The sequence below is a fragment of the Vagococcus silagei genome, assembly GCF_004795745.1.
Classification (GTDB): domain Bacteria; phylum Bacillota; class Bacilli; order Lactobacillales; family Vagococcaceae; genus Vagococcus; species Vagococcus silagei.
This window is the reverse complement of sequence record NZ_SDGV01000017.1, coordinates 1-57,671: the sequence shown is the minus strand read 5'-3', so window position 1 is coordinate 57,671 and position 57,671 is coordinate 1. Positions and strand designations below refer to the sequence as shown.

The following is a 57,671-nucleotide window of genomic DNA, read 5'->3' as shown; positions in this document are numbered from 1 at the left end:
TGGTATCTCACTTGTAATTTTAACACAGGTCGCAGTCTATGCTGTTACAGGTGTAGTAGGATATGTTTTTGCAAAGGATACAGATATGGTTCAAGATATGTTGAAAAATATTCCTTTAGGTGAACTTCTTAAAGGATTACTAGGCTACAATTTACTGTTCCTATTATTTGGTGTCTTACTTTATACAATCCTTTCAGCATTTATGGGTTCACTTGTTACACGTTCAGAAGATGCACCCAAAGCAGTGACCCCTGTTACTTTCTTGGTTTTAATTGCAGCAATGCCAGTGATGATGTTAAGTTTGAGTCAACCGGATCATGTCTTAATTAAAATCACGTCATACATACCGTTTTTCTCATCATTCTCAATGCCTGTCCGCATTGCAAACGACAGTGTACAACAATGGGAAATTCTAGCATCACTTGGACTGTTAGCTTTATCATGCGTCATTCTACTAAAAGTTTCAGCAGCAATCTACAAATCAACAGTATTAATTTACAGCGATAAGAGCATGGGCCAAGTCTTCAAAGAAGCAGTGAATCTAAAGTGATTTTTTTGGCGCTTTGAGCTGAGCATTAAGGTGAGCCTGATAATTTGACGATTTTTGTCAAACTATCAGGATTGACTTAATGCCGAAGCTCAGCCAAAAAAATCCCGATAACAAGGTGATTTTCTCTAGGTGGTTTTTGGAGCGTTTATGGGTGAACAACAAGATGAGCCTGGGAAGAAATCGGTCTTTGATTTATTACCAGGCTTAGCTTGTTGCTGAAACCATGCTCCAAAAGTCCCGTTTATCTCACAGATACAGCAATCAGGTCCCATTCAAAATTAAATAAGTAACGAGAGAAAAACAGACGATAAAAAGTCTGTTTTTTTGTTAATATTATTATATAAATTTTGCAAGCGTTTTCAAATAAAGGTATAATAGTATATAAGATAATTCTAGAAAGGATAGTGATTGACATGCCAGATGATAATCCGTATATGCCTAAACCTATTCCACTAACCAGTACTCCAGATCCAGAAAAAGAAATTTTATTAGATGATGATTTTGATGAAGAATTAATAAAAAAATTGAAATCTAAAGGTGTAGATGTTAAATTTCCGAATGACTGATATAAAAGAAAAACACTCAAATCTCTTAACAAGATTTGAGTGTTTAATGTTGTAATGAAATATTACATTAATTTGTTGTAGAATTCTACCACGAATGCTTCTTCTACTTCTTGAGATAATTCTTCTCTTTCAGGTAAGCGAGTTAAGCTTCCTTCTAATTTATCAGCATCAAAGCTAACAAATGCTGGACGGCCTAATGTAGACTCTACTGCTTCTTTGATGAAACCTAAGTCTTTAGATTTTTCGCGAACAGAGATTACTTGACCAACTTCCACTTCGTAAGAAGGGATATCCACGCGTTTGCCATCAACTAAGATGTGACCGTGGTTAACAAATTGACGAGCTTGACGACGAGTAGTTGCTAAACCTAAACGATAAACAACGTTGTCTAAACGACGTTCTAGTAAGATCATGAAGTTAACACCGTGTTTACCTTCTTGGATTTTACCAGCTCTTACGAATAAGTTACGGAATTGACGTTCGTTTAATCCGTACATATGACGTAATTTTTGTTTTTCAGTTAATTGTAAACCGTATTCAGATTTGTTTCTTCTTTGGTTAGGTCCGTGTTGACCTGGTGCGTATGGACGACGAGCTAATTCTTTACCAGTACCTGATAATGAGATTCCTAAACGTCGTGAAACTTTCCAACTTGGTCCAGTATAGCGTGACATAAATAATTCCTCCAATAATAATTAGTTTTTTTGGAGTAAAATAAATCTTTAGAAATATTAACATTCGGTCAGTTTATCTTTCAATCTTCACCTTTTGCAGCCGTGGTTACACAATTGAACCCTTTAATAGGCAGATTAACTGAAGAACGAGCTGTTTATTTCCTAGCTGCTTATTTTACACATATTCCATTATACGTTTTCTAGCATTAGAATGCAATAAAAAAAATAAACTTTTTAAAATGATTGCAATTTATATCGAATTTACGATATATTAATTGTGAAATATTATACTTAAATAGGATTTGGAGAGAGAATATCATGAAACATGGATCAGATTTAATGGAAAAAATAGATTATTCCATTAAGAAAAAAGATGACTTGATTCAAGCTGATTTTGCGAAATATGCATTACGCTCTGTACTTGCAACGCTTTATCTTGGTTTGGGTTCGGCCATTGCACTTGGTTTAGGTAATAAGTTTGACGGCTCAGTTGGTAAAACGTTATATGCTATTACGTTTGGCTTAGGTTTAGCACTTATCATTTTCTTAAATGCTGAACTTGGAACATCAAATATGATGTATATGACTGTCGCTATGTATCGTAAGAAACTTGAAGCATCTCGTGCTTTAAAAATCTTATTTGTTTGCGTCTTGTTCAATTTAGTTGGTGCGGTTTTAATTGGTTTCTTCCTAGCTCAAACAGGAGCGTTTAAAGGTATTGCCAGTGATAGTTTCTTGATTCATGTCGTAACAGGTAAATTTGAAAAAAGTATTACACAAACCCTTATTGAAGGTGTTTTTGCTAATATTATTGTGAATTTGGCTATTTTGATGTCAATGAAAATGAAAGATGATGTTGGTCGCTTTTTCGGTATTATTCTTGTCATTTTTATCTTTACATTCTTAGGCTTCGAACACGTTATCGCGAATTTTATCTATTTCCCATTAGCATATTTTGCAAGTGGTGGAATGGTTGCAGGTATGACAGTTTCAGCTGTCTTAACTAATATCATCTTTACTTTTATAGGTAACTGGATTGGTGGCGGCGTTGTTATCGGTTTAAGTTATGCTTGGTTAAACAATGATGAAGAATTAACATATTTAGACTAAAATAAAAAATGGTGTGATACTCAAAAAAGTATCACACCGTTTTTATTTTAATAATTTAACTGATGACTAAAACATCGTCTGCTGTGTAGAATGGATTTTCTTTATTAATGTGATCATAGAACATCACACCGTTAAGATGATCAATTTCATGTTGCACGACAATTGCAGCATAATTTTTCAGGCGAATCTTATGTGAAGCACCTTCAGCATCAAGATAACTAATGGTAATTCTTGCTTGACGCACAACGTAACCAGGTACCGCACGATCAACTGAAAGACAACCTTCACCATCTTCAAGACAAGCTTTTTGAACAGAATGGCTTAAAATTTTAGGGTTGTACATTATAGCACTTAATAGTGGTTCACCATCTTCATCTTCGAGATTAGGGATTTCAAGTGCAATAATTCTTTTTGAAATATCAAGTTGCGGTGCGGCTAAACCAACACCACCACGTAGGTTATATTTTTTTGAAAGAACTGGATCTTGACTATTAACTAAGAATTCTTTCATGTCTGAACCCAATTGTTTATTTTCAGCAGAGAGTGGGAAAGCAACTTCTTTGGCAACTTCTCTGAGCGTGGGATGACCCTCGCGAATAATATCTTTCATTGTCAGCATAATTTGCTAGACACATCCTTTCGACACATTTTTACAACATATTCTAACATAATCTACTACAACTTGTCTGGACTTTTGTTTAATCGTAAAGAAAGAGTTAAGAGGCCGAAAAAAACTTTACAATTCCTATGAGTAAATCTTGCATTTAGATACAAAATCAGTTAAAGTACTACTGTATGATAAATTCATATGGTCTGACCTTTTTCTAGGTTCTTCGATTCACCAACGTTTTACTTAGATTGAGGCCAAAATAAAAATTTAGAGGTGAAAGAAATGGCAATTACAAAAGAACGTAAAAACGAAATCATCAAACAATATGCACGTAAAGAAGGAGATACTGGTTCTCCAGAAGTACAAATCGCTGTTTTAACTGCAGAAATTAATGCACTTAACGAACATGCACACGTACATAAAAAAGACCACCATTCTTACCGTGGTTTAATGAAAAAAGTTGGACACCGTCGTAACCTTTTAGCTTACTTACGTAAAAAAGATGTTCAACGTTACCGCGAATTAATCCAAAGCTTAGGATTACGTCGTTAATTTTTATTTTTTGAAATTAAGAGAAGTGAGGTCCGAGGATCTCGCTTTTCTTTTAATCAAATGCAAAAAACGGAGGATGCCACTACTATCCAAATGTGAGTTTTCAAAACTAATAATTTGAGAATTGACCTTTGTTTAGTAGAATTCGACGTTTCTTGCTTAAATCAAAGGAGAGAAATAAATGAGTTCAGAAAAACGTACATTCAAGACAACTTGGGGCGGACGCCCATTGTCTGTTGAAATTGGTCAACTTGCAAGACAAGCAAATGGTGCTGTTTTAGTTCGTTATGGTGATACAGTTGTATTATCAGCAGCGGTTGCATCAAAAAAAGCTAAAGACGTTGATTTTTTTCCATTAACAGTTAACTATGAAGAAAAAATGTATGCTGTTGGTAAAGTACCCGGTGGGTTTATTAAACGTGAAGGTCGTCCGAGTGAAACAGCAACTTTAACAGCTCGTTTAATTGATAGACCAATCCGTCCAATGTTTGCGGAAGGTTTCCGTAATGAAGTTCAAATCACTAACGTGGTCATGAGTGTGGAACAAGACTGTTCACCTGAAATGGCTGCAATGTTAGGTTCATCATTAGCACTTTGTGTGTCAGATGTGCCTTTCAACGGCCCAATTGCTGGTGTTCATGTAGGTCGCATTAATGGTGAATATGTGATTAACCCAACAGTAGAACAGTTTGAAGAGTCAGACATTGAATTAACGGTTGCAGGAACAAAAGAAGCCATTAACATGGTTGAAAGTGGTGCAAAAGAAGTATCTGAAGAAGATATGTTAGGTGCCCTATTATATGGTCATGAAGAAATTAAACGCTTAGTTGAATTCCAAGCAGCAATTGCTAGAGAAATAGGCAAAGAAAAAATGGAAATTGAATTACTTCAAGTTGATGCCGACTTAAACGATGTTATTGTAAAAACTTACAAAGATCGTATGGTGGCTGCAATTCAAACTGAAGAAAAATTAGCTCGTGAAGCAAATATTGAAGACTTAAAACAAGAAATCACTGCGAAATACGAAGAAGAATTCGCTAATTTAGAAGATGCACCTAAATTGATGAAAGAAGTTCATCAAATTTTAGAAGACATGGAGAAAAATGAAGTACGTCGTTTAATTACGATTGAAAAAATTCGTCCTGATGGTCGTAAGATTGATGAAATCCGTTCATTAGATTCAGAGGTTGCCTTATTGCCTCGCGTTCATGGATCTGGATTATTCACTCGTGGACAAACGCAAGCCTTATCTTCATGTACATTAGCACCTTTAGGTGAACATCAAATTATTGATGGTTTAGGTGTTGAAGATAGTAAACGATTTATCCATCATTATAACTTCCCACAATTTAGCGTGGGTTCAACTGGACCAACTCGTGGACCAGGTCGTCGTGAAATTGGACACGGTGCACTAGGAGAACGTGCTTTAGCACAAGTTATCCCTAGTGAAGAAGAATTCCCATACATGATTCGTCTTGTTGCGGAAGTCTTAGAATCAAATGGTTCTTCATCTCAAGCAAGTATCTGTGCTGGTACATTAGCATTAATGGATGCAGGTGTTCCAATCAAAGCCCCAGTAGCTGGTATTGCAATGGGACTTGTAATGGATGGTGATGATTATACTATTCTAACTGATATCCAAGGTTTAGAGGATCATTTAGGCGATATGGACTTTAAAGTTGCCGGAACTGCAGCTGGTATTACAGCACTTCAAATGGATATTAAAATTGAAGGTATTACTGAAGCTATTTTAACTGAAGCTTTAGCTCAAGCTAAAAAAGCTCGTATGGAAATCTTAGCAAACATTACTGCTGAGTTAAGCGCACCTCGTGCTGAATTAAGCCCATATGCACCTAAGATTGAAATGATTCAAATTAAACCAGAAAAAATCAAAGATGTTATTGGTAAAGGTGGCGAAACCATCAACAAGATTATCGATGAAACTGGTGTTAAAATTGATATTGATCAAGATGGAAATGTCAGCATTGCACATTCAGACGCTGAAATGATTAAACAAGCCATCAAGATTATTGAAGAATTAGTGCGTGAAGTTGAAGTCGGTCAAACTTACTTAGCTAAAGTGGTTCGTATTGAAAAATTCGGTGCTTTCGTTAACTTATTTAAAGGAAAAGATGCCTTATTACACATTTCGCAAATTTCACATGAACGTGTAAATAAAGTCGAAGATGTCCTTAAAATGGGTGATGAAATTTTAGTTAAAGTAACTGAGATTGATAAACAAGGTCGTGTAAATGCTTCTCGTAAAGTATTATTAGAACAACCAACTGAAAGTAAAAAAGATTAATTTTTAAAGGAAGTAGGCTATTGCAGCCTGCTTTTTTTTTATGCTACATTCTCATTGAAACATAATCTGATTTACACTGAATTTACGCTGTTTTAACAATATTTTTTCTAAAGAATGCTAAATTAAGACTACAAAGATTTCAGAAAAAATGTAAATCAAATGAAAATAAGGATTTGATTAAAAATTAATGTAATACGGTTACAAATGATTTATAATGAAGTCAATGTAGAAAATAATTAATAGTAAAAAAGGAGATAGTGATTGTGACTACAAAAATGAAGAAGATGCTTTTAGGCGTCGGCGTAACTTTAAGCGCACTTACTTTACTAGCAGGATGTGCTGGAGGGGATTCTAAGAAAGATGAGAAAGGCGATAGCAAATCAGGTAAATCAGTTGATGAGCTAAGCATCATGTTCGTTCCATCTAAAAATCCAGATGATATCGTAACAGCAACAGAACCTTTAGGAAAACTTATGAAGGAAGAAATGAAAAAAGAAGGTTACGATGTTAAAGACGTTAAAATCTCTGTAGGTACTAACTACGAAGCAGTCGGTGAAGCATTATCTTCAGGAACAGCAGATGTAGGTTTCGGTGTACCAGGCGGAACATATGCACTTTATCAAAATGATACTGACGTATTATTAACAGCAACTCGTGCTGGTTTAAACAAAGATAGCGAAAATCCAAAAGATTGGAACGACGGTAAACCAACAGAAGCAACTGACAAACAAGCAACTTCTTACCGTTCATTAATTTTAGCTGGACCTTCTGCTAAAGGTAAAGAATTAACTGAAAAAGTTAATGCTGGCGAAAAATTAACTTGGGAAGATTTAGGTAGTGCAAAATGGGGCTTAGCTTCAACTACTTCATCAGCAGGTTATATCTATCCATCATTATGGTTAAATGACAATGTTAAGAAAAACATTTCTGATATTAAAACAACAGTTCAAAATGATTCATATGGATCAGGATTTGCTCGTTTAGCTTCAGGACAAATTGACGTAATGCCTGTTTACGCAGATGCTCGTCGTGACTTCGAAGAAGCATGGAAAACAGAATATGGTCAAAAAGATATCTGGAACGAAGTTAGTGTTATTGGTGTAACACCAGCAATCTACAATGATGCTGTTCTAGTTTCAAAAAATTCAGACAAAATGGATGATGCTATGCGCGAAGCTTTACAAAAAGCTTTAATCAACATGGCTAAGACAGAAGAAGGAAAAAAAGTTATCGCAGTTTATACACATGAAGGATATCAAAAAGCAACTAATGATGATTACGCTTCAGAAATTAAAGCTCAAGAATTAATTAAAAAAGCTTCAAACTAATTCATCATTAAACATGACTTGTGATAAACAAAAGAGGGCTGAGAATTTTTTCTCAGCCTCATCTTTTTTTATTCATAAAATTAAAGTGGTTAAGAAAGGTTAAGACTTATGATTAAATTTGAAAATGTGTCAAAAATTTATCCAAACGGAACCAAAGGATTGGATAATATCAACTTAGAAATTGAACAAGGTGAATTTGTTGCAATTATTGGTGCCAGTGGAGCAGGTAAATCGACATTAATTCGCGCTATCAATCGTTTAATTGACATTACTGAAGGGTCTTTAACAGTTAATGATATTGATGTTTCAAGCTTAAAAGGCAAGGAATTACGTCAATTTCGTCGTTCTGTAGGGATGATTTTCCAATCATATAATTTAGTACCACGTGTCTCTGTAATTCGTAACGTGATGAGTGCACTAGTTCCAGAAATGCCATTTATTCGTGTTTTATTAGGTACATTCTCACAAGAAGAAAAGATGACTGCTTTGAAATCATTAGAGCGTGTGGGCATTGCTGATAAAGCTTTTATTCGTACTGATCAATTATCTGGAGGTCAACAACAACGTGTTTCTTTAGCAAGAACTTTAGCTCAAAATCCTGATGTTCTTTTAGCAGATGAACCTGTTGCTGCACTTGACCCTGTTACAGCTGAACGCGTGATGGAAGACTTTAAACATATTAATGAAGAACTGAATAAAACAGTTTTAATTAATATTCACCATGTTGAGTTAGCGCTTAAATATGCAGATCGCATTATTGCAGTTAAAAAAGGCCGTGTCATTTTTGATGGACCTGTTGCTGAATGTACTGAAGAAGTATTAGCAGATATTTATAGTACGGAAGAGGGAGTTGCAAATGAATCTGTTTGATAAAATTATTAAGCCGACTTCTTGGACTTTAGATGATGGTTCAGTCATTGAGGAAAAGAAAAGTAGAGCACCGATTTATATTATTTTGTGCTTAGTCGTCGTTTATTTCTCATTAAAAATGACCCAATTTGATTTTGCTCGTGTTGTAAAAAATAACCATCAATTCTGGACCATGTTGAAAGAAATGTTTCCACCAAAATGGTCATACAGTAAAGAAGTTATGACACCACTTTTAGATACAATTAAAATGAGTTTTGTTGGTTCGTTTTTAGGTAGCCTTCTAGCTGTTCCGTTTGCAATTTTGGCTGCAGAAAATATGACCAAAAATAAAGTAGTTGTCCAAGCTGTACGCTTCGTGTTTACACTATTAAGAACACTACCAACATTAGTTACTGCATTGATTGCAACCTATATTTGGGGATTAGGTACCTTTGCCGGAACAGTAGCGATTTTTATTTTCTCATTTAGTTATATTGGCAAGCAATTATTCGAACAAATCGAAACTGCTGACATGGGAGCCTTTGAAGCCTTAGAAGCTTTAGGTAGTTCAAGAGTAAAAGCTTTTGTAATGACGATTATACCTCAATTATTACCAATATATATATCAACAGTACTTTTTAATTTTGAAGGCAATGTGCGTTATGCTGCTATCTTAGGTTATGTTGGTGCGGGTGGTATTGGGATGATTATGAACGAGAACTTAGGTTGGCGTGAATATCCTAAAGTGGGTATGATTTTAATCATTCTGTTACTCACAGTTATGATTATTGAAGCCATCAGTAAGTTAATTAGAAAGAAACTTACTTAATTTTGCAAGATAAAATAATAATTTGAGGAAGTGACAAGAATGAATGAAAAAATGTTAACTGCAGAATTAAGTAAAGAACCAAATAAAAAAGGATACTATCTTGCAATTGTAGCCATTCTTTTAGGCCTATTTATCTGGAGTTGGAGTGTAATTGAAGTACAACCAATGTCAAACGAAGGTGTGACAATTGCTAAGAATATTTTTAAAGGAATTTTTCATCCGGCGCTAGATTTTCTTTTTGGCTTAACTGCTAAAGGTGTGCCATATCTATTATTAGAAACAATTGCAATTGCTGTTTTAGGAACAATTGTTGGTGCTGTTTTAGCTGTACCATTATCGTTTTTATCGGCAACAAATATTGTACCAAGTTGGATTGCCATCTTTTTCCGTTTTATTATTATGGCAATTCGTACAGTTCCTCCATTTGTATATGGTCTGATGTTTATTCGTGTAACAGGTCCAGGAGCAAGTGCAGGGGTATTAACACTAGCTGTTGCTTCAATTGGGATGATTTCAAAAATGTTTACTGAAACAATTGAAGATTTGGATCAAGGAATTGTTGAATCAATGGAAGCCGCGGGAAGTACATTATTCCAAAAGATTCGTTTTGGGATTATACCTCAGTTGAAAGCTGATTTCTTCTCAATTCTTTTGTATCGTTTTGATATGAACTTACGTGATGCGACGATTCTTGGGTTAGTTGGTGCCGGTGGTATTGGTGCACCATTAATCTTTGCGATGAATGCTTATCGTTGGAGTGAGGTAGGCGCAATCTTAATTGGCTTATTTGTTTTAATTATTATTGTCGAAGCTGTATCTTCTAAAATCAGAGCAAAACTGTTGAGAGGATAAATCAAAATGAAACTAAAAATTTATTATACATCAGATGTGCATGGCTATTTATTTCCAACGGACTATAGTAATGATAGTGTTCAACCATTAGGGCTTTTATCAGCCTCTGAACAATATCAGCGTGATGATAACACATTGGTCATTGATGGTGGGGATATGTTTCAAGGCTCACCATTTGTCAATTATTTTCAAAAGAAAGATGGTCGTGCGACAGGCATCATCGAAACGATTAATAAAATTGGTTACGATGTGGTCACATTAGGAAATCATGATTTCAATCATGGTTTTGAACGATTAGAAAGTGAAGTTCGCGATTTAAATCCAACGGTCACTTGTGTCAACGTGTTAGATAAAGAAGGAAAGATGCTTTTTCCTGAAATTATTAAAGAAATGCCCAATGGTTTAAAAGTTGGAATTGTTGGTATCACAACTGAATATATTAATGTTTGGGAAAAACCGGAAAACATTGCAAGCATTCAAATTGTGGATCCTTTTCCAGAAGCTAAAGCAGCTTTAGAACGAATTAAAGATCAAGTTGATATTGCGATCTGTTTATATCATGGTGGTTTTGAAATTGACATTGAGTCGAAAGAATTAGTGTCGAAAACAAAGGAAAACATCGGCTATCGTTTAGCGCGTGACCTTGATTTTGATTTACTCTTAACAGGACATCAACATCAAACAATCCCAGGCCAGTTGTTGGCAGGCACATATATTGTGCAACCAACGAATATGGCACGTAATTTCTATGAAATCGAGCTTGAAACAACTGGGGATGGAGTCAGTGTTACTTCTGAAATGCTACACCCAACAGGTGAATTTGATCAGGAAAAATTTGCTGATTTAATAGCGATGAATGGTGAAGTAAATGAATACTTGGATCAAAAAATTGGTTCTTTACCACAAAATATTGAAAAAATCTCTCATTTAGAGTTAGCTTTAAAAGGGAATGATTGGATTCGGATGATTGCAAGTGTTGAAAAAGAAGCTACCCAAGCAGATATTGCTGTTGTTAGCTCATTTAATGCACTTTACCCAATGGCACAAGAGTTATCAATCCGTGACGTGCTAGTAAATTATCCGTATGAAAATATTTTGTGCAAAGTGAAATTAACGGGTACACAATTAAAAGAAGTGATGGAAAAAACAGCCACTTACTTTGTTAAAGAAGCAGGTCAGGTTGCAATTAACCCATCATGGATTTCGCCTAAACTAGAGCATTATAATTATGACTTCTATTTTGGTTTAGACTATGCTTTTGATTTAAATCAAGCAGAGGGTAGCCGAGTGACAAAAATGATGTTGCATGGCAAAGAAGTGGCCGCAACAGATGAAGTGACGATTGCTCTTAATGATTATCGTGCAAGTGCTGGTGGCGAATATACGACGTATAATCACGCTTTAGAAAGTGATAATATGGGCGTCGATATTCAACAACTTGTCATTGATGCGATTAGTAATGATACTTTACCTGAAGAGATGATTGATTTTAAATTAACCATTATCTAATCTGAAACAGACTAAGCAATTTGTTAAAGAATTGTTTAGTCTGTTTTTTTTTGACTTAGTATATTTGTTGAGTATTGACTTGAATTTTGTTAGATTATGAGTACGTCATGGAGGTCTGCCGATTGTGACCTCAATCTAAATGAAAGAAGTGAAGTGCATGGAAACAATCATTAAAACATTACCCGAATTAACTAGTACAGAATTTTTTGAAATAGCGCAGGAACGTGTCAAAGTTTTTGTCGTGGAACAAAATTGTCCCTATCAAGAAATTGATGAGGATGATAGTGTTGCTAAACACGTTATCTTGAAGAAGGATAATCAAATTGTTGCTTACTCACGAATTATTGAAAAGCCTGAGCATGTCACTTTTGGCCGTGTTTTAGTTGTGGAAGAATTTCGTGGTGATAAGTTTGGACAAGAATTGGTCAAAACTACTTTAGCTGAAATTGAACGCTTAGCATTGAATAAACCTGTCATTATTTCAGCACAAAATTACCTTGTTGATTTTTACAGTTCATTTGGTTTTGAAGTTATTTCTGACGTTTATCTTGAAGATGATATTCCGCATATTGATATGGAGTTGAAAAAATAAAATTCTGACTATCGATAAAAAGTTAACATGATACTTTTTGTGTGTTAAAACTAGAAATCGTTCTGTTGAATTCTATAGCTATAGAATTAATTAAAGCAGTCATTTGTAATCTAATAAAAAATAATCCCATTGTTGGGATTATTTTTTTTATTCATATTTAATTTCCATAAAAATAGGCTGAGGAAACAGGTTCATAAATGATAATAGTAATAAAAATAATATAAAAAATAAGTTCAAATTGAATTTGAAAGAAGAAAAGGACACTAAAGAATAGAATCAAAAGAGCAAGCGAAACACCTATTGCTAACACCCAAGAGGGTTGGTTTGGAAATTTATTTTGAAGCCATCGTAAACTATTTGGATTTCTAGGGTTTTTCTTTTGAAATCGATAACCGCAATAAAAGAGTGAGGTAAGTGCTAATGAGATAATAAATATAATAATAAGACCATTGAGTGTTATGGTAGGTTCCATTAAAACAAAATTAACAAAAATGAAGACAAAATATAAAAGAAAGACAAATTTGTTTGAAAGTTTTTTTGTACTGCTATTAATTGTGATGACTAATGACATTAGAAATATAGCATAATAGTTTGAAAAGTGATCGGGGGATTTTATGAGATCAATAAAATAAAAAAAGCCAGTAATAGTTGTTAATATGCTAAGTGCGAAAAAATCCGTTTTTTCTTTAGTCATGATACATCCTCCTTTTTATGAAATAGATAATTTTATCTGTCTTTGAACTAAAAACAAATAAAATTAAACGTGTTTTTTAATATTCTTAAACGGGCTGTTTATGAAAGTATACCATATCGCTATTAAAATGTTAATTTATTGTTTATTATAGTGTATAATAGATATACCAATTGAGTGTTTAAAAGATATTAATAAAGTTAAAATGTTCTTATTGCATTGTGGACATTAAACGTCTATAATGGTTTTTTGTAACCAGTGAAAGTGAGTGAAACTATCATGAAATTAACCAATGCAACTGAACAAGCCATTGCAATTATTGCTTTATTAACGACTCAACTTCCCGATATTCCAGCATCTTCTGCAACGATTAATAAAAAATTGTCTGTCTCACCATCTTACAGTCGTAAATTATTAAGAAAATTAGTAGTTGCGGAAATAATAGGCGGTGTATCTGGAAATAATGGCGGTTTCTATTTGGAGCGATCTTTAGATGAATTAACATTACTAGAGGTTGTAGAAGCAATCGAAGGACCATTTGTCTCATTTCCTGATATCGGCGTGTTAGAACGCGCTTTTGCTAACTTTAATGAACTTGCACAGAATGGTGACAAAATTGTATCTGCATATTTTGCAGAAGCTGATCAAGCGTGGAGCAATACTTTAGGTAATATTAAAGTGAATGAAGTATTGTCCTTAATCTTTAGTGATTACAAAGAATTTCCAAAACATGATTGGAATCAATTAGTTTAGAGGAGGAAAAATCAAATGGAAAAATTAAAAAAAGTATTTGAATTATATGCCTTAGACTGGCGTCGAATTTACCGAAATAAATTAACTCTCGTATTGATGATTGCGTTAATGATAATTCCTTCTTTATACGCTTGGTTTAATATTGAAGCTTTATGGGATCCATATTCAAACACAGGAGATTTAAAAATTGCAGTTTATTCAGACGATAAACCAGCTACTGTGATGGATAAAAAGGTAAATATCGGTAAAGAAGTTGTCAATAATCTTAAAGAGAATGATACTTTAGATTGGCAATTTGTTTCAAGTAAAGAGGAACTTGATAAAGGGGTTAGAAGTGGTAAGTATTACGCAGGGATTTATTTACCAAATGACTTTTCAGAGAATTTAGTTAGTTTTGTTCAGGGTGATATTAAACATCCAGAAATCAATTATAGTGTGAATGAAAAAATAAATGCGATTGCACCTAAGATTTCAGATAAAGGTGCGGGAACACTGCAAGAAACTATTACAACAGAGTTTATTACCACAGCAAGCCGAACACTTTTAGATATTCTAAATGATATTGGTTTTAATCTAGACTCTAATTTACCATCTATTAAAAAAGTGACAGCTAAAGTTTTAGAACTGAATGATAATCTTGACGTCATTGATGGTTATACCAAAGAAGTTGTCGAGTTAAATAAAAAAGTTCCAGATATGAAAGAAAAATTAAAGATGGCCAATGAATTCGTAGACTATCTACCTGAAGTTGACAAAATGGGTCAAAAAGTCGTCGCAATTAATGGTCGCGTACCAGAAATTGAAAAAGTTGGTGGTTTAGTTTATGCAACGCAAGCAAGGATTCCAGAAATTGAACATGCTGGCGAACAAATTGCGATGATTGATCAAGATTTTGATGGTGTTGTGAATACCATGGATCAAGCGGTTGTTGAAGCTAAACATGGCTTAACAATTATTAAAAATGCACAGAAAGTTTTACCTCAAGTTAATGAATTAGCACTTTCAGCAAATAAACTAATTCCAGAGGTTAAAAATAGTATTGCACAAATTCAAACAGCATTACCAAATATTGCCTCAGGTGTTGAATCCGGACTTTCGATTGTTATCGTAGTGTCTCAAGAAACAGCTCACCTTACGGGCCAACTAGCGGGTATGTTGGATGAAGATTTATCAGATGAATCACTTGAAGCAATTCATAACCATCTTGTTAAAGTTTCAGAACGTTTGAGTTTCCAAAAGAGTATGATTGATGGTCAAATCGACGTTTTAACAAACTTACAAGAAACAACAGGTTCGTCTGAATTAGATGGTGTAATCCAACAATTAAGTAATCTATCTCATGTAGTCGGAAATGCGGAGCAGCAAGTAGATAATGTTTTAGCAAATTGGGATTCTATTTCGCAAACTTCGAGTCAATTATCACAAGCATTAAATCAAATAAGTGATGCGGCTAACAATATTCAACATCAAGCTGAAAGTATTCCAGTTGGTGCTATCACAAGTGCAGTGGAGTCAGTAATTGAAGAGGCACAAAATATGTTAACAATTGCTGGAAACGTCACAGGTGCAATTGTAAATCAAAATTTAATTGCGAATGTTGGTGAATTGTTAACTGCAACAAGTGGTACAATTGAAACTGCAATTACTTATTTTGAAAAATATCGTGCTGAAATGCCTAAAGTTAAACAAGAAATTCATGCTGTGAATGAACTTGTGAATGGTAACATGCCACTTATTGTGGGTAGTATTAATGGGGGAGCGAACTTTTTTAGACAAGATTTCCCAGTTCTAAAAGGTAAATTGAATAAAGCATCAACTTTTATCCAAACAGATTTACCAGGTATTGAATCTGATGTTAAGAAAACTGTGGATAAAGCAAATGATAAAATGCCAAAATTAGAGACATCATTGAAAATGGCAACAGATATGGTTCAAAATGACTGGCCAAATATTAAGAAAAGTATTGGAAAAGCGAGTGGCTTAATTCGTAAAGGTGAAGAAGATATTGATTTAACTGAAGTGATTAAATTAATGAAATCTGATGCCAATGCGGAAAGTGAATTCTTGGCTAAACCAGTTAAGCTGAAAACAGAACATATCTATCACATTCCAAACTATGGTTCAGCAAGTACGCCATTCTATACAGCGTTGTGTCTGTGGGTAGGTGCAGTTCTCTTCTCAAGTATTGCAAGTACGAAATTCTCTTTAGACGATGAAGAGAAAAAACGTTACTCAAAACGTCAACAATTTTTAGCAAGAATGATGACATTCTTAACAGTGGGTGTTGGTCAAACGTTAATTGTTGTCTTAGGTAATCAGTTCTTACTAGGTGCGTACACTAAAAATCCAGTATTGAATATTATCTTTGCTTTAATTGTGAGCTTTAGTTTCATGATGATCGTTTATGTGTTAGTCGCCTTATTTGGAAATCTTGGAAAAGGGATGGCAATTATCATACTCGTACTGTCGATATCCGCCGGGGCAGGAAACTTCCCAATTGAGATGTCCGGACCATTCTTTAGAGCAATTAACCCATATATTCCATTTACACATGCGGTTAATTTACTAAGAGAATCAGTCGGTGGGGTCTATTGGCCAGCTGCGATCAAAGCAATCATCATTCTTGGCTTTGTAACTGTTCTATTCTTTGTTCTTGGTTTAATTTTCTATCCTAAAGCGGATAAAATCTTTAGCTATTTGAATAATCAATTGAAAAAAGGTAAGATTTTACATTAAAAAATTTAACAAAAAAATTGTTAAAGTGTTACTAATTGTAATGAAAAGAGATACTCTAGCCATGGTTGTGTAATGAATCATTAACTAGAGTATCTCTTTATTTTTTAAAAGTTGAATAATACTGTTTTGGATAATTACAGTGAGATAATTAGTGATATCCTCAACAGACTCTTGACAATTATCGAGCAGCCAAGGAGTTACTATGCCAGTAAAACCGACTGCGTAAAAGTATGAATAGTCTGAGATAGAATATGAAGTAGCATTTGTTTTTGATGTTAAATCAAGCTCAGGTTGTTCTTGTTTTTCGAGAATAGTTAAGAAAAACTGATGAGTGTGTTCTGTTAAAAATTGATCAAATGAATTTTGTTCGGTCACCGCGAGGGCTTTCTGGTAAAGCAGCTTATTTTTTTCAAAATAAGTTAAAACGCGATTTAGGATTTCTGGCCAAGGCTCATAGTCGATGTAATGTTCAACATTTTCCGTGAATTCTTGATGATATAGCCAAGCCAATAAATCATATTTATCAGTGAAATGATCGTAAAAAGTTTGACGTCGTAATTCTGCTTGCATCATAATTTCTGTGATTGAAATTTTATTGAAGTCTTTTGTTTTCATTAAATGTTTAAAAGAATAAGCAATTACTTTCTTTGTGATTAAAGCTTCCCCTGTAGTCATAAAATTCCTTCCTGTAAAAAAAGTAAAGATATCTATGTAAGGATAGCAATATTTTGTAAAAATAACAAATAAAAGCATTTAATTCGGACAAATTAAAAAGATTGTCCGTGGAAAGAAAGCCCTTTCATTGCTACAATAAAGGTGTCAAGCAGACCAGTAAGGTTAAGGAAATTGAGTGAAAACTAATTTTTTAGCTTGGCGGATGTTTGATGCTATGTGTAACAACATAGTAAAGACTGCTTTATCATAATTTCCATTTTGACAGTTAAATACTTGTTCGATTATATTTTTTATAAAATTGGGCATTATTAAAATTAAAAGTTAAATCCTACTAGTCCCCACTAGTAAAGCAGATTGGCTTTTGATGAGTGACATAGTCCCCGCTATGTTTGCTTGCTGGATTAATAGTGTTAAAAGAGATCTAATTGACTTTAAAAAATGTAGTCTACAGTATTTAAACGGATTATGGTAGGTTCAAGTTAAGCCACTTATTTAGATTAATACTCTTTAATATTTCGTTCCCCGCATAAAATGAAAACATATTAAAGAGAATCTAAATAGCGAGTTGGCTTTTCTTGGCTTAAAAGCATTCAAAAAATTGTTATTATGTATGATGTAAAATAGCGAAAATGAACTGAGAGATAGGTTTCTCAGTTTTTTTATTCGGGAGGCGAGGATAGTGTTAATTATTAATAAACCGGAAGATGTGTCTGACCAGGTTTTACAGGGGGCGACATTTCTACATTCCGATATTATAGAAAAAATTCCAAACTCAAATATTATTGTACAAAAGCATTTTTCTAAGAATCAAGTAGCTTTAATAGGCGGTGGAGGTATTGGCCATGAACCGTCGGATTTTGGTTTTGTTGGTGATGGTATGCTGACAGCTTGTGTTAACGGAAAAATATTTCAACCCGCACCTGCAAAGGAGATTTTAAGAGCGATAAAAAGTGTTTATACAAAGTATGGTGTGTTAATTATTATTAAAAATTTTGAAAGAGATCTTAACGTTTGTCTAGAAGCAGAAAAATTAGCTCGTGAAGAAGGTATGCAAGTTGATCATGTCATTGTTAACGATGACTGCTCTATAGAAAAACGTGATAACTATAAAAAAAGACGGCGTGGCGTTTCTGGAACTGTTTTAGTCCATAAAATATTGGGTGCTGCTGCTAAAGAAGGTAAGTCGTTAGCTGAGTTAAAAGAAATAGGTGATAAAGTGGTGTATGCAATGAATACGTTAGGCGTTGCAACAGCAAGTGGAACGTGTATTGAAACACCCAATAAACCATTGTTTGAGCTTCCTGAACAACATATTTCATATGGCGTAGGTATTCATGGTGAAGCTGGATATCGCGTAGAACCGTTTCGTTCGAGTGAGAACTTGGCTAATGAACTATTAAATAAATTAATTGATTTTTATGATGTTAATGAAGAGTCTCAATTTGCTATTTTAATTAATGGCATGGGCGCAACAACTGCGATGGAATTAGCCATTTTTGCGCATGATGTGTCACGTCTGTCAGTCTTGAATGAGTTAAATATTTCATTTGTGAAAGCTGGAAGTTTTTTAACATCAACGAATATGTCAGGCGTATCATTAACATTATTGAAATTACAAGAAAATTCTTGGTTAAGATTTTTGGAAGCGCCAACTTCTGCCTTTGCGTGGTAAAAATAGTGTATAATAAATGATAATCTATAAGGAGGTTGAAGAGATGCAAGAAGAAAAGAAAGTTTTTCATATGAATGGGTATCTTGGTTTAATATTATTTATTGGTCTTTTTATTTTTGGAGCCTTTATGGTTTTAACAGGATTTGTCTATGAAACAATTGGGCGAGTAGTTTTAGGTGGTGGTATCTTAGTTATTGCAATTCTATTTTTAAGTTCATTGACCATTGTCGCACCTAATCAAGCTAAAGCCATTTTATTCTTTGGAAAATATTTTGGTACAATCAAAGAGAATGGACTGTTTATTACTGTTCCATTGGCACAAAAGATTGATATTTCTTTAAGAGTCCGTAACTTTAACAGCGCTGTTTTAAAAGTAAACGATTTTGATGGCAATCCAATCGAAATTTCTGCGGTGATTGTTTTTAGAGTGACAGATACAGCTAAAGCATTATTTGGTGTTGATAATTATCGTGATTTTGTTGAAATTCAAAGTGAAACGGCAATTCGTCATATTGCCTCAGAATATCCTTATGATACTTTTGAAGATGGTGATATTACGCTACGTGGAAATACAGCTGAGGTTTCTGAAAAATTAGCTAAAGAACTACAAGATCGTTTGAGTGTAGCTGGTGTTGAAATTATTGAAACAAGATTAAATCATTTGGCTTATGCTACTGAGATTGCTAGTGCAATGTTGCAACGTCAACAAGCAAAAGCGATTCTTTCTGCACGTCAAACCATTGTTCAAGGTGCAGTATCGATGACTCAAATGGCACTTGAACAAATTCAAACGGAACAAGATATTAATTTTACCGATGATCGTAAAGTACAACTGATTAATAATTTACTGGTCTCAATTATTACTGATAAAGGCACACAACCAGTGATTAATACTGGTGATTTACGTGATAAGTAAATCACGAATATGAAAATATTAAGAAGAGGCTAATTTTAGCTTCTTTTTTTAGGTTATATAATCAATTTATTTTTTAGCATTTTTAATTTAAGAGTCATTGATAAAAAGGTAAAAATTACTTAAAACATTCACAAACACGAGTTCTTAAATCGTTATCTTAAAAAAATGATTCGAATTTGTATAGAAACCAACGTTTTGATGTGATAAAATGTAAGCGTATGCATTTTAAAAAGGAGAGATATCATGAAGAAAAAAGTACGTTCAGGTTCAGTAGTTTTAACATGTTTACTATTTAGCCAAGCTTTTTTACCTTTAGCAGAAGTGGTCGCAGCACCAACACAAACTTCAGCTAAAATAGAAGTTTCTGCTGTAAAGACAACAGGAAGTAAAACGTTAAACTCTATGGTTAGAAATTCATCAAAAGACGAAATTAAAACAGCATCAAGTACAACAACTGTTGATGACAGTACAAAAACTAATGCATTAAATGCTGAGAAAGCAGCTAAGGATGCCAAAGATGCTGAGGCAGAAGCGAAAGACAAGGACAAAGATAAGGATAAAGACAAGAAAAAAGAAAACTTGATTCCAGTCCAAATGCTAGGCGTGAATGATTTCCATGGTGCACTTAACACTACAGGAACAGCGTACTTAGGTGCTGATAAATTTCCTGGTTCAGGTAAAGCTTCTAAATTAGCTACAAACTTAGACATTGCACAAAGCCAATTCTCTGTAGCTACAAGTTCAAGTAACTCAACAAGAATTCAAGCTGGTGACTTAATCGGTGCTAGTCCTGCAAACTCTGCACTACTAGCAGATGAACCAACGATGAAAGTCTTTAAGCAAATGAATTTTGAAATTGGAACACTTGGAAATCATGAATTTGATAAAGGATTAGGGGAATTTAAACGAATCCTAGATGGACGTAAACCTGAAGTCGGTCAATTTGAAGGACCGTTAGCTGAAATAATGGCAAATTATCCTCGAGTAGCGTCTACTCAAGAAATTGTGATCGGAAACTTAGTGAATAAATCCGATAACGCAATTCCACATGGTTTTCAACCATACACAACTAGAATTTATAAAGGGAAAGATGGTAAGTCAGTTAAAGTAGGTTACATCGGCGTGATTACTTCTGAATTTACCAACCTTGTCTTGGCACAACACACACAAGACTATAACGTTCTAGATGAAGCTGAAACAATTGCCAAATATTCAAAAGAATTACGTGATCAAGGTGTGAATGCGATTGCGGTGGTATCACATATCGCAGCAACTAGTTCTGGTGATACTGTTGGTGGCGAAATTGTACCGATTTTAGATAAAGTCAATACTCTTGATTCTGATAATAGTGTCGATCTTGTTTTTGCCGCTCATAATCATCAATATACTAATGGTGTTTATACAAATGGTAAAAATAAAACACGTGTCGTACAAAGTACTGCACAAGGTAAAGCATATGCTGATGTTCAGGGTGAACTAGATCCAGAAACACAAGATTTTGCTGAAGTTCCAGATGCAAAAATCAAACCAACTAATGAAGGCGTCGAAAATCCTGTGGTTCAAGCTACAGTTGATCATGCGAGTCAAACAATTAAAGCAATTACCGACTCAAAAGTTGGCCAAGTCGACATAAAAAATGTTAAAGATGGTAAAGTATCACGTGAAGCAAGTGCTGATAACGAGTCACAAGTTGGTAACTTAATCACTGATGCACAACTTTACATGGCAAATGAAAGTAAGTTAACAGACGCACAAGGAAATCCAGTAAAAGTTGATTTTGCAATGACAAATACTGGTGGGATTCGTGCTGATTTAGCAGTTGATGACAAAGGTAATGTGACATGGGGAGCAGCCCAAGCTGTACAACCTTTTGGAAACATCTTACAAGTCGTGTCTTTAACTGGTCAAAATATTATCGATGTTTTAGGGCAACAATTTAATGGTAGTACTGGTTATTCACTTCAATTTGCTGGTCTAAAATATACTTATACAGGTGACCCTAAAGGGAAAGAAAATAATTTAAAAATTGAAAAAGTTACAGATGAAAAAGGCAAAGAAATTGATCCAGCGAAAACATACAATGTGATCATCAATGATTTCTTGTTTGGAGGTGGTGATGGCTTCAAGAAATTTACTGAAGGTACTTTAGTAACAGCAATGGATACTGACACAAATACATTTGTAGATTACTTTGCAGCAATGGAAAAAGCTGGTAAAAAAGTAATTGTGCCTGAATTAAATCGTAAAGCGAAAGCTAAAACAACATCAGGTGACGTTATCCCAATTCAAATGCTAGGTGTGAATGATTTTCATGGTGCGATTGATACTAGTGGTACTGCGTATCTTGAAGGTGTGAAACACACTGGCGTGGGTAAAGCTTCTAATTTAGCTGCTCATTTAAACGGAGCAGAAACTGAGTTTAAAGCGAAACAAACTGATGGAAATACAGAAAGAATTCAAGCAGGAGATTTAGTCGGTGCAAGCCCAGCTAACTCAGCGTTACTTAGAGATGAACCAACAATGAGAGTCTTCAATCAAATGAACTTTACAATTGGTACTTTAGGTAATCATGAGTTTGATAAAGGTTTAGGCGAATTCAAACGCATTTTGGATGGACGTAAACCAACACGTGAAGAATTAGGTAATGTGAGTGATAGTCTTTGGAATGCTATCTCTACTTACCCAAGAGAAAAAAGTAAACAAGAAATTGTTATTTCAAACATTGAAAACAAATCAACTGGTAAATATGGTAACAAAGGTGACATTCCTTTAGGTTTCAAACCTTATACAATTAAAGAATATGGGCAAGGTGATAAAAAAGTTAAAGTCGGTTACATTGGTGTCATTACCAATGAATTCCCTAATTTAGTTTTAGCGGAACATACAAAAGACTTTAATGTCATTGATGAAGCTGAAGCAATTAGTAAATACTCAAAAGTTTTAAGAGAAAAAGAAGATGTAAATGCGATTGTTTTAGTGACACATATTGCTGCAACAAGTAAAGATGGAAAAGTTGCAAATGAAATCGTACCGATTATGGATAAAGTTGAAAAATTAGATCCTAAAAACAGTATTGATGTTATCTTTACAGGACATAACCACCAATTTACAAATGGTGTCATTGAACGTAAAGACAAACCAGGTATTCGTGTTGTTCAAAGTACTGCTCAAGGTAAAGCTTATATCGATGTTCAAGGTGAACTAGATACGAAAACAAAAGACTTTAAAGAAACACCAAAAGCAGAAGTTAAGCCAACAACTGCATTGCCAGAAGCGCAACAAGATGCAGGTGTTAAAGAAATTATTGAACACGCAAATGAAACAATTAAACCTTTAACTTCAGCTACGCTTGCAACTGCTGATTTAAATAAAGTGTCAGTTGATGATAAAGGCAATCCAATCATTTCTCGTCAAACAAATGTTCATGGCGAATCTGAAGTGGGTAACTTAATCACTGATGCGCAACTTTATATGACGAAAAATACAAATCTAAAAGATGCTGCTGGTAAGAAAGTTGATGTGGACTTTGCATTCACAAACAATGGTGGTATTCGTGCAGATCTATTGATTGAGCCGGTGACAGGTCGTATTACTTGGGGTGCTGTTCAAGCGGTTCAACCATTTGGCAATATTTTACAAGTTGTAGCGATGAAAGGTAAAGATGTTAAAGCAGTCTTAAATGAGCAATATGCAAATGGAAATACTGGATATTCTCTACAAGTATCTGGCTTAACATATACTTATACTGGTTCTCCTGAAAAAGGTATCAAGATTGCAACTGTCAAAGATGCTAGTGGTAAAGAATTAAAAGATGATGCAACATACAATATTGTGATTAATGATTTTCTATTTGGTGGTGGGGATGGCTTTAAATCATTCACTAAATCAAAATTAGTAACAGCAATGGATACTGATACAGAAACATTTGTGAGCTATTTTGAAAAACAAGCAGCTCAAAATAAATTAATCGAAAGTCCAAAATTAGATCGTAAATCATTGAAAGATGAAACAACAACGACTACTACAGATCCAACAAGCACAACAAATACATCAACAGATACAAGTGGTTCAGGTACAAACTCTTCAAGCAAACCGAAACCAACTGGTGAAAAAGAACAAAAATTACGTAAAGCTTCAATCGTGAATCCGATTCATGCAGGCGATAAAGTAATTAAAGGTAAAACTCTAGCTGGAGCTAAAGTAACTTACCGTGTTCGGGCTAAAGATGGCAAATTATCAATCACTTCTAAAGAAGTTATTGCAAATGCTAAAGGCGAATTTGAAATTCCGGTAACTGGTAATTTAGTTGTTGGTGATACAGTTTTAGTTAATATCATGCATGATGGTGTTAAAATTGAACTATCTCAAAAAGTAACAGTGAAAAAAGCGACTGGTAATGGAACAAATACCAATGGTGGTAAACCAGGTAGTGTCTTACCTCAAACAGGTGAAACAGAAAACTATTTAGGTTTAGCAGGATTTGCATTGATTGGCTTTGTTGTCATTTTACGTCGTCGTAAAGTAAGCTAAGAAATAAAAAAATAAAGCATCAAATCAGTTAACACATTGTAGTGACTGATTTGATGCTTTTTTGCGATTTTATTTTGAGAAAAGTTTTGTTAAGAAGCGATCGACAGAAGGATAAACAGTTTGTTCATCGTCAATTTCTTCGAAGCCTGCTTTTTGTAAGCTTGTTAGGACTTCTGAGTTCATAGAAGAAAGAATAATTTTACGTCCTTCAGCACGTTCTTCATGATAAAAATCAAGTAATGCTCTAGAAGCCGTCACATCAATATGTGGGACGCCGCGAAGCGAGAAGATAATATTCTGTTCTTTAGGAATATCTTTCAAGCGTTCTTTCAAGAATTCAATACTCATGAAAAAAAGTGGACCCGTTACATAAACGACATGCCAATTTTTTGTTTCAGGTTTAGGGTTTTCGACGCCCATACGTGTCGGTTCAACTTTTTCAATATTGATCCCAATGTGTGCACTTTTAATAATAAAGTGAATCATTGCAAAAGCAGTCCCAATCATAATAGCTAAGCTTAAATCTAAGACGACAGTTGTAACCATTGTAATCACAAATTTGATTTCACCACTTTTTAGATGGTGGTTGAAAAGGTAACGAATACTACCCCAGTCGTTCATACGCCACGCAGTAACCATAAGGACACCAGCCAGTGCGCTTAAAGGAATATTGGACATAAGTGGTGCAAACAGAAACATCGATAGTAATAAGAATAAAGCATGGAAAATTCCAGTCAAACGTGTGACAGCACCAGATTTGATAGCAACACTACTTCTAGCAATTGCAGCTGTAGCAGGAATACCACCGAAAAATGGTAGGATAATATTACCCACTCCTTGAGCAACTAATTCTTGATTGTTATCAATTGGTGTACCGGTCATTTTGCTAGCACTTGCCCCACAAAGGAGGCTCTCAATCATGCCAAGTACTGCAATACTGATTGCAGGTGAAATTAAGTTTTTTGCCATTTCAGGTGTAATTGACCCGAAAGCTAAGTGATCATCACTAATTAATGTTGTGGGAATAGTCCCAACGCGTGTCACGTCCCAATTCGTAATCATGACAAAAGCAGTTGTGATAATAATAGCTAAGAGAGATGAAGGTACGATAGCATTAATTTTCTTAGGTAAGAAGACCATAAATAATACGACGAATATCCCAATCATTACTGTTGGAAAATCAATGTGGAAGCCGTTAACAAAATAACTCTTAATCTGTTGTACGGGACCAGTTCCACTAGATGTTGAACCAAAAAAGTTATCAACTTGTCCAAGTGCGATAATGATAGCGATACCTGAAGTGAATCCAGTAATAACAGATGAAGGAATAATGTTTCCAAGGATGCCTAATTTAAAAATACCCGCCACAAGTAAAATGACACCTGCCATGAAAGTTGCAAGAAAGACACCGTTCATCCCATATTTTGCGACAACTGAAATTAAAATAGCTGCCATGGCACCAGTCGGACCAGAGATTTGAAAGAATGCTCCGGATAAGGCACTGATGATGATACCTGCAATAATTGCAGTGATCATACCTGAGGCAGCAGTTGCGCCACTAGAGACACCAAAAGCTAAAGCAAGTGGTAGTGCGACAGCAGCTACCGTGATTCCAGCCATCAAATCTTTCATTAGTTTTGTTTTGTTGTAACCAGCAAACTCCTTTTTAAGCATTGTTAAATAGTTACCAATCATAAATGCAAAAACCCCTTTTTAATAGTATATGTTAACAGTATCACAAAAATTAAAGATTGAAAAATAAAGATTGAAAAAAATAATAATAAATGTTGACATTGTAAAATGCTTGATGTATACTGATGAAGTTGAGATAAAGCAGAAGCACCCGCTTCTCGCCTTAGTTAGTTTGCTAACTGGGCTAGATAAGGATAATTCTTTTTTCATTTTATGAAAAGTGAATTTTTTGGTGCGGGTCTGTATATAAGGACTCGTTTTTTTCTGTGTTTTTTCTCTAATTATTTTTGGAGGTGAATGACCATAGCAAAGGATATTATGGTGAATGACGGCATTCGTGCAAAAGAGTTACGTTTAATTTCTGCAGACGGAGAGCAGTTAGGAGTTAAATCAAAAGTAGAAGCATTAAGAATTGCAGAAAGTGCAAACTTAGATTTAGTGTTAGTAGCACCAAACGCAAAACCACCCGTTGCAAAAGTAATGGACTATGGGAAGTATCGTTTCGAATTACAAAAAAAAGAACGAGAAGCTCGTAAAAAACAAAAAGTGATTAATGTGAAAGAAGTACGTTTAAGTCCAACGATCGATGTGAATGATTTTAATACAAAACTGCGTAATGCTCGTAAGTTTTTGGAAAAGGGAGACAAAGTGAAAGCTTCTATCCGTTTCAAAGGCCGCGCAATTACCCATAAAGAAATTGGTCAGGACGTCTTAAACCGCTTAGCAAGTGAAACTGAAGACATTGCAACAGTGGAACAAAAAGCGAAAATGGATGGTAGAAGCATGTTTATCATGCTTGCGCCAAAAGCAGATAAGTAAATTAATCTGAGGAGGAAAATCAAAATGCCAAAAATGAAAACTCACCGCGGACTAGCTAAACGTGTTAAACGTACAGGTGGTGGCGGATTAAAGAGATTCCGTGCGTTTACAAGTCACCGTTTCCACGGCAAAACTAAAAAACAACGTCGTCAACTACGTAGACCGTCAATGGTTTCAAAAGGCGATTACAAACGTATTCGTCAACAATTGACACGCATGAAATAATTTTTTAGTTACTGATAATGACTAAAACAATAGAACGAAGAACACATTTCAAGGAGGAATTATCATGGCACGTGTAAAAGGTGGAACTGTAACTCGCCGTCGTCGTAAAAAAGTGCTTAAGTTAGCTAAAGGCTACTACGGCTCTAAACATACATTATTTAAAACAGCAAAAGAACAAGTGATGAAATCTCATACTTATGCATTTAGAGATCGTCGCAAAACTAAAAGTAATTTCCGTAAATTATGGATTGCTCGTATTAACGCAGCAGCTCGTATGAACGATTTGAGCTACAGTAAAATGATGCATGGATTAAAATTAGCTGAAATTGATATCAACCGTAAAATGTTATCAGAATTAGCTATTTCTGACCCAGCTGCATTCACTGTCTTAGCTGACCAAGCTAAAGCAGCACTAGCTAAATAATTAAATTAAAAATCCTACTTCAAAACGAAGTAGGATTTTTTTAGTTATAAAGTTAATCTAATGGATATTGTTTTGTTTTTGCTTTTGAGCCTTCATCTTTTACAGGTACATCGTCTGGTAAAACGATATCCACGCCGGGATGTTTAAAATTTTTAACTAAGTCTTTACCAAAATTATCTTTTACAATGATTTCCTTCTCTACTTCGTGGTTTGGATTCGTCGGAGGAGTCGGATTGTTTAAAATTACTGGGTTATCGCTTGTCATATTAATCCCTCTTTTCTTATCTTGATACCTTAATTTTATCATATAAAAGGGGGATTAAAAAACGATATTAGTCAATTATTCAAAATATAAGAAAAAACTCTCAACAAAGTGAGGTTTCACTTGAATTGAGAGTTAGGTATCTTTATTTTATTTTTGCTGAAGAGTCAACGATGTGACCCACAATGCCATACTCTTTAGCTTCTTCAACAGATAGCCAGAAGTTACGGTCAGTATCTTCCACAACTTTTTCGTAAGTTTGACCAGTTGCTTTTGCAATTAAACGGTTGATACGTTCACGCATTTTAATGATTTCGTTGGCTTCGATTTGGATTTCAGTGCTTTGGCCTTGTACGCCACCAGCAGGCTGATGAATCATGAAGCGAGTATTTGGTAATGAGTAGCGATTTTTCTTGTTAGCAGCAAGATAGATAGTAATGCCAGCACTTGCAACCCAACCAGTTCCAATTACTTTAACTTCAGGTTTGATAAAACGAATCATGTCATGAATTGTGTCTCCAGCTTCAACGTGACCACCTTGGCTGTTAATGAAAATTTGAATTGGGTCATCGCTTAATGAAGCAAGTAGGAGTAATTGGCTGCTAACTTCTTTTGCTAAATCTTGGTTAATTTCACCATAAATTAAGATTGTACGATTGTCGATCATTTTTTGTGTCAAAATTGTATTGATATCTTGTTTATTATTATCTTTTTCTGCCACAGTAATTCCTCCTTGAAATATTCTTCTATTATCTTAACATAATTAAAAATAGAAGAGAATTATTTACGTCTAGGTTTACGACCTAGACCAACTGCATTACGCATTTTACGTAACGTTTTATTGGCAACGAATTGCGCTTTTTCGGCACCTTCATCTAATATATCTTGTAGTTCCTCAGAGACCAAAAGTTCTTCATAGCGTGCTTGAATCGGTTCTAAAACAGCAACAACAACTTCGGCAAGGTCATTTTTAAACTCTGCATAACTACTGTCAGCGTATTTTGTTGCGATTTCTTCAATCGGTTCTTCGGTCATAGCAGAATAAATTACTAGTAAGTTTGAAATACCAGGTTTGTTCTCCGGATCATATTCGATCTTACCACTTGAATCTGTTACAGCAGAACGAATCTTTTTGCGAATTACATTTGGTTCATCCAACATTGAAATAAAACCTTTTGTATTTGAATCGGATTTACTCATCTTTTTAGTTGGTTCTTGTAAACTCATGATTCGACCACCAGCATCTTTTTTAGGAATTTTAACTTCTGGGAGTGTTAGTATAGGTTGACTTGCTGTACCATAACGTGTATTAAAGCGCTCTACAAAATCTCGTGTTAACTCTAAATGTTGTTTTTGGTCTTCGCCAACAGGGACTAAGTCGGAATTATAAAGAATAATATCGGCAACCATTAAAGGTGGGTAAGTTAAGAGTCCTGCACTGACACTAGTTTTACCATTTTTTTGAGATTTATCTTTAAATTGTGTCATGCGTTCTAATTCACCAATAGCTGTATTACATTGCACAATCCAAGCTGCCTCAGCATGAGCTGGTACTTCAGATTGAATAAAGATAGTGGCTTGTTTAGGGTCTAGACCAACTGCAATATATAGACTTGCCAATTGTAAAATTTGTTTACGTAGCTTTAAGCGATCTTGTGGGACAGTAATGGCATGTTCGTCAACAATACAGAAGAAGCAGTCATAGTTTTCTTGCAGCATCTTAAATTGTTTCATCGCGCCAATGTAGTTCCCAATAGTGGGGATACCACTTGGTTGAATACCAGAGAAAATTGTTTTCATTTTTTTTCCACCTTTTAAAATTAACTTAATAGTTCCATTATACTAGAAAAAACAAATAAACTAAACTAGAAAAAAACAGACTATATTGGTACAGAAAAACACCCTGTTACATTTTTTGAAAAATGTTTTATTATTGTGTGAAGAAATTATTGGATGTAAAAAAAGTAGGTCTAAAGTCCTATATAATCACGTTTTATAAGGAGGGTTTTAACAAAAAACTTCTAAAGATTTTCTTAAATTCGGTAGCTATTATTTTGTTGTTATAGTATAATAAACTCAAGGTAGCTAACAGTAACAGACAATTGTTAATATACGAACATTAAAGAAAGGGAGTGATTGTATGTTGAAATTATATACCTCACCTAGTTGTACATCTTGTCGGAAAGCGCGAGCTTGGTTACAGGAACACCAAATTCCATTTGTTGAGAGAAATATTTTTTCAGAACCGCTTGCTCAAGATGAGTTAAAAGAAATTTTACGAATGACTGAAAACGGAACGGAAGAAATTATTTCAACTCGATCAAAAGTATTTCAAAAATTAGATGTTGATTTAGATGATTTGTCACTTCCAAAATTATTAGAATTAGTTCAAAGTAACCCAGGACTATTGCGTCGTCCAATCATGATTGATGATAAAAGATTGCAGGTTGGGTTTAATGAAGATGAAATTCGTCGTTTCTTACCTAGAGAAGTAAGAGCAATTGAATTAAAACAAGCCCAATTAATGGCAGGCATTTAGTCTAATTTAGGATTGTAAAGTAGGACGCAGCGTGGTAGTGTTAACTATACATGCTGTTTTTTATTTAATTTTATCGTTAAATAAGGTGATTTCCTTTACTTTTTGAGGGAATCCGCTACAATTATGCTATTAAGACTAATATGAAAAGTGAGGTGTGACGATATGGAAATGGAAAGAATTAATGAGAATACAATTCGTGTCTCAATAAAAAATTCAGATTTAACAGAAAGAGGCATCACCTTTTTAGATTTGTTGGGAAATCAAAAACAAATTGAAAATTTCTTCTATAGTATTTTAGAAGAAGTAGATGTCGATGAACAGTTCCAAGAGACCGATTCGGTGACTTTCCAAGTTTTACCTAATCGTGACGGCTTAGAGTTATTTATCAGTAAAAATGTAATCTCTGATTCAGATGAAAATAATTTTGATGAAGTACTTGTTGATTCTCAAGTCGAAGACTTTGCAGATTTTATTTCACAACAAATGGCTAAAAATCCAACTATAGCAGGTGATTCTGATCAATCAGATAAACAAAGCGACTTGAAAACGGCTGATTTATCAAAAGTTTTTGGTTTATCAAGTTTTGAAGAATTGATAATTTTGGCAAAACATGTGGAATTAAGTGGTGCTAAAACGGCGGTCTATAAATACCGCGACCAATTATTTATGGTGGTTACATTTATCATGGATAAATTTAGTGAACAACGTTTGAATTTAAGTGTGGCTCATTTATATGAGTTCTCTTACCAAACACCAATGACAAAAGATGTGTTGGAAGAGCATGGTCAAGTCGTGATTGAAGACCAAGCTTTGGAAAAAGTCCGCCAATATTTCTAATTATTATTGACATAACATGCGTATGGTTCTAAAATGTTGAGGCTGGGGTTTTTAATCCTAGCCTTTGGTATTTTTAATAGAGGTGAGTAAATGATTAATAGAAAACAAGTCGTAAGATATGTTCTGTTTGGTTTTTTAGCAACAGTTGTTTATTTTGTCACACGATTTAGTTTTAGAATGTTAACGTCAAATGTATTAATTCCCGTTGTCTTAGGTCAATTGGCTGGATTATTATTTTCTTTCTTATGTAATAAATATTTTGTTTTTAAACATATCAGGATTGGCTGGGTTCAAAGTTTTCGTCAATTTGTTGATTTTTTCATCAGTCGTATCGTTGTCTTTTTCTTTGATTTAGGGATGTCTCATTTATTTGTAGATCGTTATGCTGAATTTTGGATGAGAACGTTAAGGCTGCAACAAATTAATTATCAGAATCGTTTCTTTAGTTTTCCTGCACTGCAAAAATATATGGGAAGTCCTGCACTTTTGAATGAATTTATTTTTACGGTAGTGACACAACTTCTTGCAGGGATTATTAATTACATAATATCGAAACGTCTTATTTTTAATGTTAAGAAACAACAAGAAGTCGCTACAAGTGTTTAAATGCAATTGCTAATCAATAAAAAAAGATGAAATCTTTATTTTGACAAAGATTTCATCTTTTTTATTATTATTTTTTCATACCGATTAAGTAGTCATCATCTTCCATTGCTTCAACCGTTCCTAAAAGGTAACCATTTCCAACTTGCGAGAAGAAATCGTGATTACTAGTACCTGTAGATAATCCATTCATAACAATTGGATTGACATCATTAGCAGTATCAGGGAATAGAGGATCCATACCCAGATTCATTAATGCTTTATTAGCGTTATAACGTAAGAAAGTTTTCACTTCTTCAGTCCAGCCTAATTTATCATAAAGAAGTTCTGTATATTTTTCTTCATTTTCATAAAGCGTGAAGAGTAAATTATACATCCATTCCTTCATCTCTTGTTGTTCATTTTCATTTAATTCATTAAAACCTAATTGGAATTTATAGCCAATATATGTACCATGAACTGATTCGTCGCGAATAATTAATTTAATAATTTCAGCCACGTTAGGTAATTTATTGTTTCCTAGGTAATACAATGGCGCGTAAAATCCAGAGTAGAATAAGAACGTTTCAGCATAAACACTGGCAACTTTTTTTTGTAAAGGTGTTCCAGTTAAATAAATTTCATTGATAATCTTAGCTTTAACTTGTAAATGTTCGTTTGAATTCGTCCATTCAAAAATGTCATCAATTTCAGCTTTAGTATTTAAAGTACTGAAGATTGAAGAGTAACTTTTAGCATGGACAGACTCCATAAATTGAATATTATTTAAGACAGCTTCTTCATGCTGTGTTCTAACATCAGGACGAAGTGCTTCGATGGCACTCTCAGATTGGATGGTATCAAGTAAAGTTAGACCTCCAAAAACAAGTCCAATGTTTTCTTTTTCATCTTCGGTCAACGTACGCCAGTCGTCTAAATCATTTGATAAAGGAATACGAGTGTCTAACCAAAATTGTTCTGTCAATTTTTCCCAAGTTGACTTATCAATTAAATCTTCGACAGCATTCCAGTTTATGGCTTCATAATAGTTCATTGTTGTTTTCTCCATCCTTTCTAAATTACACAGCTTTCACATTGATTACTACCGATTTCCTCAGCGTCATCTGTGAAGGTTCTGACGTAATAGATTGATTTAATCCCTTGATGGAAGGCGTAATGACGGAGGATATTTAAATCACGTGTTGTTTGTTTGGTTGTTGTTTTCCACTCGTAAAGCCCTTCAGGGATTTCTGAACGCATGAAGAGTGTTAAACTTATGCCCTGATCAATGTGTTTTTGTGCAGTTGCATAAACATCAATAACTTTACGCATATCCATATCATAAGCTGAGACATAGTAAGGTAAGCTTTCGTTCGAAAGATGAGCTGCAGGGTAATAAATTTTACCGATTTTTTTCTCTTGGCGTTCTTCAATCAAACGTGTGATTGGATGTAAGCTTGCGCTTGTATCGTTAATATATGAAATTGAGCCGTTTGGCGCCACTGCTAGACGGTTTTGATGATATAAGCCATCTTTTTTAATACTTTGTCTTAGGGCTTCCCAGTCGCTTGCAGTCGGAATAAAGATATCTTTGAAAAGAGCTTTAACTTTGTCCGATTGTGGTAAGACAGGAGTCTCAATATAGCGGTCAAAATAGCTACCAGATGCATAAGTTGAATTTTCAAAATTATGGAAAGTTGTCTTTCTCTCTCTAGCTAGATTATTACTTTCAACTAAAGTCCAATAGTTGAGAAGCATGAAATAGATATTTGTGAAATCTAATGATTCTTCTGAACCATACATCATTTGATTTTTGGCAAAATAGGTATGTAGTCCCATCGCACCCAAGCCGATTGTGTGGCTCAAACTATTACCGTTTTTGATAGAAGGAACAACATCAATACTTGATGCATCGGTTACAGCTGTCAAAGCTCTGGTCATGGTACGGACAGATTGACCGAAATCAGGACTTTCCATCAAATTAACAATATTTGTTGAACCAAGATTACATGAAATATCAGTTCCAAGCACTTCATACTCTTGTCGATCATTAATAGCTGAAGGTTGTTGCACTTGTAAAATTTCTGAACAAAGATTACTCATAATAATTTTACCATCTATTGGATTTTCGCGATTAGCAGTATCGATGTTAATAATATATGGATAACCAGATTCTTGTTGTAGTTTACTGATTTCATTTTCAAGATAGCGAGCGCTTATTTTTTGTTTACGGACCTTTGGATTTGCAACAAGTTCATCATATTTTTCCGAAATATCAATATATGAGAAAGGTACCCCATACTCGCGTTCAATACTATACGGACTAAAGAGATACATGTCCTCGTTATTACGTGCCAGTTCGTAAAATTTATCAGGAACAACAAGTCCGAGTGATAAAGTTTTTACGCGGATTTTTTCATCAGCATTTTCTTTTTTAGTTGAAAGGAATTGCTCAATATCTGGGTGGAAGACGTTTAAGTAAACCACACCAGCTCCTTGACGTTGACCAAGTTGATTACTATAACTAAAACTATCTTCGAATAATTTCATGACAGGGACAACACCACTTGCAGCACCCTCAAAACCTTTGATGGGTGCCCCGGCTTCACGAAGATTTGAAAGTGAAACGCCAACGCCACCACCAATACGAGATAGTTGTAGGGCACTATTAATTGAGCGACCAATACTGTTCATATCATCGGTAACTTGGATTAAGAAACAGGAAACAAGTTCACCACGACGTTTACGACCAGCATTTAAAAATGATGGCGTTGCAGGTTGGTAACGTTGATAAATCATTTCTTCAGCAAGAGCTAAAGCTAAGTCTTCATCTCCATTAGCAAAATAAAGCGCGTTGAACGCCACACGGTCTTCGTATTTTTCGAGATAGTGTGAGCCATCATCAGATTTTAAAGCGTATTGCGAATAAAATTTATAAGCAGCCATGAATGATTTAAAACTAAAGTGCGGTTCATCTAAATAGGCATATAATTTTTCAATAAATTCTGGCGAATATTGTTTAATAAATTCAGCTTCAATATATTCATTTTCCACAAGATAGTTAATCTTTTCAACATTTGTTGCAAATGTTTTTGTATGTGGAATAACATTTTCTTCAAAAAAAGCAGCTAATGCTTCTTTATCTTTAAAAAGTGGAATTTGATCGTCAACAGGGCGATTAATTTCATTGTTTAACTCAAAGTATGAGACATCTTTTAGTTCTTTAAGATTCAAATTGATTCACTACTTTCCTAAAATTTTTAACATCTTCTTCGGTACCATTAAATTCAAAAGCGAAGATAAGTGGAACGTTGTAATCACTCGCAATGTCTTTTGCAGTAAAAATAAAAAGGTCAGCAAAGTTTCGATTGCCGCCTCCTGCTACCCCTAAGAGATGTGATTGGTTACTTTTGTACTCAATAAAATCGTTCACTACTTCTGTGACTTCGGCATCATAGGTAGGAACGACTAGTAAATAAGGTTCATTTATTTCGTAGAATGGATTATTGGTATCAATTTCATAAGCAGGAAAATCCAATTTCTTAATAAAGCGTTTGGTTTGTCCAGTTAAAGAGAAATAAACTAATTTCATCTTTAAATTGCCAAGGCTCTAAGTTGGTCTGGTCTAAAACCGACAATTGCAATGCGATCATCATTTGTTGTAATAACTGGAACACTTTGAAAACCTTGTGCTTTTAATTGATCAATATATTGTGGTTCATTATCGATATTAACTTCTACAAAATCAACGCCTTTTTCGGCTAAAAATTTCTTTGTCATCATACATTGAGGACAATTATTTTTTGAATATAAGGTAATTGCTGTCATAATTACTCACTCCATTTTCTTCTAAATTACCATCGCTCTGAAAATCTTTTTTCAAGAATGATTATAGATATTAGTATATCGTGATTCGACAAAAAGTCAATCAGTAAACACTAGATATTGTGTCTAAAAAAAATATGCATACCATGTTTTGTGATTTCGGGCGTATGAAAGGCGTGGTCATTTGTTTTCAATTTTTTTCATTATGACTAACTTTAAGCAGATTTATTTTTATGCATAAGTGTCTAAATTCACAATATCTGATTGACTATTAGTAGAAAGACTCGTAAAATAAAAGCTGTACATTGATAATGGTTATCATTATCAATCGAAGACTAAGTTAATTATTATAAAGATGTATATAGGAGGAGAAGTTAAGTGGAATCACTAATGTCATGCTCAGTAAATCACATGTATGAGTTTGTTGGCTTTACTGGAACGGAATCTGAGGAACAACATTTGCGCCATTTGGGTTTAACCGAAGGAACAATACTACATATTATTGCAAAACCAGATCAACAGTCGTTGATTATTTTTTTCAGACAAACGCGTTTAGGTTTAGATGCGTCAATTGCTGATAAAATTAAAGTCGTGCCAAAGGGAGTATCAGCCCTTTCTTCAGCTATCCCACTTTCGGAGACATCAATTGGGCAAACAACCCGTGTTGTGAAATTGTTAGGTACTGGTTCAGTCAAACGTCGTCTAATGGATATGGGTTTAACGAAAGGAACCGTGATTACAGTCAGAAAATATGCGCCAATGGGAGATCCAATAGAGGTAACCGTTCGTAATTACGAATTAACACTTAGAAAAGCTGAAGCAGAAATGATATTAGTAGAAAAAGGTGGAGCATAATGAGTAAAGAGATATTTTCAGTTGCATTAGTTGGAAATCCCAATAGTGGAAAAACGAGTCTTTTCAATGCGTTAACAGGAAATAAGCAATCCGTTGGTAATTGGCCTGGTGTGACTGTCGAGCGAAAATCAGGTCGATTGAAAACTGATAAGACAATAGTTTTACAGGACTTACCTGGTATATATTCTCTTTCGCCTTATTCTCCAGAAGAGATAATTGCTCGTGATTATTTAGTTGAATCTTGCCCTGATATTATTTTAAACATTATTGATGCAACTAATATAGAAAGAAATCTTTATTTAACGACACAATTACTTGAAATTGGTGTCCCAGTTATTGTAGTACTAAATATGATGGATGTCGTGAAGAAATCAGGAGATCGTATCAATTGTGACAAATTGTCATACCAATTGGGTGCACCCATCATTCCAATCAGTGTTGTTAAAAATGAAGGTATTTCGGCAATTAAAGAAAAGATTGATGCTTATCGCAATAAAGATATTAAACAGCAACATTTAGTTTTTGAGAATCGTTTAGAAGCAGCTTTAGCTGATATTGTTAAAGTTGTGGAAAAGTATGTGCCGACTCCTCGTGTACGTTGGTACGCCGTAAAACTGTTCGAACAAGATGAGAAAGTGTTAGATATGATCAAAATGACACAAGAGGATCAAGCTGAAATCCATGATATTGTCGATGTTTCAGAACAAATCATGGATGATGATAGTGTGAGTATCATGGTTAATGAACGCTATGAACTCATAGATAAGATTGTGAACTTGAGTGTCGTTAAATCAAACTCAGTTTCCGCAAGCGTCAGTGATAAGATTGACCGCGTTGTGACAAATAAATGGCTATCACTGCCAATCTTTGCGTTTGTGATGTGGTTTGTTTATTATCTATCAATTCAGACAGTGGGTACTATGGGAACGGATTGGGTGAATGATGTCCTATTTGGTGAAATTGTACCTAACACAGTGACCCAGTGGTTACATGCAATGAATGTTGCACCTTGGATGGAGTCTTTAATTATTGATGGTATTATTGCAGGTGTCGGAGCTGTTTTAGGCTTCTTACCGCAATTGATTGTCCTCTTCTTATGTTTATCCTTCTTAGAAGACTGCGGCTATATGAGTCGAATTGCTTTTGTGATGGATCGTTTGTTTAGACGGTTTGGCTTATCAGGTAAGTCATTTATTCCAATGTTAGTTGCAACAGGTTGTGGCGTGCCGGGCGTGATGGCGAGTCGTACAATCGAAAATGAAAAAGACCGCCGAATGACAATTATGACAACAACCTTTATGCCTTGCTCGGCTAAGTTACCTATTATTGGTTTAATATCAGGTGCTTTTTTTCCACAAAATTCGTGGGTGGCGCCATCTGCATATTTTCTTGGAATCGGAACGATTGTCTTTTCAGGAATTGTCTTGAAGAAAACGCAAATGTTTAGTGGTGAAACAGCACCATTTATTATGGAGTTGCCAGCATATCACTTGCCACGATTAAAGAATAGTGTGCAACAAACATATGACCGATCAAAATCATTCGTAAAAAAAGCCGGAACAATTATTTTTGCTAGTTCCGTTATTATTTGGTTCTTATCAGCATTCAATTATCGTTTAGAGATGGTTGAAACAGATAAAAGTATGTTAGCTGCCGTAGGTCGTGCTATTGCTATTTTGTTTGCTCCGCTAGGATGGGGTCAATGGCAATCAGCAGTTGCAGCAATTACAGGCTTAATTGCCAAAGAAAATGTTGTCGGAACATTTGGTATTCTGTACGGACATTTAGATGAAGTTTCTGAAACTGGAACGGAAATTTGGGGTCAATTGAGTCTAAGTTTAACGGCACTTGCAGGTTATTCATTCTTAATTTTTAATTTACTATGTGCACCATGCTTTGCAGCAATCGGTGCGATTCGTCGTGAAATGAATGATTGGCGCTGGACAACGTTGGCAATTGCCTATCAATGTGGGATTGCTTATGTCGTAAGTTTCATCGTTTATCAATTAGGTGGTGTTATAATCGGTGAACATGAATTTGGTTTTGCACCGGCATTAGCTGTCATCTTTGTTATTGGTATGATTTATGCATTATTTAGAGTTACGAAACCAGCGAAAGAAACCGAAACTGTTGCGGGCATTCAATTATTATAGGAGGGATCATCTTGGGAACTATTATTTTAAGTATTCTTATCTTTGGTTTTGTTGCTTGGATTATCTACAAATATGCAATAAAAAAAGAGTCAACTTGTGATTGTTCTTCTGTGGATTGTCCAATTAGTAAATCAAATCAAAAAAAGAAAACTAAAGATCATGCATAACTTAATCATTTATTTATGATACATTTTGGGTAATGTCGCTTAATCGGACTAGAAAAGATCTTTTTGTTTGATAAAAGACTGTATAGTAAGAGATGGGGAAGGGCGATGGCCCAAATAAAATAAATCGATTATTTTAGATAAAGATTCAACATTGGGGGAATGCTGAGTCTTTTTTCTATGCTTGCGTGTTGTAAACGAATTTATTTAGGAGATGATTACTGAGGTCAGAAGAACACCGGACTCTTAATCCGTGGGTCGCCTGTTCTAATGAAGTAAAATGATTATATTTAGATGAAATCTTAGCTTGGCACTGAGGACTAGTGTGTCTTTCTCTATGCTGAACGATGCATTAGGAATTGTCGTTTAATCGGACAAAAATACAAAATATTGCTTATAAAAAAGGGTGTATATTAATAAACAGGGAAGGGAGATGGCCTTTAATTATTTTAAGGTGAAGAGATTTACGAACCTCTTCCCTATTTTTTTGAAAGGAGGAATTTCAGTGAGACGACATTCATTAATGAGTCAAAAGCCATATCAGATTCTACTCCATAATACCATTGCTGAGTTTCAACATACCGAGTTTTTTACCAAACTTTCAGCAAAAGAACAAGAAGTATCTAGTCAAATTATTACCATATTTAGCGATTACATGTGGAATATTCACCATCAAGTATTTAGAACATGGCGTTTTCAATCATTTGTTGACGCTTTAATGCACAGTTTTAAGTTCGAGTTAGCAACAAATTGTTTTTTCCTTGAGCAAATCGAAAATGTCTTACTGAAATTCACCTTCTTTTTATATCAAGATTTAAAAATGAAGCAAGTATTAAAAATGGCTTACTCAATCTCTGTGACGTGTGAAGCGTTATTCAATGAAACGACTTTTAGTGTTGATAAAAAAGAACTTCAAATGATAGATGAGATCATTGTTGAAATAAAAAATTCATACACTTTTAAGTAAAAAATAGAAGTTCAATTAATAAAAAAACTATTGAAATATAAAAATGACAGTGCTATAATTATGTGGTCAGGGCTGTTAGCTCAGTTGGTAGAGCAACGGACTCTTAATCCGTGGGTCGCGGGTTCGAGCCCCGCACAGCCCATCTGATAGGAACGTTGATAGGTAAGCATTTATAAGGTGCTTAGTTATCAGCGTTTTTTCTTTGTTTTAGTGTTTGGTGATAAAAGAAATATTTTTTGTAGCAAACAAATGACTATATAGTTAGTCTTAAGTGATGAGAAAAAGCGAATCAAAATAAAAATATAACTAAAAAAACAGCAAACTGTTAACTCGTTTGCTGTTTTTGATTTTTAATAAGTATCTACTGATCCGTCATGTTTGACAAGATAGTTATAAATGGTGATTTTTCCATTATCTTGAGGAGTGCTATATTCAATTTTTAGGCCTTCAGGAACCTTCTGGATGGATTGTAGAATGGCATCAGCTCGACCTAACGAATTATGATAGTCAGTCGCAATACCAAGCGCGACGCCTTGATCAATTTCGATTGAATTTGGATTCTTTGGCAGATCACGATAAAAGACATTTTCGACAATTTGAGCGTGTGAATTTATCGTGATTTTGTTGTATCTAATCTTATCTTCTAACGTACTGACTGGATATTGAAAACTAAAATTACCAAAATCATCCTCCGATAATAGTACATAATCATTGGAACCTAATTGTTCTTTGATATAGAACATTGCGTCTTGAGCCGAATGAATTGTTGCAGTCGATGGTGTTGAAGCAATTTGCGTGTCGGGTCCGTTTTGAATGTCAGTAGCAGCCGTTAGTTCTCTTTTAGCAGTTATTTCTTCCTCAGTTTTAATTTCTTTTTTCATATCAACTAAATTTTTTTCTAATTCACTACAACTATTTTCAGCAAGATAGCTATCGATAATTGTTTTTGCTTCAGAATACTGTTGCTTTGATAAGTGCTTTTGAGCAGAAATTAAAGTTTTGAGGTCATTTAACCTAATTGTCATTTCTAATTCTTCGTTAGGTGTTAATTTTTCAGAAGCTAATAGTTGTTCAATTAAGTTCTGAGCATCCGACCATTTTTGATTTTTGATAAGTTTAGGTAAGTACTTGGAACAAATTGTATCACGTTGTTGCTCCTGCTTTTTTCGCTGTTTAACTTCTTCATTTGAGGTTAACTTTTTTAGCACAATGTTGTCTTTTGGATCTTTTGCTTTGAAAACAAGCTCGTCGTTTTTTGCGTCTACTTGATAACCACTTTCAAGATTAAATTGATTTCTTTTTTCTTTAGATGTTAACAGTTCAATTGATTTATTTTCAATTTTGTAAGGAATATGTACGTTTTTGGGCGAAAAGACTAGATCAATCAACTTTGAATTAGGTGTTGTTAATTGCTTTGTTGTTTGATCGCTATAAGATAGATTTGAAACGGAAGGATATAGCACCATTTTATTAGATTCAAAAGAGACCATGACATTAACGTTTACTGTATCAATAGTTTGAGCAAAATACCAAACGTTTTTAGAGAGATGATTTTGTGTGATTTGGCTACAGGAAATCAATAAAAAAAGAAGCGGTAAGAAAGAAATATAAAGTAATTTTTTCATAGTTATCTCTCCTATTCTTTTCAACAGAATCAATATGTTAATAATATTGTACTTGTTATTCGAAGAACATTCAATATGCATTTTTATTCATTTAAACAGAAAATAATTATACACTATAGTATATAACGTGTCTTATGTTTTTTAATAAATAAAAAAAACAAAGAAAGTAGAGTGGAGCTCTACTTCCTTTGCCGGCACAAGAAAAATTTATAAGGGAAGGGGAAAACTAGTCTTGTGCCTAAGATTAGCCGAATAAATTAATTAAATTAATTTATACACTAAGCTTAATCTAAAGTTGATAAAATAACAATAGCGTTTTATTAATTATTTAGTTTTTTTTAATAATTTTTGTGTTATTTCAAAATAAATATGATTTGAATGTTTTTTCAAAAAACGAATTATAAAAATGCTAAAAAAACACTAAAACATTGACCAATAATGTAAAAACTTTTTTAAAGTCAGTAAAATAATGTATAATGGGACTGATGAGGAATTATTAATGTTTAATCCAGGAGGATGACTAATGAAGAAAATATTAGTAGTTGATGACGAGAAGCCAATTTCAGATATCGTCAAATTTAATTTAACAAAAGAAGGATATGAAGTTTTCACTGCTTTCGATGGTGAAGAAGCGATTGAAAGAGTTGTTGAAATTGAACCCGATTTAATTTTATTGGACTTAATGTTACCAAAAAAAGATGGACTAGAGGTTTGTCGTGAAGTTAGGAAAAATTATGAAATGCCTATTATTATGGTAACAGCAAAAGATTCAGAGATAGATAAAGTCTTAGGCTTAGAGTTAGGAGCAGATGACTATGTTACAAAACCTTTCTCAAATCGTGAACTAGTTGCGCGTGTAAAAGCTAATTTACGACGTCAAGGCAGTCACTCAACTAAAATTGATGAAGAAGTGACAAATGAATTAAATATTGGTGCTCTGACAATTCACCCTGATTCGTATACTGTTTCAAAACGTGGTGAATCTATTGAATTGACACACCGTGAATTTGAATTACTTCACTATCTTGCCAAACATATTGGTCAAGTAATGACTCGCGAACATTTATTACAAACGGTTTGGGGTTATGACTACTTTGGTGATGTTCGAACAGTTGATGTGACCGTTCGACGTTTAAGAGAAAAAATTGAAGATAGTCCAAGCCATCCAACATGGTTAGTGACCCGACGAGGTGTTGGTTACTATTTAAGAAATCCAGAACAAGACTAGGAGTTTAGCTTTTTATGAAAAAAAAAATTCGCTTTTTCTCCTCGGTACATTTTAAAATTGCAGTTGTATTTGTGTTGCTCCTAATGATTTCAATTGAAATCATTGGGGCCATTTTTATTCGTGAACTTGAATCAACAACGATTAAAAGTTTTGAAGAAAGTGTTACGAGTCAAGTTGAAACTCTGGCAACAAATATCAGCGGAGAACTTAATAAATATCGAGAAGATGTAGAAGCAAGTAATTTAAAACGAACACTGTCTGAGTTTGCTAAGAGTGATATTTTAGAAGCGCGCTTGGTTGATGAAAAGGGAACAGTGCTTGCAACAAGTGATCCTAATCTTCAAAGTGATGTAGGTAAAAAAAATGATTTTGAACTCTTCAATACTTTTAATCAAAGGCAAGAGGAGCAACGAGACCCGATTACAGGTCGTAGGGTGTATATTAACATTCAACAAGTCTACTCACCGACAGGAGACTCTGTGATTGGGTATTTGTATGTAAAAAGTGATATTGAAAGTAAATATCAAGAAGTAAATGATATTGCAGTTATTTTTCTGACAGCATCAATGATCGCATTAACAGTGTCTCTTGTGATTGCCTTATTGGTTTCTCGCACTATCACTAAACCAATCAGTGAGATGCGACAACAAGCAATGCGGATTGCAAATGGTGATTATTCACATAAAGTTGAAGTTTACGGAAAAGATGAACTTGGGCAATTGGGTGAAACAATTAATGAAGTATCAGCTCGTACGGAAGAGGCGCAAGAAATCATGGAAGCTGAGCGACGTCGTCTAGATAGTGTGTTATCTCACATGACAGATGGTGTTATTGGGACTGATCGTAGAGGGAATATTATTATTGCTAATGATATGGCAATGGAATTTTTACATACACAATCAGAAGATGTTTTAGGACAGTCAATTTTAGAACTTTTACGTTTGAATGAAGATTATACTTTCCGAAGTCTTTTAGAGCAGCCAGAAGGTATCTTACTTGATTTAACTGAAAATTATGCCCAACCAATGATTTTAAAGGCTGAGTTTTCAATGATTCGTCGTGAATCAGGCTTTATTAGTGGGCTAGTGTGTGTGTTGCATGATGTAACTGAGAAAGAAAAAGACGAGGAAGAACGACGTCAATTCGTATCTAATGTCTCACACGAATTACGCACACCTTTAACAAGTCTACGTAGTTATCTTGAGGCTTTAGCGGATGGTGCATGGCAAGATCCTGAAGTCGCACCAGAGTTTTTAAAAGTGACGCAAGAGGAAACCAATCGAATGATCCGTATGATTAATGATTTACTTCAATTATCACGGATGGATTCAAATAAAATTGAATTAAAAAAAGAATTAGTCAATTTGAATGAATTATTTGATTATGTTCTGGATCGCTTTGACATGGTGATTAAAGATAGCGAAAAAAATTATACAATTAAGCGCGAATATACAATGCGCACTATTTGGGTTGAAATCGATACTGATCGGATTGTGCAGGTTTTAGACAACATTCTAAATAATGCGATGAAATACTCACCAGCAGGTGGCACAATAACTTGTCGACTTTTGGAAACCCATAAAAATGTTATCTTGAGTATTTCTGATGAAGGTTTGGGAATACCTAAGAAAAACTTAGGTCGCGTTTTTGATCGTTTTTATCGCGTTGATAAGGCCCGTTCAAGAGCAATGGGTGGTTCAGGATTAGGTTTAGCTATTTCAAAAGAATCAATTAATGCTCATGGCGGTAGTATTTGGGTAGAGAGTGAAGAAGATAAAGGTTCAACATTCTTTATTTCATTACCTTATGAGCCTTATGAGGAGGACTTGTGGGAATGAGTAAAATAATCGGTAGAGTAATTAAAGTGAGTTTAATGGTGCTCATTGCAACAAGTTTGTTGCTCTCGTGGAAAATTTGGACCAAACCAACAAGTCGTTCAATTGAAAATTCTGATAAAAAAACATCTGATATAGTACAAAAAAAACCTATTACAGATGTTTATACACCGACTAAGCTTTTTTATCATCAAGAAAAAGAAAATATTCTTTACACCAATCGTGAATCTTTTGTGATGGATGTCCAACAACAAATTGTGAAACTTGATATTCAAAATGGTGAGTTTATTTCAACTAAAGAACGGAATGAATTGATGGATCAGGAAGATTTTATTGATTTATCAAATCCTTATGAAATACCGTTAACTTTTTATTTGAAAATGAATCATTTAAATCAAGATAAGTTACCCCATCAAGCAGAACAATTTAAATTTAATCATTTAATAGTGTCTTTTCAAAAAAATCGCATGTACTTTAGTAATCGTGATCAATCTCAAGTTTTTGCTTTTGACATTTCAAGTAATTTGGACACTGTAAAACAAACAGTCAAACATTCAGATGTGGATTACTTCAGAGTAACCAATAATAAAGAAAATTTAGGTAATGTTTATTACATGGCCGAAGAAACAGAACTACAAATATATAGTTACATAGTTCAAACACAATCTCTAACAGTCTTTTCTAGGGCATTCTTTAGTCAATCAGATGATTTGTTTACAAATGAAGGTGCTAAAGATGATGTGAATTTATCTAACAGTGAAGGTGAATCTTTAAACATTGATTCTAAAACTGGTGAAGTCAATTATTATGGAAAGCTAAAACAAAAAAGCTCGACAGTCTTTGAAGATAGTTTCCAGTATATTCAAAATTTAGGAACCGCATTAGGAACTTTTAAATTCTTTAATGTGGATGATTCTAAGATAATCTATCGCAATTATGTTGAAGGCTTTCCTGTTTTTGGTCCAAATCGTAAGGGAGAGATTGATGTTTTAATTCGTAATGAACAAAACGTTCATTTAGCAACTAATCAAGAGACAATCCAAATTCCAATTCCTTCAAAGGAAACGAAGATTTTACCACCAACTCAAACAATGTTAGATGAATTATTTGCTTTGAGTGCGGATCCTGAAAAAGTTCAAGATATTCAAATTGCTTATGAATGGCAAGCAAATTCAGAGACCAAGCAAGTTGTTGACTTAGTTCCACAATGGTACATTCGTTACAACCGTGAATGGCATTCATTTGATGAATTGAAAAAACAGTTTGGAGGCGAACGCTAATGGATTTTAGACGTGTTGAAGGTATTTTCTTAGTTGTTTTCCTCTTTTTGAATATTTTTCTTTTTTATATTTATCAGGAAGGCAAGGTTGAATCAGAAACCGCTGTTTCGGGAACTATTTCTGACCGAATCGAACAACGGCTTGTTGCAGATGAGATAGATTATCCTGAAAAATTATCGATTGATAAGCAAGAGGGGTACTATTTATCGGCAAGCGAAGTTGAGTTAAAACCATTAGCAACTAAGGATTTAAACAATCAAGAATGGTATATTGAAAATAATAGATTATATAGTAAAGTTTTTAGTTCTATTCAGTCAAGTGATGCTGAAAGTTTTGATGGAGCAAAGGCATTTGTAAAGCATGAAGGTAATGTTATTGAGGGAAATAAGTACTATTTGAATAAGAATCGTAGTAAAATGAATAAAGAATATTATTTTAGCCAAAAATGGGAAAACATTCCTTTTTTAGATGAAACTTCAGCTTTAGTATTAAAGGCTAAAAAAAATCAATTGAATCAAGTGGTTTTTGATTCATATGAGCAGACGATGTTAGCAGACGATGTTGAGCCTTTAAGGGAAAAACAATTATTAATTTCTGAGAGAGAAGCGATTATAAGCTTATACACAAATAATCGTTTGCAGCCTAAATCAGATATTAAGTGGATTGAATTAGGTTATTCACGAATGTTTACTGTGCGAGGTAGGAGTGTTTTTATTCCAACTTGGTTTGTTGATGTGAGTGTGAATAAGAATAATTCTCAAGTTGAACGTGTGAACGCCTTTACAGGTGGGATTTTATCATCAAATGTTTCAGAGGTTAAAAATTAACAATTACCGGAGAGAGGAAGTATTTTTTTGGACAATAATCAATTTAATATTAGTGTTTTAGCAAGTGGTAGTTCAGGTAATTGTTTATATGTTGAAACAGGAACTCAACGTATTCTTGTTGACGCTGGATTAAGTGGCAAAAAAATTACAGGCTTATTAGCACAAATTGATCGTAAACCTGAAGATTTAGACGCTATTTTAGTGACACATGAGCATCGTGATCATATTCATGGGGTAGGTGTCTTGGCACGAAAATACAATTTAGATGTCTATGCCAATGAAGATACATGGAAAGCAATGGATCCGATGATAGGTAAAATTGATGTCGTTCAAAAACATATCTTTAATATGGGTTCGACTTTAACACTTGGAGACGTGGATATCGAGAGCTTTGGTGTTTCTCATGATGCTGTCGCACCACAGTTCTATCAATTTCACAAAGACAAAAAAAGCTTTGTGTTGTTAACAGATACGGGCTATTGTAGTGACCGTGTTCGTGGCATTATCAAAAATGCAGATGCGTACTTAATGGAAAGTAATCACGATATCAATATGTTGCGTGTCGGTAGCTATCCTTGGAGTACGAAACAACGTATTTTAGGTGATCGTGGCCATTTATCCAATGTTGATGGTGCACTTGTTGCGACTGATGTGATTGGAGATAAAACGAAACGTATTTATTTAGGTCACTTGAGTCGCGAGAATAATTTAAAAGAGTTAGCGAACATGACGATGACGCAAACTTTACAAGAACATGATTTTGATGCAGGCAAGCAAATATTAATCTGTGATACCGATCCAGAGATAGCTTGTCCACTATTTTCATTATAGAAAACAAAAAATAGAACCCTTTTGAATCACTGCCAAAACCTAAATTTTGGTGGCCGATTCAAGAGGGGTCTTTTTTGCTGTCTTTAGCGAACAGCCATTTTCTTAAAGCGTTTCATACCAAGCATCCCCATGCCAATCGTAAAGACTAGGATACCCGCTATGCTTAACCATAGTGGCATTGCATTACTACTTGAAACCAATGTGTGACGTAGGGCCTCGTTAATATAAACGAGTGGATTCAAGAGTACGAGGTATTGATAAATAGGTAGCGCACTTAATGAATCCCAAGTAAAGAAGATAGCTCCAGTGAAGATAACTGGCATCAAAAAACCGGGGAACATTGCTGCGATTTGCATAGGTTTAACAATTGTTCCGACCAGTAACCCTAAATTAGCTGAAGTGACAGAACTTAATAACAGAATAAGAATAAGAAGCATCATTTTTTCAAAAGAGACATCAAACTTTAAGTAACTTCCCATAAAAATAAGCGAAATTGGCAGTACGATTAAGGCTCCAATCCAAGACTCAATCATTCCAACAACCATTTTTGACCAAGCGGTAACATTAATACTTACAGGTGCTTGTAAACGATCCTCGATTTCACGTGAGTTGTTAAAATCCATTGATAATGGAACAGCTGTTCCGTGAATGCCTGTTACCAATAAACTCATACCAAGCATCCCTGGAAACATTTGATTTGGAAAATCGGGTGACAGGATGCCGATTTTCGGTAGCACATAGCCATAGGTCAAGATCAGAATGAATGGGAGCATCCCAACACGGAAAATGAACTCACCTAAATTTCGATATTGAATCAGTAAATCGCGTTTGACCATTGTCCAAAAAACTTGTTTAGTTGAAATTGTTGTTGTTTCCATTTTATTTACGCTCCTTTGTTTTCAGTAGTGAGATGAATGAAAATATCATCTAGTGTCGTATGACTTAATTGAATATTTTCAAGCTTTAATTGGGAGTCATCTAGATAACTTAAAATCTCATTTAAAGCTTTTTTACTGTCATGTGGATACACAGTCAGCGTTTTTTCATCTTTTTTAACAACATTTTTTATTGTTTGGAATTTACTTAAGCGGAATTCTAATCCCAATGGAATTTTATCGAGTGTGACATAAATAATACTTTCGGATGGTACAAGTTTTCTTAACTCAGCAAGGGTTCCGATTGCTTTGATTTCACCAGTATTATAGACGGCAATTCGGTCAGAAAAGCGTTCTGGTTCTTCCATATAGTGTGTGGTTAAAAAGACGGTCGTATTGTTCTCTTTATTTAGACGTAAAACGTGTTGCCATAAAATTTTGCGGTATGCTGGATCTAATCCAGTTGTTGGTTCATCAAGAAAAAGTAGTTTAGGCTCATGCATAATTGCTCGTGCAATTTTTAAACGTTGCGCCATTCCTCCTGAAAAACTTTTAACATAGTCATCTTTCCAATCTGCCAAACCAAAGTCTCTCAGCAATTCATGTGCTTTACTTTCAGCAGCACTTTGAGTCATGCCGAAGTATTTACCATGGTAAACAAGATTTTCAAAGGCAGATAACCCTCGGTCAAGATTATTGTGCTGTGCAACAACCCCAATTTTTTGTCTAGCGGCAATTGGATTATTCACAATGGATTCGCCGTCGATTAAGATTTCACCGCTCGTGATTGATAGTTGTGTTGTAATCATATTAATGGTTGTACTTTTACCGGCACCATTTGGTCCTAAGAAACTGAAAATTTCCCCTTCTTCTAAGTAGAAACTGATGTCATTAACGGCTGTGTGTATGTCTCCGTTGGCTTTCACAAATTTTTTAACAAGGTTTTTAACTTCTAAAATCTTAGACATATTCTCCCTCTCCTTTTTATTTACATTTGTAATCTATATGTAGTTTACGATTGTAGTCGTAAAAAATCAAGCTATATTCTCAAATAAATTTAAGCATTCTTTATTTTATTCCAATTCTTAATAAAAAATAAGGAAACGACAAGTTTTAGTTTATATTTTCGGCTTTGTAACTTGATAAGCTATTTTTATCAAACAATCAAAGGAGACGCTTATGTCAAAACATATATCATTAATACTAATAGGATGCATTGTGCTGTTAATGCTAGGCGCAGGGCTTTATTACTATCAAAATGTTCTTGCGGAACAATCAGTGACGGTTGATCATAATAAAAATGCGACTAGTTCAAAAAAAATAACCCAGCAATCTACATCAGAGCGTAAGTTACACGAAAACAAAAAGACTGACCATACGAATATAAAAGCAAGTGATAATATAGTAGCTTTAACATTTGATGATGGGCCTAACACAACGAGTACAAAAAAGATTCTTGAAATCTTAAAACGCCAAAATGTACAAGCTACATTTTTTATGGTGGGCACACAAGTCGAAAAGAATGAGGCAATGGTTAAACAAGTAAAGGAAGAAGGACATGAGATTGCCAGTCATACTTATTCCCATAAGAATCTAATGACAGGTACTTCTGCCGAGATTGAAAAGGAAGTCGGCGATTTAAATCGTTTATTTAAAAGAATTACAGGTAGTGAACCTAAATACTTAAGACCGCCATTTGGTGTCTATGATACGTATAATCGAGAAAAATTTGGAATGCCAATTGCGCTGTGGAATGAGGATAGTCAAGATTGGGTATCTAGAGATTCAGAAAAAATCAAAACGCAAGTCTTAAATGCAATCCGTCCACAGAGTGTCGTTTTATTTCATGATATTTACGCTGAAACAGCAGCGGTAATCGAGTCAATCATTGAGAGTTTAAAAGAAAAAAATTATCATTTTGTTTCGGTAACAGACTACTACAAAATAATTAAAATAAATTAAATAGCTAAATGTGAGGTAGAATAAATGAAAAAAATAGTTAAGAAATTAATGATCATCATCATACTAATTATCGTCTTGATTACGATTTACGCATTCAAAATTGAACCAAGTCTAGTCTCAGTAAAAACAACAGAATTGGGTAAAAAAGGAAGTAAAAATCAGCTTAAAGTCATTCAGTTAGCTGATACTCATTTATCTGAATCTCATAATGTTGAGTATTTACCTGAAATAATTGAAAAAGTGAATAATGAAGATCCAGATTTAATTGTTTTTACAGGCGATTTATTTGATAATTTTGCTAAATACGGGGCCGAAATTGATGTCTCAAAATATTTGAGTCAATTAAAAGCAAAGCAAGGGAAATTTGCAGTGTGGGGAAATCATGATTACGGAGGTGGCGCTGCTAATGCCTATGAGGAAATTATGAAAGAGAGTGGCTTTACTCTTTTGAATAATTCAGGTGAAACACTCAAGCTTGCAAATGGTAAGCGTATGTTTATTGGTGGTTTGGATGATTCGATTTTGGGTCAACCTTCTGTTCCGGATTTATTGTCTTATCGTAAAGATGAAGATTTCTCATTAATTTTGACGCATGAACCAGATGTAGCGACTCATTTTAATAAAGAAGGAGTGGACTTGACTTTAGCGGGACATAGTCATGGTGGCCAAGTAAAACTACCATTTACAAAACCAATCAAAACTAGACTGGCTGAAAAGTATACGAAAGGCTTCTATAAATTATCTGATGGGACACAACTATTTGTTAGCTCTGGGATTGGGACTACGCGAATTAACGCACGATTTGGCGTTAAACCTGAGATAAATGCTTATCAAGTAGGTCTGTAACAAAAAAGAAGCAGACAATAAGCTGTCTGCTTCTTTTTTTGTTACAATCTAAGGTTGAGAATCGTTATTTTGATTTTGTTTTAACTGTTTTTCAAGTTGACTAGTATCTTTATCTAACTTAACGGTTGTCTCTTTTTTCTTACCGTCTTGGTAATATTCGATTTCCATTTTGTCGCCAACTTTTTTATTGTAAAGCTGTGTTTGTAAGTCGGTTACGTTTTGAATATCTTTGCCTTCAATTTTTGTGATTACAGAGAATTTATTGATTCCAGCTTTTTCAGCTGGAGAATCTTTTTCAACAGAACCTACTACAACGCCACCGTGAATTTTTTCTGGATCAATTTTTAAGACATTCGTTTGATCTTCAATGCTGACACTGCTTAGATCAAGCATTGTGATACCAAGCATTGGTCGAATCACTTTACCATCTTTTTCAAGTTGATTAATAATGTTAACAACATCGTTACTTGGAATTGCAAAGCCCATACCTTCAGCAGAAACACCGTTACCTGTAGCAGCTATTTTGCTTGAGTTAATACCAATCACTTGACCAGATAGGTTAACTAAGGCGCCACCAGAGTTACCAGGATTGATCGCAGCATCAGTTTGAATTGCGTTAATGTTAATGGTTTGATTATCTTCATTTTTATTGGTAATCATACGATCTTTAGCTGAAACAATACCTTGAGAAACTGAGTTCGCAAAGGTTGAACCAAGTGGAGACCCCATTGCTAGAGCAGGTTCACCAACTTTTACTGCATTTGAATCAGCAAATTCAGCCACTGTTGTGACTTCTTTACTATCAATTTCAAGAACAGCTAAATCGCTATATGCATCTGTTCCGACAATTTTAGCCGGAATATTTTCACCATTATTAAACATAATTTTAACAGCATCCGCACCTTGAACGACGTGGTTATTCGTTACAACATAAGCTTTATTGCCCTCTTTACGGTAAATCACACCACTACCTTCACCAGCTTCCTGTAGTTCATCTTTAGAACTATCACTTGCACCTTCTTTAGATTGACCGAAAAATTGTTCTAATTGAGACAATTGTGAATTTTTCTTTTGTAGAGTTGTGACAGACACTACGGCGTTATCCATTTTTTCAACAGCTTTTGTCACGTCAGTATTGACGTCCATCTTTACGTTGGCCACTTTTGTTTTACCATCTTTCACAGGTTGAGTGATAGATTGAGTGGGTTGGCTAGAAGTAGGGCTAGTTAAATTGTCATAAGTGACATACCCTCCCACAACAAGTGCACCCCCAAGGACACCTCCTAGTAAAGATAAGCCAAATTTTTTCATTGGATTAGATTGTTTGGCAGGTTTAACTGTTTTGTAATTATCAGATTTATTTGATCGATTAGGCGTTACGTCTTTTCTCATAATTGGCGGTGAATGAACACCTGACCTCCTTTATTTGGTTTTTTGATATGTACAATATGTTTCTTTCTCTCTATCAATACTAACACTATAATCTTAAAATTTGAAAAAAACGTGAAAAACGTATGTAAAAAAACAAGAAATCGATTATGAGATTAAGCAACATTTGATGAATTGCGAACAAATATAGAAAAAATAGCGAAGAAGAGTGCGTAGAATCAATCAAGTTTAGCTGTAACTATCAAATAAGTAAAAGGGATGCTTGGTATAATGATTAAATAAAATATCACAATTAAGCAGTTAAAATTGTTTCGAAATCTTATATAAATTGGTTGGGATTTTGATAGCAAGCCTTTTTTGCCGATAAAATAAGAGTAGAGATAAGAAAAAGTCCAAAAGGAGTCTGAATATGACTAAATTTGAAATTAAAGATGAATTCTATTATAACGATAAGCAAGTTAAGATAATTTCTGATGTTATTCATTATTTTCGGGTTGTTCCTGAGTACTGGTTGGACCGCTTAGAAAAATCAAAAGCATTAGGTTGTAATACTGTTGAAACGTATGTACCATGGAATCTACACGAACTTCATGAAGGACAGTTTAACTATACTGTTTCTTTAGATTTAAGGCGCCTCATTTTAATGGCGGATTCATTAGACTTACATGTGATTTTACGTCCTGCACCTTATATATGCGCAGAAATTGAGTTTGGTGGTTTGCCTTATTGGTTGTAAAACTATCCAAATTTAAAAATTCTTTTTGATAATTCTATATTTTTGGAAAAAATCGATATTTTGAAGGACTATTTAAACAGGTTGTTGATTTGCAAGTCACAAGTGGTAAACCATATTAATATGGCACAAATTGAAAATGAGTATGTAAGTTATTCAAATGATCACGATTATTTAAATAAACTAGCAGATTTAATGATGAAACACGGTATTAATGTTCCTTTTGTGACGTCTGATTGACCATGGGGGGAGATGCTTGAAAATGGCACAATTTCAGAGCGAGCTTTGCCTACCATTAATTGTGGTTCAAAAATTAAAGAAGATTTTGCGCCCTTAAAAAAAAATAACGGACAGAAACGGCCATTAATGGTAATGGAATTTTGGATTGGTTGGTTTGATGCGTGGGGAGATGAGGGACATCATATCGTAGACGAACAAGTAACGGCCAATGAATTAGCTGTTATCTTAGCAGAAGGTTCTGTCAATATTTACATGTTTCATGGTAGTACTAATTTTGGCTTTATGAATGGTTCAAATTATTATGGCAAGCTCACACCTGATGTTACTAGTTATGATTATGAAGCACTTTTAACTGAATGGGGTGGCAAGATACCAAATTATCATGCCTTTCAAAAAGCAATTGCACAGTATACGAAAATTCCTGAAGTGAAGTTATCAACAACCATTAAAAAAATGGATTAGGGGGAACTTTTACCAATTGTTAAAACAAGTCTCTTTCATAATTTAGTTGACTTAAGTAAAAAATTGGTGTTGAAAAATCCGCTTACAATGGAAGAAGTGAATCAATCAACAGGATATATTTACTATCAAACTCAGTTAGACACTGCAAGAGAGATTGACGATTTTCGACTGCTCCCGACGCCCGGGCGTATGTTTTTATCAATGATCAATTGCAGTTCATCCAATATGATTTAGAATTAGGTAAACAAGTATCGATTCAACTAGTACAACCAAAAAATATACTCGGCATTCTTGTAGAAATTATGTGATGCGTGAATTATTCCGTAAAAATGAATCAACAGCAAAAAGGGATTCGAGGGGGGGGGATTGTTAATCCTATCAAAGCAATTGGGAAATCTATTCTTTACCAATGGATAATTTAACAGAATTGAGTTTTGATCTCGCATGGATTGAAAAACAACCAAGTTTCTATCTTTTTAAGTTAAACATCACTGAAGTTGGTGATACATTTATTGATTTATCAGGTTGGGGTAAAGGCTTTGTGAGGGTGAATCAATTCAATATCGGTCGTTTTTGGGAGAAAGCCCCATAACAAAGACTTTATATTCCAGGACATTTGTTACACGAAGGGATGAATGAGATTATTATTTTTGAATCAGATGGTAAGATTAGTTCAAGAATTATGCTGACAGCAGAACCCAAACTAGACAAATGATGAAAATGAAGCAAACGATTCGTTATGAATGGTTTGTTTTTTTATAATTGTGTGTGACAATTTGACAGCAAATCCAAGCTAAAAAAGAATGACAAAGAGTAAAAAAAATGAGAAAATAACTAAGAATAAGAGGAGTCATCCACATGACTTATCCACAACGATGTGCACAAGTGTGGAAGCCTTTAGAAATACTTAATAAAATTTGTGTATAACTCTGTGGATAAGTGTGGATAACTTTTTAAATAATGAAGGAGTTTCTCATGAAAATAAAAATCATTGCAGTTGGAAAACTGAAAGAAAAATATCTGAAACAAGGCATAGCCGAATATCAAAAAAGACTCGGAGCCTATTGTAAATTTGAGATGATCGAAGTCGCGGATGAAAAGGCTCCAGAAACCTTAAGTGACGCGGAAATGACGCTTGTTAAACAAAAAGAGGGAGAACGTATATTAGCCAAAGTTGGTGAGCAAGATTACGTCTACGCACTAGTGATAAAAGGTGATGAGATTACCTCTGAATCATTTTCAGAAAGCATTGAAAAAATGAGTATCCAAGGTAAGAGTAATTTTACGTTTATTATTGGTGGCTCATTAGGCCTTTCAGAAGAGGTTTTACATCGAAGTAACCGTCAAATATCATTTGGTCGCATGACTTATCCACATCAGCTGATGCGTTTAATCTTGTTTGAACAAATTTATCGCTGTTTTAGAATCATGAAGAATGAACCGTATCATAAATGATGCGGTTTTTGTAGATAAATAGCAAAAATTATCAAAATAATGTCTATAGTTAATAGTAAGATTAATGTATGACGAGGTGATAATATTGGATTATACAGTGGATATTTAAAATGCGTTAATCTATATTGAAGAAAATTTGTACAATGAGATTTCTTTGGAAAAAATTTCTAAGGAAGTAGGATTGTCTCAATTTCATTTTCAAAGAATCTTTAAAAAACAGTTAAATTGTGGTGTGTATAAATATATTCAAACAAGACGTATTTCTAATGCTTCATTACTTTTATTAAATAGTAATTTAAAAATAATTGATATTACTTTGATAAGCGGTTTTTCTTCATAAGAAGCATTCTCGAGAACGTTTAAATTACATTATAATTTACCTCCTTGTCAATATAGGGTTCAGTTTAAAAAACTATTTAGGAGGAAACTTGAGATGGATGAATTAAAGATTAAAGGTTGGCATGTTTCTGGTAGTAATTTTGATAAGTATGATGTGACTATGGATCATACAATTTTTCATAGTGGAGTTAAGTCAGTAAAGCTTAGTCGAAAAGATAGTTTGTATACTGAAGATTTTATAACAGTTATGCAACAGGTGAGTGCTAAGAACTATATTAATAAGCGCATTAGATTTAGTGGTTATTTTAAAACTAAAGATATTGATGGTTGGGGAGGCCTTTGGGTTAGAATAGACGGACAACAATTTGAACAGTTGAATTTTGACAATATGCAAAATAGACCTATTGTTGGAACTAACGATTGGAATTATTATTCATCAGTGTTAGATGTTAGTGAAGAAGCAGAAGTACTAAATATAGGTTTCTTGTTACAAGGAAAGGGCGAATTATGGGCAGATGATTTTTGTTTAGAAATTGTTTCTAAGGATGTAAAAACAACTGATTTTGATAATTTGGACTCTTATCCAGATGAGCCACAAAATCTTTCTTTTGTAGAATAGGAAGTATAATAATTGAATATGATTATAAGAGGATGACCCAAAAGTCTCTCTAAATAAAACAAGCATTCAAAAATGATGAATATCATTTCAGAATGCTTGTTTTTTTGTAGATTTTGTTTAATATCCATTCTACTCTTTCTTATTTTCCTTAAGTTTAGTGCCATAAAGGCAAATCCTAGTTCCTGTGTAATCTTATCTTTTCCTCTTACTGAGAATCGAGTAAATGCCAAATTAGCCTTCAGGTTTCCGAAAGCTGGTTCTACATCTATTTTCCTTTGGCGATAAATTGTACCTGTGACATCGTCCTGTAAGAGCTCTCTTACGTGAGCTTTAAAATATTCCCAGTTCCCGTTCTTTTGAATGACTCTATTTTTGTTACTTTTTGCACGGGTACACAAAGCTCTAACTGAACAATCCAAACATGATTTACATTCATACATTTTAAGATGTCTTTTGAATCCGAATTTATCTGTTCGAGTTGAATAGTTCCTGAATTTTACTTTTCTATTATTAGGACAAGAATACGTATCTTCTAATTCATTATATTCCCAGTTATCTGGAATAAATGGATTTTGTTTATATTTTTTAGTTTGTTCTTTTTGATATGTTGTGTAAGTAATCAACGGTGTTCGTTCAAATTCATCTAAAATAGCTTGATAGTTTTCTTCACTGCCATAACCGGCATCAGCGACAATATATGCAGGTAAGTCGAAGTATGACTTTTCAATTGTATTTAGGAATGGAATCATTGTTTTAAAATCCGTTGGATTTGAAAATGCTTCATACGCTAAAACATACTGTTGATTCGTTGCGATTTGAATATTGTAACCCGGTTTTAATTGGCCATTCATCATATGATCATCTTTCATTCTCATAAAAGTAGCGTCGTGATCTGTTTTTGAATAGCTATTTCTATTCTTAAAAATATCATGCTGTGCTATATATTTTTGTGTTCTGTAGATAAAATCAGAAAAAGCCTTGAATGCTTTTTTAGGTTTTTTTCGCTCGGAACGAAGTTCTTTTCTTGCTTGAGTATCTGAACAATTTTCAATCTTCTCATTTAAATTTGATATCTTTTTTTCTAGTTGAGCTAATTTCATAATTCACTTTTTAGAAAAGTAAACACTCGACCAATTTCAAAATCATTGTTTTTTGAAGTTAAGCGACTAGTTCTTTTCTATATTTCTCTTGTGACAATCGTTGTGCTGCAAAATTCTTTAAATTATAAGCTAGTTGAATCAATAATAGTTCCACTTGAACAATTTCTGATTGATAGTGTGTCGTATCATTTAATTTCATATGTTCTTTTAGATAGCCATTCACTCTTTCAACTGCACTTCGTTTAGCGTATAGTTTTTCCCAAGCTTTTGTTCCGCGTGCAGGATGATTAAATTTTCGTATATCACTACTTTGTTTGATTTTTATTACTTTCTGACATATTTTTTCATGAAATAGTGGACATTCACGACATTTTTGAAGTGG

General features: G+C 34.2%; 58 protein-coding genes, 1 tRNA gene and 1 other annotated feature (1 of these 60 running past the window's edge). Of the genes, 41 read left to right on the top strand and 18 right to left on the bottom strand.

Translation table 11 applies throughout. The annotated features are described in order from the left end of the window. Both ESZ54_RS07575 and ESZ54_RS12495 read left to right on the top strand, forming a co-directional pair. A protein-coding gene (locus ESZ54_RS07575) for an ABC transporter permease (RefSeq protein ID WP_136137065.1) crosses the window boundary here: on the top strand, positions 1-550 show its final stretch. The gene continues 692 nt to the left of window position 1, outside the view; only the last 550 of its 1,242 coding nucleotides appear in the window; its start codon lies beyond the left edge, outside the window; the stop codon is at positions 548-550. A gap of 413 nt (positions 551-963) precedes the next feature. After that, entirely contained in the window at positions 964-1,116 is a 153-nt protein-coding gene (locus ESZ54_RS12495; RefSeq protein ID WP_162615132.1) for a hypothetical protein, read from the top strand. 62 nt (positions 1,117-1,178) lie between these two features. On the opposite strand, the gene rpsD is transcribed toward ESZ54_RS12495, so the two are convergent. Next, positions 1,179-1,790, bottom strand: a complete 612-nt coding sequence (gene rpsD, locus ESZ54_RS07570; RefSeq protein ID WP_136137064.1) for a 30S ribosomal protein S4 — start codon at positions 1,788-1,790, stop codon at positions 1,179-1,181. A gap of 318 nt (positions 1,791-2,108) precedes the next feature. On the opposite strand from rpsD, the gene ESZ54_RS07565 reads away from it, so the two are divergent. Beyond that, the gene (locus tag ESZ54_RS07565) at positions 2,109-2,900 is read left to right on the top strand and encodes a formate/nitrite transporter family protein (RefSeq protein ID WP_136137063.1); all 792 of its coding nucleotides are present in this window, start codon (positions 2,109-2,111) and stop codon (positions 2,898-2,900) included. 55 nt (positions 2,901-2,955) lie between these two features. Here the strand turns inward: ESZ54_RS07565 and def are convergent, their stop codons facing one another. Then, on the bottom strand, positions 2,956-3,519 hold the full coding sequence (def, locus tag ESZ54_RS07560) for a peptide deformylase (protein ID WP_136137062.1): 564 nt from the start codon (positions 3,517-3,519) through the stop codon (positions 2,956-2,958). A 273-nt stretch (positions 3,520-3,792) separates the two neighbouring features. Between def and rpsO the strand changes: the two genes are divergently transcribed. From rpsO to ESZ54_RS07520, 8 genes are all read left to right on the top strand, one after another. After that, a complete protein-coding gene (rpsO, locus tag ESZ54_RS07555; RefSeq protein ID WP_136137061.1) occupies positions 3,793-4,062 on the top strand; it encodes a 30S ribosomal protein S15 in 270 nt (89 codons plus the stop codon). Between the two features lie 181 nt (positions 4,063-4,243). Continuing rightward, positions 4,244-6,367 (top strand): polyribonucleotide nucleotidyltransferase, encoded by a 2,124-nt coding sequence (gene pnp / locus ESZ54_RS07550; RefSeq protein ID WP_136137060.1) that lies wholly within the window; start codon positions 4,244-4,246, stop codon positions 6,365-6,367. Between the two features lie 275 nt (positions 6,368-6,642). Continuing rightward, positions 6,643-7,695 (top strand): phosphate/phosphite/phosphonate ABC transporter substrate-binding protein, encoded by a 1,053-nt coding sequence (locus tag ESZ54_RS07545; protein WP_136137268.1) that lies wholly within the window; start codon positions 6,643-6,645, stop codon positions 7,693-7,695. A 108-nt stretch (positions 7,696-7,803) separates the two neighbouring features. Continuing rightward, complete coding sequence (phnC, locus tag ESZ54_RS07540; RefSeq protein WP_136137059.1) at positions 7,804-8,565, top strand: phosphonate ABC transporter ATP-binding protein; 762 nt, start codon at positions 7,804-7,806, stop codon at positions 8,563-8,565. Then, complete coding sequence (gene phnE, locus ESZ54_RS07535; protein WP_136137058.1) at positions 8,552-9,373, top strand: phosphonate ABC transporter, permease protein PhnE; 822 nt, start codon at positions 8,552-8,554, stop codon at positions 9,371-9,373. Before phnC ends, phnE (ESZ54_RS07535) begins: the two co-directional genes overlap by 14 nt. Positions 9,374-9,412: 39 nt before the next feature. Continuing rightward, positions 9,413-10,225, top strand: a complete 813-nt coding sequence (phnE, locus tag ESZ54_RS07530) for a phosphonate ABC transporter, permease protein PhnE (protein ID WP_136137057.1) — start codon at positions 9,413-9,415, stop codon at positions 10,223-10,225. Positions 10,226-10,231: 6 nt separating this feature from the next. Next, positions 10,232-11,734: a bifunctional metallophosphatase/5'-nucleotidase gene (locus tag ESZ54_RS07525; protein ID WP_136137056.1), complete on the top strand. Its 1,503-nt coding sequence runs from the start codon at positions 10,232-10,234 to the stop codon at positions 11,732-11,734. Positions 11,735-11,891: 157 nt separating this feature from the next. Next, a complete protein-coding gene (locus tag ESZ54_RS07520; protein ID WP_136137055.1) occupies positions 11,892-12,326 on the top strand; it encodes a GNAT family N-acetyltransferase in 435 nt (144 codons plus the stop codon). Between the two features lie 157 nt (positions 12,327-12,483). Here the strand turns inward: ESZ54_RS07520 and ESZ54_RS07515 are convergent, their stop codons facing one another. Next, the gene (locus ESZ54_RS07515) at positions 12,484-13,020 is read right to left on the bottom strand and encodes a hypothetical protein (RefSeq protein ID WP_136137054.1); all 537 of its coding nucleotides are present in this window, start codon (positions 13,018-13,020) and stop codon (positions 12,484-12,486) included. A gap of 276 nt (positions 13,021-13,296) precedes the next feature. Between ESZ54_RS07515 and ESZ54_RS07510 the strand changes: the two genes are divergently transcribed. After that, positions 13,297-13,770, top strand: a complete 474-nt coding sequence (locus ESZ54_RS07510) for an RrF2 family transcriptional regulator (protein WP_136137053.1) — start codon at positions 13,297-13,299, stop codon at positions 13,768-13,770. Between the two features lie 15 nt (positions 13,771-13,785). Then, positions 13,786-16,506 (top strand): YhgE/Pip domain-containing protein, encoded by a 2,721-nt coding sequence (locus ESZ54_RS07505; protein ID WP_136137052.1) that lies wholly within the window; start codon positions 13,786-13,788, stop codon positions 16,504-16,506. 84 nt (positions 16,507-16,590) lie between these two features. Here the strand turns inward: ESZ54_RS07505 and dhaS are convergent, their stop codons facing one another. Next, complete coding sequence (gene dhaS / locus ESZ54_RS07500; protein WP_162615131.1) at positions 16,591-17,181, bottom strand: dihydroxyacetone kinase transcriptional activator DhaS; 591 nt, start codon at positions 17,179-17,181, stop codon at positions 16,591-16,593. 679 nt (positions 17,182-17,860) lie between these two features. Between dhaS and ESZ54_RS07495 the strand changes: the two genes are divergently transcribed. The 3 genes from ESZ54_RS07495 to ESZ54_RS07485 all read left to right on the top strand — a co-directional run bounded on the left by ESZ54_RS07495 (position 17,861) and on the right by ESZ54_RS07485 (position 24,299). Beyond that, complete coding sequence (locus ESZ54_RS07495) at positions 17,861-18,853, top strand: dihydroxyacetone kinase subunit DhaK (protein WP_204249522.1); 993 nt, start codon at positions 17,861-17,863, stop codon at positions 18,851-18,853. Positions 18,854-18,896: 43 nt separating this feature from the next. Next, a complete protein-coding gene (locus tag ESZ54_RS07490; protein WP_136137049.1) occupies positions 18,897-19,769 on the top strand; it encodes an SPFH domain-containing protein in 873 nt (290 codons plus the stop codon). Positions 19,770-20,012: 243 nt separating this feature from the next. Continuing rightward, positions 20,013-24,299 carry a 5'-nucleotidase C-terminal domain-containing protein gene (locus ESZ54_RS07485; protein WP_136137048.1) on the top strand — a complete coding sequence of 1,429 codons (4,287 nt, stop codon included), beginning with the start codon at positions 20,013-20,015 and terminating at the stop codon, positions 24,297-24,299. Positions 24,300-24,368: 69 nt separating this feature from the next. On the opposite strand, the gene ESZ54_RS07480 is transcribed toward ESZ54_RS07485, so the two are convergent. After that, complete coding sequence (locus ESZ54_RS07480) at positions 24,369-25,994, bottom strand: SulP family inorganic anion transporter (RefSeq protein WP_136137047.1); 1,626 nt, start codon at positions 25,992-25,994, stop codon at positions 24,369-24,371. 130 nt (positions 25,995-26,124) lie between these two features. Beyond that, positions 26,125-26,263, top strand: a sequence feature (ribosomal protein L20 leader region). 25 nt (positions 26,264-26,288) lie between these two features. Between ESZ54_RS07480 and infC the strand changes: the two genes are divergently transcribed. The 3 genes from infC to rplT all read left to right on the top strand — a co-directional run bounded on the left by infC (position 26,289) and on the right by rplT (position 27,459). Further along, positions 26,289-26,810 carry a translation initiation factor IF-3 gene (gene infC, locus ESZ54_RS07475; protein WP_136137046.1) on the top strand — a complete coding sequence of 174 codons (522 nt, stop codon included), beginning with the start codon at positions 26,289-26,291 and terminating at the stop codon, positions 26,808-26,810. A 24-nt stretch (positions 26,811-26,834) separates the two neighbouring features. Continuing rightward, positions 26,835-27,035 carry a 50S ribosomal protein L35 gene (rpmI, locus tag ESZ54_RS07470; protein ID WP_077275582.1) on the top strand — a complete coding sequence of 67 codons (201 nt, stop codon included), beginning with the start codon at positions 26,835-26,837 and terminating at the stop codon, positions 27,033-27,035. A gap of 64 nt (positions 27,036-27,099) precedes the next feature. Further along, positions 27,100-27,459, top strand: a complete 360-nt coding sequence (gene rplT / locus ESZ54_RS07465; RefSeq protein ID WP_136137045.1) for a 50S ribosomal protein L20 — start codon at positions 27,100-27,102, stop codon at positions 27,457-27,459. 52 nt (positions 27,460-27,511) lie between these two features. Here rplT and ESZ54_RS07460 read toward each other — a convergent pair whose 3' ends face one another. The 3 genes from ESZ54_RS07460 to trpS form a co-directional block, all read right to left on the bottom strand. Continuing rightward, a complete protein-coding gene (locus tag ESZ54_RS07460; protein ID WP_136137044.1) occupies positions 27,512-27,724 on the bottom strand; it encodes a hypothetical protein in 213 nt (70 codons plus the stop codon). Between the two features lie 142 nt (positions 27,725-27,866). Continuing rightward, positions 27,867-28,442 carry an ATP-dependent Clp protease proteolytic subunit gene (locus ESZ54_RS07455; RefSeq protein ID WP_136137043.1) on the bottom strand — a complete coding sequence of 192 codons (576 nt, stop codon included), beginning with the start codon at positions 28,440-28,442 and terminating at the stop codon, positions 27,867-27,869. A 59-nt stretch (positions 28,443-28,501) separates the two neighbouring features. Then, positions 28,502-29,521, bottom strand: coding sequence for a tryptophan--tRNA ligase (trpS, locus tag ESZ54_RS07450; protein ID WP_136137042.1), 1,020 nt, complete (start codon positions 29,519-29,521; stop codon positions 28,502-28,504). Between the two features lie 340 nt (positions 29,522-29,861). On the opposite strand from trpS, the gene spxA reads away from it, so the two are divergent. The 3 genes from spxA (at position 29,862) to ESZ54_RS07435 (ending at position 31,703) form a co-directional block, all read left to right on the top strand. Further along, positions 29,862-30,260 carry a transcriptional regulator SpxA gene (gene spxA / locus ESZ54_RS07445; protein WP_136137041.1) on the top strand — a complete coding sequence of 133 codons (399 nt, stop codon included), beginning with the start codon at positions 29,862-29,864 and terminating at the stop codon, positions 30,258-30,260. Positions 30,261-30,422: 162 nt separating this feature from the next. After that, on the top strand, positions 30,423-31,097 hold the full coding sequence (locus tag ESZ54_RS07440) for an adaptor protein MecA (protein WP_136137040.1): 675 nt from the start codon (positions 30,423-30,425) through the stop codon (positions 31,095-31,097). Between the two features lie 90 nt (positions 31,098-31,187). Beyond that, positions 31,188-31,703: a GtrA family protein gene (locus ESZ54_RS07435; protein WP_136137039.1), complete on the top strand. Its 516-nt coding sequence runs from the start codon at positions 31,188-31,190 to the stop codon at positions 31,701-31,703. A gap of 67 nt (positions 31,704-31,770) precedes the next feature. Here ESZ54_RS07435 and nrdF read toward each other — a convergent pair whose 3' ends face one another. The 4 genes from nrdF to nrdH are packed head-to-tail and all read right to left on the bottom strand — an operon-like array spanning position 31,771 to position 35,507. Further along, complete coding sequence (nrdF, locus tag ESZ54_RS07430; RefSeq protein WP_420824358.1) at positions 31,771-32,733, bottom strand: class 1b ribonucleoside-diphosphate reductase subunit beta; 963 nt, start codon at positions 32,731-32,733, stop codon at positions 31,771-31,773. 20 nt (positions 32,734-32,753) lie between these two features. After that, the gene (gene nrdE, locus ESZ54_RS07425) at positions 32,754-34,913 is read right to left on the bottom strand and encodes a class 1b ribonucleoside-diphosphate reductase subunit alpha (protein ID WP_136137037.1); all 2,160 of its coding nucleotides are present in this window, start codon (positions 34,911-34,913) and stop codon (positions 32,754-32,756) included. After that, a complete protein-coding gene (gene nrdI, locus ESZ54_RS07420; RefSeq protein WP_136137036.1) occupies positions 34,903-35,271 on the bottom strand; it encodes a class Ib ribonucleoside-diphosphate reductase assembly flavoprotein NrdI in 369 nt (122 codons plus the stop codon). The genes nrdE and nrdI overlap by 11 nt, the downstream gene beginning before the upstream one ends. 2 nt (positions 35,272-35,273) lie before the next feature. After that, the gene (gene nrdH, locus ESZ54_RS07415; RefSeq protein ID WP_136137035.1) at positions 35,274-35,507 is read right to left on the bottom strand and encodes a glutaredoxin-like protein NrdH; all 234 of its coding nucleotides are present in this window, start codon (positions 35,505-35,507) and stop codon (positions 35,274-35,276) included. A 375-nt stretch (positions 35,508-35,882) separates the two neighbouring features. On the opposite strand from nrdH, the gene ESZ54_RS07410 reads away from it, so the two are divergent. From ESZ54_RS07410 to ESZ54_RS07390, 5 genes are all read left to right on the top strand, one after another. After that, entirely contained in the window at positions 35,883-36,359 is a 477-nt protein-coding gene (locus tag ESZ54_RS07410; RefSeq protein WP_136137034.1) for a FeoA family protein, read from the top strand. Further along, the gene (gene feoB, locus ESZ54_RS07405; RefSeq protein WP_136137033.1) at positions 36,359-38,512 is read left to right on the top strand and encodes a ferrous iron transport protein B; all 2,154 of its coding nucleotides are present in this window, start codon (positions 36,359-36,361) and stop codon (positions 38,510-38,512) included. The genes ESZ54_RS07410 and feoB overlap by 1 nt, the downstream gene beginning before the upstream one ends. A gap of 11 nt (positions 38,513-38,523) precedes the next feature. Further along, entirely contained in the window at positions 38,524-38,679 is a 156-nt protein-coding gene (locus ESZ54_RS07400) for a FeoB-associated Cys-rich membrane protein (protein WP_239433769.1), read from the top strand. A gap of 502 nt (positions 38,680-39,181) precedes the next feature. Then, on the top strand, positions 39,182-39,643 hold the full coding sequence (locus tag ESZ54_RS07395) for a hypothetical protein (protein WP_136137031.1): 462 nt from the start codon (positions 39,182-39,184) through the stop codon (positions 39,641-39,643). Between the two features lie 69 nt (positions 39,644-39,712). Further along, positions 39,713-39,785 (top strand) — tRNA-Lys (locus tag ESZ54_RS07390). 208 nt (positions 39,786-39,993) lie between these two features. On the opposite strand, the gene ESZ54_RS07385 is transcribed toward ESZ54_RS07390, so the two are convergent. Further along, entirely contained in the window at positions 39,994-41,268 is a 1,275-nt protein-coding gene (locus ESZ54_RS07385; RefSeq protein WP_136137030.1) for a hypothetical protein, read from the bottom strand. A 523-nt stretch (positions 41,269-41,791) separates the two neighbouring features. Here ESZ54_RS07385 and yycF point away from each other — a divergent pair. Genes yycF through ESZ54_RS07360 form a run of 5 tightly spaced genes read left to right on the top strand, consistent with a single transcriptional unit; the run spans position 41,792 to position 47,269 of the window. Next, positions 41,792-42,496 (top strand): response regulator YycF, encoded by a 705-nt coding sequence (gene yycF, locus ESZ54_RS07380; RefSeq protein WP_136137029.1) that lies wholly within the window; start codon positions 41,792-41,794, stop codon positions 42,494-42,496. A 14-nt stretch (positions 42,497-42,510) separates the two neighbouring features. Further along, positions 42,511-44,334 (top strand): cell wall metabolism sensor histidine kinase WalK, encoded by a 1,824-nt coding sequence (gene walK / locus ESZ54_RS07375; RefSeq protein ID WP_136137028.1) that lies wholly within the window; start codon positions 42,511-42,513, stop codon positions 44,332-44,334. Beyond that, on the top strand, positions 44,331-45,611 hold the full coding sequence (locus ESZ54_RS07370; RefSeq protein ID WP_136137027.1) for a YycH family regulatory protein: 1,281 nt from the start codon (positions 44,331-44,333) through the stop codon (positions 45,609-45,611). Before walK ends, ESZ54_RS07370 begins: the two co-directional genes overlap by 4 nt. Continuing rightward, complete coding sequence (locus tag ESZ54_RS07365; RefSeq protein WP_136137026.1) at positions 45,611-46,438, top strand: two-component system regulatory protein YycI; 828 nt, start codon at positions 45,611-45,613, stop codon at positions 46,436-46,438. The genes ESZ54_RS07370 and ESZ54_RS07365 overlap by 1 nt, the downstream gene beginning before the upstream one ends. A 27-nt stretch (positions 46,439-46,465) precedes the next feature. Next, entirely contained in the window at positions 46,466-47,269 is an 804-nt protein-coding gene (locus ESZ54_RS07360) for an MBL fold metallo-hydrolase (RefSeq protein ID WP_136137025.1), read from the top strand. A gap of 83 nt (positions 47,270-47,352) precedes the next feature. Here ESZ54_RS07360 and ESZ54_RS07355 read toward each other — a convergent pair whose 3' ends face one another. Both ESZ54_RS07355 and ESZ54_RS07350 read right to left on the bottom strand, forming a co-directional pair. Beyond that, positions 47,353-48,147, bottom strand: coding sequence for an ABC transporter permease (locus ESZ54_RS07355; protein WP_136137024.1), 795 nt, complete (start codon positions 48,145-48,147; stop codon positions 47,353-47,355). A 5-nt stretch (positions 48,148-48,152) separates the two neighbouring features. Continuing rightward, positions 48,153-49,112, bottom strand: coding sequence for an ABC transporter ATP-binding protein (locus ESZ54_RS07350; RefSeq protein ID WP_136137023.1), 960 nt, complete (start codon positions 49,110-49,112; stop codon positions 48,153-48,155). Between the two features lie 211 nt (positions 49,113-49,323). Between ESZ54_RS07350 and ESZ54_RS07345 the strand changes: the two genes are divergently transcribed. Continuing rightward, a complete protein-coding gene (locus tag ESZ54_RS07345) occupies positions 49,324-50,106 on the top strand; it encodes a polysaccharide deacetylase family protein (protein WP_136137022.1) in 783 nt (260 codons plus the stop codon). A gap of 24 nt (positions 50,107-50,130) precedes the next feature. Continuing rightward, positions 50,131-50,952, top strand: coding sequence for a metallophosphoesterase (locus ESZ54_RS07340; RefSeq protein ID WP_136137021.1), 822 nt, complete (start codon positions 50,131-50,133; stop codon positions 50,950-50,952). Between the two features lie 48 nt (positions 50,953-51,000). Here ESZ54_RS07340 and ESZ54_RS07335 read toward each other — a convergent pair whose 3' ends face one another. Then, on the bottom strand, positions 51,001-52,347 hold the full coding sequence (locus tag ESZ54_RS07335) for a S1C family serine protease (protein ID WP_420824359.1): 1,347 nt from the start codon (positions 52,345-52,347) through the stop codon (positions 51,001-51,003). Between the two features lie 403 nt (positions 52,348-52,750). Between ESZ54_RS07335 and ESZ54_RS12785 the strand changes: the two genes are divergently transcribed. From ESZ54_RS12785 to ESZ54_RS12670, 7 genes are all read left to right on the top strand, one after another. Then, positions 52,751-53,077: a beta-galactosidase gene (locus ESZ54_RS12785; protein ID WP_338065526.1), complete on the top strand. Its 327-nt coding sequence runs from the start codon at positions 52,751-52,753 to the stop codon at positions 53,075-53,077. Between the two features lie 102 nt (positions 53,078-53,179). Then, positions 53,180-53,314, top strand: a complete 135-nt coding sequence (locus ESZ54_RS12780; protein WP_338065525.1) for a hypothetical protein — start codon at positions 53,180-53,182, stop codon at positions 53,312-53,314. A gap of 12 nt (positions 53,315-53,326) precedes the next feature. Further along, the gene (locus ESZ54_RS12775; RefSeq protein ID WP_338065524.1) at positions 53,327-53,776 is read left to right on the top strand and encodes a beta-galactosidase; all 450 of its coding nucleotides are present in this window, start codon (positions 53,327-53,329) and stop codon (positions 53,774-53,776) included. Positions 53,777-54,185: 409 nt separating this feature from the next. After that, entirely contained in the window at positions 54,186-54,368 is a 183-nt protein-coding gene (locus ESZ54_RS12680; RefSeq protein WP_239433768.1) for a hypothetical protein, read from the top strand. Positions 54,369-54,751: 383 nt separating this feature from the next. Continuing rightward, the gene (gene rlmH, locus ESZ54_RS07325) at positions 54,752-55,231 is read left to right on the top strand and encodes a 23S rRNA (pseudouridine(1915)-N(3))-methyltransferase RlmH (protein ID WP_136137019.1); all 480 of its coding nucleotides are present in this window, start codon (positions 54,752-54,754) and stop codon (positions 55,229-55,231) included. Between the two features lie 136 nt (positions 55,232-55,367). After that, complete coding sequence (locus ESZ54_RS12675; protein ID WP_275426546.1) at positions 55,368-55,571, top strand: helix-turn-helix domain-containing protein; 204 nt, start codon at positions 55,368-55,370, stop codon at positions 55,569-55,571. 93 nt (positions 55,572-55,664) lie between these two features. Beyond that, positions 55,665-56,189 (top strand): hypothetical protein, encoded by a 525-nt coding sequence (locus ESZ54_RS12670; RefSeq protein WP_239433767.1) that lies wholly within the window; start codon positions 55,665-55,667, stop codon positions 56,187-56,189. On the opposite strand, the gene ESZ54_RS07315 is transcribed toward ESZ54_RS12670, so the two are convergent. Together ESZ54_RS07315 and ESZ54_RS07310 are read right to left on the bottom strand one after the other, a co-directional pair. Continuing rightward, complete coding sequence (locus ESZ54_RS07315) at positions 56,150-57,289, bottom strand: transposase (protein ID WP_136137018.1); 1,140 nt, start codon at positions 57,287-57,289, stop codon at positions 56,150-56,152. The genes ESZ54_RS12670 and ESZ54_RS07315 overlap by 40 nt on opposite strands. A 58-nt stretch (positions 57,290-57,347) precedes the next feature. Further along, positions 57,348-57,671: transposase (locus ESZ54_RS07310; RefSeq protein ID WP_162615058.1), on the bottom strand; the 324-nt coding region annotated here is incomplete at its 5' end.

What these genes read in the sequence shown, in the direction of transcription:
- rplT (WP_136137045.1), top strand. Translation starts at nt 27,100, where the DNA reads ATGGCACGTGTAAAAGGTGGAACTGTAACTCGCCGTCGTCGTAAAAAA.
- rpsO (WP_136137061.1), top strand. Translation starts at nt 3,793, where the DNA reads ATGGCAATTACAAAAGAACGTAAAAACGAAATCATCAAACAATATGCA.
- phnC (WP_136137059.1), top strand. Translation starts at nt 7,804, where the DNA reads ATGATTAAATTTGAAAATGTGTCAAAAATTTATCCAAACGGAACCAAA.
- feoB (WP_136137033.1), top strand. Translation starts at nt 36,359, where the DNA reads ATGAGTAAAGAGATATTTTCAGTTGCATTAGTTGGAAATCCCAATAGT.
- ESZ54_RS07505 (WP_136137052.1), top strand. Translation starts at nt 13,786, where the DNA reads ATGGAAAAATTAAAAAAAGTATTTGAATTATATGCCTTAGACTGGCGT.
- spxA (WP_136137041.1), top strand. Translation starts at nt 29,862, where the DNA reads ATGTTGAAATTATATACCTCACCTAGTTGTACATCTTGTCGGAAAGCG.
- nrdH (WP_136137035.1), bottom strand. Translation starts at nt 35,507, where the DNA reads ATGACAGCAATTACCTTATATTCAAAAAATAATTGTCCTCAATGTATG.
- ESZ54_RS07545 (WP_136137268.1), top strand. Translation starts at nt 6,643, where the DNA reads ATGAAGAAGATGCTTTTAGGCGTCGGCGTAACTTTAAGCGCACTTACT.
- rpmI (WP_077275582.1), top strand. Translation starts at nt 26,835, where the DNA reads ATGCCAAAAATGAAAACTCACCGCGGACTAGCTAAACGTGTTAAACGT.
- ESZ54_RS07340 (WP_136137021.1), top strand. Translation starts at nt 50,131, where the DNA reads ATGAAAAAAATAGTTAAGAAATTAATGATCATCATCATACTAATTATC.
- ESZ54_RS07520 (WP_136137055.1), top strand. Translation starts at nt 11,892, where the DNA reads ATGGAAACAATCATTAAAACATTACCCGAATTAACTAGTACAGAATTT.
- ESZ54_RS07435 (WP_136137039.1), top strand. Translation starts at nt 31,188, where the DNA reads ATGATTAATAGAAAACAAGTCGTAAGATATGTTCTGTTTGGTTTTTTA.
- pnp (WP_136137060.1), top strand. Translation starts at nt 4,244, where the DNA reads ATGAGTTCAGAAAAACGTACATTCAAGACAACTTGGGGCGGACGCCCA.
- infC (WP_136137046.1), top strand. Translation starts at nt 26,289, where the DNA reads ATGACCATAGCAAAGGATATTATGGTGAATGACGGCATTCGTGCAAAA.
- ESZ54_RS07460 (WP_136137044.1), bottom strand. Translation starts at nt 27,724, where the DNA reads ATGACAAGCGATAACCCAGTAATTTTAAACAATCCGACTCCTCCGACG.
- ESZ54_RS07510 (WP_136137053.1), top strand. Translation starts at nt 13,297, where the DNA reads ATGAAATTAACCAATGCAACTGAACAAGCCATTGCAATTATTGCTTTA.
- nrdF (WP_420824358.1), bottom strand. Translation starts at nt 32,733, where the DNA reads ATGAACTATTATGAAGCCATAAACTGGAATGCTGTCGAAGATTTAATT.
- ESZ54_RS07365 (WP_136137026.1), top strand. Translation starts at nt 45,611, where the DNA reads ATGGATTTTAGACGTGTTGAAGGTATTTTCTTAGTTGTTTTCCTCTTT.
- ESZ54_RS07440 (WP_136137040.1), top strand. Translation starts at nt 30,423, where the DNA reads ATGGAAATGGAAAGAATTAATGAGAATACAATTCGTGTCTCAATAAAA.
- rpsD (WP_136137064.1), bottom strand. Translation starts at nt 1,790, where the DNA reads ATGTCACGCTATACTGGACCAAGTTGGAAAGTTTCACGACGTTTAGGA.
- phnE (WP_136137057.1), top strand. Translation starts at nt 9,413, where the DNA reads ATGAATGAAAAAATGTTAACTGCAGAATTAAGTAAAGAACCAAATAAA.
- ESZ54_RS07525 (WP_136137056.1), top strand. Translation starts at nt 10,232, where the DNA reads ATGAAACTAAAAATTTATTATACATCAGATGTGCATGGCTATTTATTT.
- ESZ54_RS12495 (WP_162615132.1), top strand. Translation starts at nt 964, where the DNA reads ATGCCAGATGATAATCCGTATATGCCTAAACCTATTCCACTAACCAGT.
- walK (WP_136137028.1), top strand. Translation starts at nt 42,511, where the DNA reads ATGAAAAAAAAAATTCGCTTTTTCTCCTCGGTACATTTTAAAATTGCA.
- ESZ54_RS07485 (WP_136137048.1), top strand. Translation starts at nt 20,013, where the DNA reads ATGAAGAAAAAAGTACGTTCAGGTTCAGTAGTTTTAACATGTTTACTA.
- def (WP_136137062.1), bottom strand. Translation starts at nt 3,519, where the DNA reads ATGCTGACAATGAAAGATATTATTCGCGAGGGTCATCCCACGCTCAGA.
- phnE (WP_136137058.1), top strand. Translation starts at nt 8,552, where the DNA reads ATGAATCTGTTTGATAAAATTATTAAGCCGACTTCTTGGACTTTAGAT.
- dhaS (WP_162615131.1), bottom strand. Translation starts at nt 17,181, where the DNA reads ATGACTACAGGGGAAGCTTTAATCACAAAGAAAGTAATTGCTTATTCT.
- ESZ54_RS12775 (WP_338065524.1), top strand. Translation starts at nt 53,327, where the DNA reads ATGCTTGAAAATGGCACAATTTCAGAGCGAGCTTTGCCTACCATTAAT.
- ESZ54_RS07345 (WP_136137022.1), top strand. Translation starts at nt 49,324, where the DNA reads ATGTCAAAACATATATCATTAATACTAATAGGATGCATTGTGCTGTTA.
- yycF (WP_136137029.1), top strand. Translation starts at nt 41,792, where the DNA reads ATGAAGAAAATATTAGTAGTTGATGACGAGAAGCCAATTTCAGATATC.
- ESZ54_RS07515 (WP_136137054.1), bottom strand. Translation starts at nt 13,020, where the DNA reads ATGACTAAAGAAAAAACGGATTTTTTCGCACTTAGCATATTAACAACT.
- rlmH (WP_136137019.1), top strand. Translation starts at nt 54,752, where the DNA reads ATGAAAATAAAAATCATTGCAGTTGGAAAACTGAAAGAAAAATATCTG.
- ESZ54_RS07350 (WP_136137023.1), bottom strand. Translation starts at nt 49,112, where the DNA reads ATGTCTAAGATTTTAGAAGTTAAAAACCTTGTTAAAAAATTTGTGAAA.
- ESZ54_RS07355 (WP_136137024.1), bottom strand. Translation starts at nt 48,147, where the DNA reads ATGGAAACAACAACAATTTCAACTAAACAAGTTTTTTGGACAATGGTC.
- ESZ54_RS07385 (WP_136137030.1), bottom strand. Translation starts at nt 41,268, where the DNA reads ATGAAAAAATTACTTTATATTTCTTTCTTACCGCTTCTTTTTTTATTG.
- ESZ54_RS07370 (WP_136137027.1), top strand. Translation starts at nt 44,331, where the DNA reads ATGAGTAAAATAATCGGTAGAGTAATTAAAGTGAGTTTAATGGTGCTC.
- ESZ54_RS07315 (WP_136137018.1), bottom strand. Translation starts at nt 57,289, where the DNA reads ATGAAATTAGCTCAACTAGAAAAAAAGATATCAAATTTAAATGAGAAG.
- ESZ54_RS12670 (WP_239433767.1), top strand. Translation starts at nt 55,665, where the DNA reads ATGGATGAATTAAAGATTAAAGGTTGGCATGTTTCTGGTAGTAATTTT.
- ESZ54_RS07490 (WP_136137049.1), top strand. Translation starts at nt 18,897, where the DNA reads ATGCAAGAAGAAAAGAAAGTTTTTCATATGAATGGGTATCTTGGTTTA.
- ESZ54_RS12680 (WP_239433768.1), top strand. Translation starts at nt 54,186, where the DNA reads ATGGATAATTTAACAGAATTGAGTTTTGATCTCGCATGGATTGAAAAA.
- trpS (WP_136137042.1), bottom strand. Translation starts at nt 29,521, where the DNA reads ATGAAAACAATTTTCTCTGGTATTCAACCAAGTGGTATCCCCACTATT.
- ESZ54_RS07565 (WP_136137063.1), top strand. Translation starts at nt 2,109, where the DNA reads ATGAAACATGGATCAGATTTAATGGAAAAAATAGATTATTCCATTAAG.
- nrdI (WP_136137036.1), bottom strand. Translation starts at nt 35,271, where the DNA reads ATGAAATTAGTTTATTTCTCTTTAACTGGACAAACCAAACGCTTTATT.
- ESZ54_RS07480 (WP_136137047.1), bottom strand. Translation starts at nt 25,994, where the DNA reads ATGATTGGTAACTATTTAACAATGCTTAAAAAGGAGTTTGCTGGTTAC.
- ESZ54_RS12785 (WP_338065526.1), top strand. Translation starts at nt 52,751, where the DNA reads ATGACTAAATTTGAAATTAAAGATGAATTCTATTATAACGATAAGCAA.